Genomic DNA, 43,739 nt, shown 5'->3' on the forward strand with positions numbered 1-43,739 from the left:
TCGAAGCGATACCACTTCACCAGACCGGACAGTCGGTCGAGCGGTGAGGATCCACCTGCAAGCTTCTGGCCCAGAAACGCTTCCGCCAGGCTCAACTGCCCCGTCTGCTTCACCGCCATCGCGATTCCCTCCGAGCTTCCTTCTCAGAGAATCACAACCAGCCAATTACGCAACAGGCCCACAAGGGGAGAAGGGAAGACCTCTACACCGGCCGATACACCTTCGCGGCCGTATTCCAGAAGATATCCGCCTCCGCCTTGGCGCCGTGCCTTGCAACCGCCGCGCGGTGCGCTTGGATCAGCTCGGCATGGTTGGTCCAGAGCTTCTCGATCGGGAAGTTCGAGCCGAACATCAGCCGGCCGCTGCCGAGGATTTCGACCGCGTTGTCGACGATGTAGGCGATGAGCTCCGGATCGTTGCGGTGCACGAAAGTGCCGAGCCCCGAGAGCTTGGCGTAGAAATTGGGCGCTGCCGAAAGCGTGCGCAGACCCGCCTTCCATGCTTCGGTGGTTTCCGGTTCCATGCCGGTCAGCATGCCGGCATGGGTGAGGATGAAATTCGTCTGAGGGTTATCGCCGACTAGTGTCAGCCCGTCCTTCATCTGCGCGGGAAAGAGCTGCAGGTCAAAGGAGAGGCCGTAATCCTTCAACCGCGCCACGTTCTTCCGCACTTTCGGATCGATCACCTGGTCGGCCGAGACGGCGAAACGGAAGGCGGGCGTCTCGTGCCAGTGGAGCTGCATGCGCACGCCGCGCAACAGCTTGTATTTCATCAGCCGGTCGATCTGCGGGCGGACGTCGTCGACCGTCATGTCGGCATAGCCGACGATGGCGTGCGGCCAGCCGGTTTCTTGCGCCGTCTCTTGCAGGAAAGCCACTTCCTTTTCGAAATCCTCCTTGGCCCAGTTGGTCTGGACATAGACGGCCTTCTCGACGCCCGAGCCTTTCTGGTCGTCGAGGAACTCCGTGATCGGATAGTCGCGGCGGATCGGCTCGTAGGGGCCGAAGATGCGCGGCACCATCGGTCCGACCAGCCAGGGCTGGTCCTTTTGGCGCCAGATGTGGAAATGCGCGTCGATGGCTTTCTGCATCACGATACCCTTTTCCAGATGGTCTCGGCCGCCGGGGCCGGGCGGGCGAGCGAGAGGATGAAATCGGTCAGGCTTCCGATCGACGAGCCGTCGACCAGGTCGTCCAACACCGGCAGGATGGCGCGGAGCGCTGCCGTCGCAGGGCGAAAGCGCGGATCGCCGGCGAGCGGGCTCGCCAGCGACAGCCGGAAGGCGCGGGCGCTGAAGCGGCGCATGGCGATCTCCAGTTCGGCATGGCCGCCGCGTTCCAGGCCATCGGACAGAATGACGACGCAGGCGCCGCGTGCGAAGGCGGAAAAGCGCGGCACCGACAGGAAGGCGAGCAAGGTCGGACCCATGCGCGTGCCGCCGTCCCAATCGTCGACAAGTCCTGCGGCGAGGGCAAGCGCTTGCCCGCGGTCGCGGATGCGTAGCGCCGAGGTGATGCGGGTAAGGCGGGTCCCGAAGGTGAAAACTTCGGCACGGTCCGCGCCTTGCACGGCCGCGTGGGCCAGCTTGAGATAGTCGGCGGTGTGCAGCTTCATCGAGCCGGAGACATCGATGAGCAGAAGCAGTTTTCGCGATACGGCCTGCCGCCGGCGCAGCAGCGGCGAGGGGATGTCGCCGTCGGCGCTGACGATTTCGCTGAGCGAACGGCGGAGGTCGAACGTGCCGCGCGAACGCGTGCGCATGGTGCGGAAAGAACGGCGCGCGGGCAGGGCGTTTGCGAGCTTGCGGCGGAACTGGTCGAGACCATCGGCGTCGCGCTGGAAATCGCGGCTGCTCAGTTGCTCGAGCGCCGAGGACAGTTCGCCGCCTTTCTCCTGGCGGGCGGTTTGATTTTCCTTCTCGCGCGCGCCGCGTTCTTCCTTGACGCGGGTTTCGTCGTCGTCCTCGCCTTCGATCGAAGGCTTGGCGTCGCCGTAGAAGTAGGCGCGGAAATGCACCTCGAATTCGCCGCGGCGATCCGGCGAGGGGGCAAGCGTCGCGAGGGCTGCTTCGCGAATGTCGTTCATCGAGCGCGGGCCGAGCAGGGTCACGGCCTGCATGAAGCTGGCCACCTGTTCCGGCGTGATGGCGAAGGCGTGGCTGCGCAGCAGGCGGGCGAAGCCGAGGAACGGCGCGGCGGCACGAGGCAAGCTTTCCGCACGCATCATTCCTTCGCGCCCCCCTCTGTCCTGCCGGACATCTCCCCCACAAGGGGGGAGATTGGCAGCTTGGGCGCTCTGCTCAATCCTGCGAAGTCGAAGATTGGCGAAAGCCGGCGCGAGATCCGATCTCCCCCCTTGTGGGGGAGATGTCCGGCAGGACAGAGGGGGGTGCTGTCCCGCCAGCGCTGGAAGATAGGCAGGCGATCCCTAAAGCGCATCACCCTAGCGCCTCCTCGACAATCCTCCCCAGCTCCGGCGCGATCGCCGACAAATCCTCCTCGTCCTTGATCAGCACGCCGATGGCGCGGCGGAAGGCTTGCGGCCATGGGCTGCCGCCTTTTTCGAGGATGGTAGCGGCATTCGCCCATTCGACCGCTTCGGCGATGCCCGGCGGCTTGGCCAGGGGCCGCGCGCGGATCTCCTGCACGGCGCTGGCCACGGCACGTGCGGTGGCTTCCGCGACGCCGTCCGCGCGCAGCATGATGATCTCGGCCTCCCGCGCGGCGTCAGGATAGCCGATCCAGTGATAGACGCAGCGCCGGCGCAGCGCCTCGGCCAACTCGCGGGTGCGGTTGGAGGTGAGAACGACGATCGGCTGCGTGGCGGCGCGGATCGTGCCGCGTTCCGGGATGCTGATCTGGAAGTCGGAGAGGAATTCGAGCAGCAGCGCCTCGAACTCGTGATCCGAGCGGTCGATCTCGTCGACCAGCAGCACGCGCTGCTCCGGCGCGCGAAGCACCTGCAGCAGCGGCCGGGCGATCAGAAAACGGTCGTCATAGATGTCGATCTCGTGCTCGCCGGCATGGCGGATGGCGAGCAGCTGGCGCTGGTAGTTCCACTCGTAGAGCGCATGCCCGGCATCGATGCCTTCATAGCATTGCAGCCGCACCAGCTCGCGTCCAAGCAGTTCGGCGACCGCCTTCGCGGCCTCGGTCTTTCCGACGCCCGGCGCGCCTTCGAGCAGCAGCGGCTTGCCAAGGCGGATCGCCAGGAAGATCGCGGTCGCAAGGCTGTCGTCGGCCAGATAGCGCGAAGCGGCAAGCCGCGCGGCGATCGCCTCCGGCGAAGCCGCGACCTCAACGGCGTCGGCGTTTGGCATCTTCCCCTCAGCCCGCGGCCTGCGCCTTCAGCGCGCGCAGGATGCGCTCGGGCGTGATCGGCAAGGTGTCGATGCGCACGCCGATCGCGTCGAAAACGGCATTGGCGACGGCCGGGATCTGCGGGTTGGCGCACATCTCACCCGGACCCTTGGCGCCGAACGGCCCGTCGGCGGAAGGACGCTCCAAGACGATGATCTCGGTTTCGGCCAGGTCCCCTGGGCCCGGCATCAGATACTGGTTGAAGTCGGTGCCGCCATGGTCGCGGCTCGGATAGTACGGTTCGGTCGTCTCGTAGAGCGCATGGCTGATGCCCATCCAGGAGCCGCCGACCAATTGCTGCTCGACCATCTTCGGGTTGAGCGCACGGCCGATCTCGAAGACGTTCTTCACGGTGAGCACCGTGACCTCGCCGGTCTCGTCGTCGACCTCGACCTCGGCCACCGTGCAGGCATGGGCGTAGCAGGTCGAGGGCTTCATCGCGCCGGTCTCCTTCTCCGGATAGGAGCGCGGAATGAGGAACATGCCGCGTCCCGAGATCGAGCGGCCGCGCTTGAAATGGGCCGACAGCGCGACATCGAAGATCGAGATCGATCTTTGCGGCGCGCCCTTCACCTGGATGTTGCCCTGGCCGTCGGTCTCGAGGTCGGAGGCGTTCACCTCCAACTCCTCGGCAGCCACTTCCAGCATCACCTGGCGGGCTTCCTTGGCCGCCTGGATAACCGCGTTGCCGGCGCGGTGCGTGCCGCGCGAGGCGAAGGTGCCCATGCAGTGCGGGCCGGTGTCGGTGTCGGCAGTGTCGATAACGACGCGGTCGGTCGGCACGCCGATCGTCTCGGCGCAGATCTGCGCCATGATCTGCTTCATGCCCTGGCCGAGATCGACGCTGGACAACGTCACCATGAAGTTGCCGGTCGGCGTCGAATGCACCAGCGCCTGGGTCGGGTCGCCGCCGAGGTTCATGCCGGTCGGATAGTTGATCGCGGCGACACCGCGCCCACGCCGGATCGCCATCTTAGGCTCCCTTCCTGTAGGAGGACATCGCCATGTATTTTTCCGCCACCGGCCAATTGGCTGCGCGCGAGGCTTCCTGCATGCATTCGATCAGCGCCGCGCCTTCGGTCGGCTGGCGATGCGCCTTCATGTCGCCGTCGCGATAGGCGTTGATGAAGCGGAATTCGAGCGGGTCCATGCCGATCAGCCGCGCCAGCTTGTCCATTTGCACCTCGAGCGCGAAATCGCCGATGGTGACGCCGAAGCCGCGCATGGCCGACGAAGGGGTGCGGTTGGTGTAGACGCAATAGGTGTCGATCCAGACATTCGGGATCGTGTAGGGGCCGGGATAGTGCGCGGCGCCCTTCTGCGCGCCATAGGGCGAGTGGCGCGAATAGGCCCCGGCATCGGTGTAGCCGGTCACTTTGCGCGCGACGATGCGGCCATCCTTCATCACGCCGTCCTTGATGATCACCTTTTCGGCGGCGCGCGGCGAGGAGATCTGCATCTCCTCCTCACGGCTGTAGATAAAACAGACCGGGCGTCCGGTTAGCTTGGCCGCGAGGATAGCGATCGGCTCGACGATGACGTCGACTTTGCCGCCAAAACCGCCGCCGACCGTGCCGCCGACGAAATGCAGCTTCGAGCCCGGCATCTGCAGGATGATCGAGGTGTTGTCGAGGGTAAAGAACATCGCCTGCGTGTTGGTGTAGCAGGTGAAGCGGTCGTTGCCTTCTGGCGCCACCACGCAGCCCGTGGTTTCGGTCGGCGCGTGCTCGATCGGTGAGGACTGGTAGGACTGTTCGAGGATATGGTCGGCCTCGGCAAAGCCCGCCTCGACATCGCCGAAGCGCACCTTGCGGCACTCGCCGCTGTCGTACAGGTAGCAATTCTGGCCGTGATATTCGTTGACCAAAGGCGCGCCTGGCTTCAGCGCTTCCTCCATGTCGAAGACGGCGGGGAGCACCTCGTAATCGACCTTGACCTTGGCGGCGGCTTCCTGCGCGGCACGCTCCGTCTCGGCCAGCACAGCCACCACGGCCTCGCCCTTCCACCGCACCTTGCCGTCGGCCAGCACGGTTTCGTCCTCGGGGCCGATCTGGATCAGGATCAGGATGGTATAGACATTGTGCGGCACGTCCTTGGCGGTCAGCACGCGCACGACGCCTGGATGCTTTTCCGCTTCGGACGTATCGATCGATCGGATGCGGGCATGGTGGTGCGGGCTGCGCACCATCTTCAGATGCAGCATGCCTGGGAAGTTGCGGTCGGCGAAATAGGCGGTCTTGCCGGTGACGTGGCCGGGCGAATCGAGCCGCGGGCGGCCCTGGCCGATCTCGTGCAGGCCGTCCTTGCGGACATCGGCGAAATAATCCTTGCGCAGTTCCATGGCTCGTCCCCCTCAGGCGGCGTTCTGCGAGTTGGCGCGCGCAGCGGCGAGCACCGCCTGGATGATCGGCTCGTAGCCGGTGCAGCGGCAGATGTTGCCGGACAGCGCCTCGACCACGTCCTCGCGGCCGGGGTTAGGCGTGCGGTCGAGCAGAACTTTAGCGGCCATGATCATGCCCGGCGTGCAGAAGCCGCACTGTGTGGCGAAGGCATCGAGGAAGGCGCGCTGCAGCGGATGCAGCACGCCGCCTTCGGCGAGACCGGCGGTGGTCCTGATGTCGGCGCCGCCGCAGGTCTCAGCCAGCGTCAGGCAGGAGAGCCGCAATTCGCCGTCGATGATAACCGAGCAGGCGCCGCAGGTGCCCTGATGACAGCCGCCCTTGGGCGAGGTGTCGCCGATCTTGTCGCGCAGCGCGTGGAGCAACGTCGTGCCGCTTTCGACGAACTCGGCTTTTTCGGAGCCGTTGAGTGTGAATTGAACCGGGACCTTCGCCATTTTTCCTCCCTGCGCGCCTGCCCGGATCGGCCGGACAGACGCGCGTCCCCCACGGATATTAGTCAAGCAGCAGCCGGCCGAGGTGGACCGGCAGAACCTCGGCGCGATACCAGGCGCTGGCGATCGGGTCGGTGATCGGCGCGATGCCTTCGCCCGCGGCCACCAGCGCCGGCGCGATCTCCTGCGGCGTGAGCTTGCAGCCGAGCAGCGCCTTTTCGGCCGCTAAAGCGCGGATTGGCCGATCGGCCATGCAGCCAAGCGCAATGCGCGCCGAGCTCACCGTGCCGTCCGGTGCGAGTTCCAGACGCGCGGCGATGCTCAGCACCGACACGCCTTTCGGCTTGACGCGCGACACTTTCAGGAAGCGGAAGCTCTCCGTCTTGGGCAATGAAAAGCCGACACTGGTGACGATGACGCGGCTGGTGTTGCGATCGGCCAAAAAAGTCTCGACCGGCACTTCGCCGTCTTCGGTGACGACGGTCGCGTCCAGCGCCAGAAGCGCCACCGCGAAATCGCCGTAGGGGGCAGGGGCGAACAGGTTGCCGCCGACGGTCGCCATGTTGCGGATCGCCGGCCCGCCGACGGCGCGCGCAGCCGGCGCAAGCGCGGTGAGTTCTGGATGGCGGGCAATCGCGGCCATGGTGACCGAAGCGCCGAGCCGGACCTTCGCGCCGGAAACCGCGATCTGCGAAAGGCCGGGACCGGTGACGCGCACGAGGCTGGAGACGGCGACGTCGCCTTCATTGGCGGCGCGCACGACAAGCGTGCCGCCGCCGAGGTAACGCGTGCCGGCGGCCTGCAGCGCGGCGTTGGCGTCTTTCACACTCGAAAAAGTCTGCAGCGCAAGCGACATGGCGCGCTCCCGTCAGCTCTGGCCGGCGAAATGGGCCTTCAGGGCGTTGAAGCCGCCCTGGAAGACATTGGCGCCCATGCCCTCGGCCAGCTTGTCGGCGTCCTCGGGCGCGGCGTCGAAGCTCGCCGTCCATTCGGCGTAGGTGCGGTTGCCGTCGGTGACGCGCCGCAACTGCAGCGTCGCCTTGTGATTGGTGAGCGGTTGCGGCGTTTCGAGGATCGAATAGCTGACCAGGAAGTTCTCATCCGAGAAGTCAAGCAGCTTCTCGCGCAGCTTTGCGCCGCTGACCAGTTGGAAGTTGCGCACGCAGCCGATCGTGGTGGCGTCCTTGCCGTCCTCGATATGGCTTTCCACCATGCGCGGATGCCAACTGGGCAAGCCGTTGAAGTCGCGGATGCGCTCCCAGACCTGCTCGACCGGCGCGTCAATGACGCTGGAAATGGTGACTTTCGCCATAGACTGGTCCTCTTGCAAAGATCGGGAGCAGGCTAGAGCGGCCGATGGGCCGGCGCTTATCAATGCGTCTTGAGCGCATATCAACCAGTCGGAAAAACCGGCGCGTCGATATTCAGGTGATGCCGGCCTGCAAATGGCGGCTTCCTGCGCTTCCGGTGCTCACGTACCTTAAAGTACGCTCCGCTCCGGTTCTCGGAAGCCACCATTTTCAGCTCGGCCTGACCTGAATCTCAACGCGCCTTACGCTGTCGCCCGAGCGGCTTCGCGGTAGAGCGTCGGCGGCACGCCGACATGGTCGCGGAAGAAGCGCGAGAAATTGCCCTGGGTCGTGAAGCCGAGATTGCAGGCGACTGAGATCAGCGGTTCCTGCGACCACTGCAGTTGGCGCACGGCTTCCTCCATGCGCAGCGTGTTCCAGTAGACGTTCGGCGTAAGGTTGGTCTGTTCTTTGAAGAGTGCGAAGAAATGCGGCCGGGAAAGCCCGACCGAACGAGCCACGTCGTCGAACGAGATGCGCTCGCAGACATTGGCCTTCATCAACTGGATCGCCTTGCGGACACGGAAGTCGAGCATCGTGTTGATGCGTGCGCGGGCTACCTGTGGCGCCGAAGCATCCGCCGCGTCGAGCACGCTGTCGATGAAACGCTCGATCTCGTAGTTGGCGACGTCGTCGATGCTCTCATTGTCGGCCAGGTGATCGAGCAGGTTTGCCGCCGCCTGGTGCAGCCAGGGCTCCAGCGTGATCGCGGCCTGCGTGAACAGCGGCGCCGACGAGGGGAGGTCGCGGCGCTGGCGCGCCCAGTCCGGGTCGATATAGAAGGCGAGGAACAGGCCGGGCTTGCCGTCGCGGGAAAGGGCGTGGCTGTGCGGCTGGAACGAGTTGATGCCGGCCGCGGTGCCCGGTCCAAGCCGCACCGTTTCGCGGCCGATGGTCATTTCCCCTGCCGTGCCTTCCAGCCAGATGATCAGATGGGCTTCGCCATGGGCATGGGTGACGAAGTCGTTGGCGACATTCAGCACGGAAACATGTCCGAACCGGCCCCAGTAGAGCCTGATCGCGTCCGTCATGGGTATCGTTCCTCCCGCAGGCGACTGGCCTCCCCTCGCCTGCACGGGGGATTGTGCGGCTGAGTTCGGGTGCGCGTCAAGGCGCGGCGGAACGGCGGGCGTCTCACGTCGTCCGTCAGGGCCGATTTTCAGACTGGGCGATAGGAGCGCCCACCTTCTCCCACAAGGGGAGAAGGGAAAGCTAATCACTGCGCCTGAAATTTCGGATGCGGTCGAACAGCACCGCCAGGATGATCGCGCCGCCGATGAAGGTGCCTTGCCAGAAGGCGTTGATGCCGAGCAGTCCGAGGCTGTTGCGGATCACCTCGATGAGGGCGGCGCCGACGATGGCACCGAGCGCGGTGCCGACGCCGCCGGCGAGATTGGCGCCGCCGATGACGGTAGCGGCAATCACCTGCAGCTCCATGCCGTTGCCGAGATTGGTGGTGACGGCGCCCAGCCATCCGGTCTGGATGATGCCGGCAATCCCTGCGGACAGCGCCGAGATCATGTAGACGACGACCTTGATCTGCTTGACGGGAACGCCGGTCAGCGTCGCCGCATGCTCATTGCCGCCGATGGCGAAGATGTGCCGGCCGAACTTGGTCAAGCGCAGAATGAAGCCGGTGATCAGCGCCAGGATGATCATGTAGAGCACCGGATTGGCGATGCCGAATACCCAGGCGCCGCCGCCCAGCGCCAGAAGTTTTTGGTGGTCCGGCCCGAACTGGAAGACCACGGTGTTGTTCGAGGCGACCATGGCAAGGCTGCGCGCCACCGACAGCATGCCGAGCGTCACCACGAAAGGCGGGAAGCCGAGATAAGCGATGAGAATGCCGTTGAAGGCGCCGATCGCAAGCGCGGTGGCGATCGAGGCCAGGATGCCCACTTCAATCGAATAGCCGGCATGCATGGTGACGGCGAGCACCATCGAGGAAAGGCAGAGCACCGAACCGACCGAAAGGTCGATGCCGCCGGTGATGATGACGAAGGTCATGCCCAGCGCGACAATGGCGACGAAGGTGACGTTGCGGGTGATATTGAAGATGTTCTTCGACGTGGCGAAGGAATCGGTGGCGACGGACAGGAACAGGCAGGCGAGGATGACCGCGATCACCACCCAGAAAGTCTGGTTGGCAAAGAGCCGCGACACGAAGGTGTGCTGCTTCTGCGCGATCGTCTGGTCAAGAGTGACTGCCATTATCGACCTTTCCTGAGAGGCGGGGCGCGACGTTCCGCGCGATCACGCAACTTGTTCGATGGCGCCGGTGATCAGCCCGGTGACTTCCTCGGGCGAGCTCGAGGCGATGTTCTTGTCGGCCACCTTGCGGCCGCGCCGCATGACGATGACGCGGTCGGCGACGTCGAACACGTCGGGCATGCGGTGGCTGATCAGCACCACCGCGATGCCCTGGTCGCGCAGGTGGCGGATGAGATTGAGCACTTCGGCGACCTGCCTGACCGAAATCGCCGCCGTCGGCTCGTCCATCAGCACGATCTTGGCCTGCGACAGCATGGTGCGGGCAATCGCCACCGCCTGGCGCTGGCCGCCCGACATCTGTTTGACGAGGTCGCGCGGCCGCGTCTCGGATTTCAGCTCGGCGAAGAGCTGGCCGGCGCGCTTGTACATCGCGCCATAATCGAGGATGCGGAACGGCCCGACGCCGCGGCGCAGCTCCCGGCCGAGATAGACATTGGCCGCGGCCGTCAGATTGTTGCAGAGCGCAAGGTCCTGGTGGACGATCTCGATGCCGTGCTGGCGGGCGTCCGCCGGCTTGTGCATGACAAGCTCCTTGCCGTCCAGCCGCATGGTGCCGTGGCTCGGGTGGAAATTGCCGGCAATCATCTTCACCAGCGTCGATTTACCGGCGCCGTTGTCGCCCATCAGGCCGACGACCTCGCCGGCTTCCAGCGAAAACGATACATCGTTGACCGCCTGGATGGCCCCGAAATGCTTCGAGATGTTGGCGAGTTCCAGAACCGACACCAGCCTTAAGCCTCCCCTTTGTTGGCGCAACTGGCCACCGAACCCGGCGGCGCCGCTTGCGTCTTGCCCCGTCCATCTCCTCCGGAACGGTGCGTCCGCGCATTTAGGCAAAAGCGGACGGGGGCGTCAATCAATTGTCTGACGATTAATTTCGAGACTCGACGAAAAATCGGTTTTGTAGGACAAATAGCAATTGACGCTGGCGAAAAGCCGATATTAGCTAAGCTTCGAAGAAAGGCTTTGCCAATCGTCCGTCCATCCGGCGGAGGGCGGGCAGATGGTTTGATGGTCAAGGATTCGGCTGCGTCGGTATTCGGGCAGACGGATCGGCAAATGCTTATCAGCCCGGGGGCGGGACGCGAACATCATGAGATGCTCGTCATGGTTCTTATGCATCCGGGCTGATCAGTGTGGCGGGCACGCGGTGTCCGTCTGTTTCAAGGGAGGACTGATATGAGGAAAACACTTTTGCTTGCCGCCGTCGCCGCCATGGCGTTGGGCGCCGGGCCGGCTTTGGCCAAGAAACAGCTCGTCATCGTCGTGAAGGGTCTCGACAATCCGTTCTTCGAGGCCATCCATCAGGGCTGCGAGAAATGGAACAAGGAAAACGCCAGCTCGGAATATGAGTGCTTCTACACCGGCCCGGCATCGACCTCGGACGAAGCCGGCGAGGCCCAGATCGTGCAGGACATGCTGAGCAAGCCCGACACCGTGGCGATGGCGATCTCGCCGTCGAACGCGCCGCTGATCGCGCAGACGATCAAGAGCGCCAATCCGTCGATCCCGATCATGACGGTCGACGCCGACCTTGCCAAGGAAGACGCCGCCCTTCGCAAGACCTATCTCGGCACCGACAACTACCTAATGGGCAAGAAGATCGGCGAGTACATCAAGAAGGCCAAGCCGAATGGCGGCACGATCTGCACGATCGAGGGCAATCCGGCGGCCGACAACATCCTGCGCCGCGCGCAAGGCATGCGCGATGCGCTGTCGGGCAAGGAAGGCCTCTCGGCGCTGAAAGGCGAAGGCGGCTGGACCGAAGTCGCCGGCTGCCCGGTGTTCACCAATGACGACGGCGCCAAGGGCGTGCAGGCGATGACCGACATCCTGGCCGCCAACCCGAAGCTCGACGCCTTCGGCATCATGGGCGGCTGGCCGCTGTTCGGCGCGCCGCAGCCCTATCGCGACCTGTTCAAGCCGATGGCCGACAAGATCGCCAAGAACGAGTTCGTCATCGGCGCCGCCGACACGATCGGCGATGAGGTGGCGATCGCCAAGGAAGGCCTGGTGACCGCGCTGGTCGGACAGCGGCCGTTCGAGATGGGCTACAAGGCGCCGTCGGTGATGCTCGATCTCATTGCCGGCAAGAAGGTCGACGATCCGGTCTTCACCGGCCTCGACGAATGCACCAAGGAAACGGCCGACACCTGCATCCAGAAGTAGGCGCTGGTCTATCCGGAACAAACGTAAAAGGGGCGCCGCGAGGCGCCCCTGACATTTTTCAAAGTTTGCATTCTTGATGAAAGCGCTTTCGTCTCAGATCTTCTGCTTCATGCCGTCCTTCGAAGGCATCAGGTCGACGCCATTGAGCTTGCCAATATGGGTGGCAAGCATCGGCACATACTGTTCCGCGGGACCGGTGGCGAAGGCCGTCGCAAAGGAATTCTTGGTGGCGTTGCCGAGCGGGTTGGCGATGCCGGCCGCGCCCGCCATCGATTCCAGATAGGTCAGGTCCTTGAAGGCATTGGCAATGGTGAACTTGTGCGCGTCTCGGTCGCCCTCCAGCGTCCAGCGCATGAAGGTCTGGTAGAAGCCGCAATCCATGCGGCCGTTGCGGATGACGCTATCGAAGCGCGCGGGCGAGATGCCGACCTTCTCGGCCAAGGCGAGCGCTTCCGAATAGATCGCCGCGTAGCCGAGTGAGACGAAATTGTTGAGCAGCTTCATGCGGTGGCCGTCGCCGGTGTCGCCGATATGGACGATGCGGCCGGCCCAGGTCTCGAGCACCGGCTTCAGCCTGGCAAACACCGTGTCCGGCGCGCCGACCATGGCATCGAGCGTGCCTTCCCAGGCCTCCTTCGGTGTGCGGCTGAGCGGCGCGTCGACATAGTCGACGCCGAGCGCCTTGAGCTCGGCGGCCAGGGCCATGGTCGAGACCGGATCGGAGGTCGAGCAATCGACGACCACCGAGCCTTGCTTCAGGCCCTCCTTCAGCCCGCCGGGACCGCGGATGATCGCCTCCACCTCACGCGAGCCAGTGACGCAGATGAAGACGATGTCGGAGGCAGCGGCCACCTCCCTGGACGTGGCCGCTTCCCTGGCGCCGCGTCCCAAAAGGTCTTCCGCAGGCTTGCGGTTCTTGCGGCCAAGGAAGGTGAGCGGATAGCCGTTGTCGACGATGTTTTTGGCAATGCCGTGCCCCATCAGGCCAAGGCCGATGAAACCGATGTTCTCGCGGGCAGCGGTGGTGCTCATATCGTCTCTTCCCTGTCTTTCGTGGTGATGGGCGCCCGCGCGGCGGGCTATTGTCGAGAAGGTTTCCGCGGATCGCGGGTGGCGGGCGATCGCGGAATACCATATTGTCTGACAATACACATAATTCTCGAGTCTTGTGGAGAGCAAAATGACGAAACGGATCATGTTCACCGGCGGCAGCGGCAAGGCCGGCCGGCATGTCGTCGAATATCTGGTCGAGCATGGCTGCCAGGTGCTCAACATCGACACCAAGCCGCTCGATAATCCGAAGGTTCGCACCTTGATCACCGACATCACCGACAGCGGACAGGTGTTCAATGCGCTGTCGAGCTATATGGGCCTGCACGAGTTCGACCCGTCGCTGAGGGCACAACCGGTCGACGCCGTGGTGCATTTCGCCGCCATCCCGCGCATCATGATCACGCCGGACAACGAGGTGTTCCGCATCAACGCAATGGGCACCTACAATGTCATCGAGGCGGCGGTGAAGCTCGGCATCCGCAAGGTTATCATCGCCTCCTCGGAGACGACCTATGGCCTGGTCTTCGCCAACGAGCCGCGCAACCCCGCGCATTTCCCCCTCGACGAGGATTATGACGTCGACCCGATGGATTCGTATGCGCTGTCGAAGATTGTCAACGAGAAGACGGCGCGGGCGTTCGCGCTGCGCAGCGGCGCCGACATCTATGCGCTGCGCATCGGCAACGTCATCGAGCCGCACGAATATTCGCTGTTCCCGAAATGGTTCGCCGATCCCGGTTTCCGCAAGCGCATCGCCTGGAGCTACATCGACGCGCGCGATCTCGGCCAGATCACCTTGCGGGCCATCGAGAAGGACGGCCTGGGCTATCAGGTGTTCAACGCGGCCAATGACGATACCTCGTCGGACCTGCCGACGGCAGAGCTGTTGAAACGCTTCTATCCTGGCGTGCCGGTCAAGGCCGAGCTTGGCGAATATGAAACGCTGCTTTCGAACCGCAAGGCGCGCGACGTGCTCGGTTTCCGGCCCGAGCACAGCTGGCGTAAATACGTCAAGGTGATGTGAGGCGGCGGCAAATGCCGGTTGAGCTGTGCACATCTTGGCAGGTTGTGGCAAAGCGGGCTTGCCGCGCTTGACAGGCTCTGAAAACGGGATTTTGTGAACCTATGCGGGACGCGAAGCCAGACAACGAAAAAAGGTCGAAAAAAATGGCAACGGCGGAACGTCCGTCCGGCATTCGCCGCGCCAACGCGTCACGCATCCCCGGTGCCAGCGTGCATGCTTCGCTTGCGAGCGAAATCGGTCTTCGGATCGTGCGCGGCGACTATCCGCCGGGCACCATCCTGCCCAATGAAGCCAAATGGTCGGAGACCTTTGACGTCAGCCGCTCCGCGGTGCGCGAGGCGATCAAGATGCTGATGGCAAAGAGCCTTCTGGCGTCGCGACCGAAGATCGGCAGCTGGGTCGAGCCGAAGGAACGCTGGAACCTGCTCGACCGCGACGTGCTGTCCTGGTACGCGACGTCGCCGGATCGCGAGGTGTTCCTGAAGACGGTGCAGGAATTCCGCCACATCATCGAGCCGGAGGCGACGGCCTTCGCTGCGCTGCGGCGCACCGACGAGCAGATGGCCGAGATCAGCCAGGCCTGCCGCGAAATGGGCGAGGCTACCAATCTGCAGGAGCGCACGCGCGCCGACACGCGTTTCCATCTCGCGATCCTCAGGGCCTCGGGCAACGACCTCTTGGTGCCGCTGGGCGTCTTGATCGAATCCGCCTTCGATCATCTGTTCACCTACACCACGCGCGAGCGGGACGACCTGCATCATGCTCAGAAGTTGCATGAAGCGATCGAGAGGAACATTCGCCTGAAGAGGCCGGACGCGGCGCGCAACGCGGTCCGCAAGCTGCTGGCCAATACCGACGAAGTGATCCAGTCGCGCTGAGCTCCATAGATATTCAGGTGAGGCCGGCTTGCGAATGGCGGCTTCCTGCGCTCCCGGTGCTCACGTATTTTAAGTCCGCTCCGCTCCGGCCTTCGCCGGCCGAAGCCCTCATAAGTGTCTCTGCCTATGAAGGCTACGGCCGGCGTAGGCCGGTTCTCGGAAGCCGCCATTCTCAGCTCGGCCTGACCTGAATCTCGACGGACCTTCCGTTGCAGAACTTAATTCTGCTTCTCGCGGCCGAAGGCGACGCGCAGTTCGTCCTTTGCTTTTTCCAGCACCCTCTTGCGCTGTTCGGGCAGGTTCTTGCCGGCGCGGTTGATGTAGAAATTCAACATCGACATGGCGGACTGGAACGGCTCGGCCTTGCGGCGGTCGCTGTGCTCGGCCGAGCGCTTCAGCGAGGCGGCTATCTTCTTGGCGTCGTCGGATTCGAAGACGTGCTCCTCGAGATCGAGCGCGTCGCTGTGCTCGGTCACATCGGCCGACCATTTCTTTTTGGCGGTCATGGCGAAAACTCCTTGCTGGAGTGCTTCAGCATTTACCGCCGAACCGCTCCATCTCTTTGTTTCTACGCAATTCCGGACGGAAAACCGTCGAACACTTTTCCTGGAATTGCTCTGAGGCAAACTCGGTGAGGCGAGGCGGGTTCCCGGCTCTGGAGCCACGGATTTGCCCGTCGTGGCGCTGCTTGGCTCAGAAAAAGGGCCGATAGTGCGCTCGAACACGCGATCTCGAAGAAATCGCGGACAGGAGACGCCGTGACGACACTTCCAGGAAACGCGGCAAACAACGCCGGCATAGACAGCTTCTATGCATGGACGCGGCTCGGGATTTCCTTGCTGCTGGCGACGATCGGCGGCGTCGGCACCTGGGCGGTGGTGGTGGTCCTGCCCGCGGTGCAGGCCGAATTCGGCATCGATCGCGCCGCGGCCTCGATGCCCTTTACGGCGACCATGGTGGGCTTTGCCGCAGGCAACGTGGTGATCGGGCGCGCCATCGATCGCTTTGGATACTGGATACCGGCGCTCGCCGCTTCGCTCGCGCTAGGCGCGGGATTTCTGCTGGCGTCGCTCGCCAATTCGATTCTGGGCGTCACGCTCGCGCAAGGCCTGCTGATCGGTGTCGGCTGTTCGGCGATCTTCGGGCCGCTGATCGCCGACGTCTCGCACTGGTTCAACCGGCGTCGCGGCGTTGCGGTGACGGTGGCGGCGTCCGGCAACTACATTGCCGGGGCGGTCTGGCCGACGATCATGCCCTATGTGATGCAAGGCCATGGCTGGCGCGTCACTTATGCGGTGATCGGGGTCATCTGCCTCATCACTATGGTGCCGCTGGTCCTGATGCTGCGCCGGCGCGCACCGCATGAGGGCATCTCCGGCACGCCTCGCGCGCGACCGGTGCAGCCGACCTCGCTGTCGCCCTCGCAATTGCAGGTCCTGCTGGTGATTGCCGGCTTCGGCTGCTGCATGGCTATGTCGATGCCGCAGGTGCATATCGTCGCCTATTGCATGGATCTCGGCTACGGCGTCGCGCGCGGCGCCGACATGCTGTCGATTATGCTGGCGGCCGGCGTTGTCAGCCGGATCGGCTCGGGCTTTCTCGCCGACCGCATCGGCGCGGTGAAGACGCTGCTCATCGGCTCCGCGCTGCAATGCGTGTCGCTGCTCTTCTACATCCCCTTCGACGGGCTTGCCTCGCTCTATGTCGTCTCGCTGGTGTTCGGCCTGTCGCAAGGCGGCATCGTGCCCTGCTACGCCATCATCGTGCGCGACTACATGCCGGCGAAGGAAGCCGGCCGGCGCGTCGGCATCGTCCTGATGGCGACCATCTTCGGCATGGCGGTGGGCGGCTGGATGTCGGGCTGGATCTATGATCTTACCGGGTCTTACGCGGCAGCTTTCCTGAATGGCATCGGCTGGAACCTCGTCAACCTTGCGGCCATCGCGCTATTGATGTGGAAAGCCAACCGCAGCGTCACGGCGGTCGCCTGACGGACCTCGGCGCCGACATCGGCTTGCTTGACAACGGTTGACGCATGCGCGACGCCAATCGGCAATGCTGACTTGGCGGGCTGACTTGGTGGCGCGATGATACGGATGCCGGTCCTGATGGTGCAGCCGCACGTCGAAGGCAGGGGGACAAGGCGTTGACCAAGCCGCGCTCCCGTCGCGGCGGCGGCCGTCCGACCATCGCCGATGTCGCGCGCAAGGCCGGCGTCGGCGCCATCACCGTGTCGCGCGCGTTACGCGAGCCCGGACGGGTGTCGGAGGACCTTCGCCGGGAGATACAGGCCGCGGTCGACGAACTCGGCTACGTGCCCGACCCGAACGCCCGCGCGCTTGCCTCGGCGCGCGCCGAAGTATTCGGCGTGCTGGTGCCTTCGCTGACCAACAACGTCTTCGCCGAAGTGGTACGCGGCATCTATGACAGCCTGTCGGACAGTCCGTTCCGCATCCAGATCGGCAACACCCATTATTCTGGCCTCGAGGAAGAACGGCTGTTGCAGGTTTTCGGATCGCAACGACCGGCGGCGCTGATCGTGGCCGGCATCGACCAGACCCCCGGCGCGCGACGACTGCTGGAGAATGCCGGCTGTCCGGTGGTGCAGGTGATGGAGACCGGGCCGGACCCGGTCGACATGATGGTCGGCTTCTCGCATTTCGACGGCGGCAGGACGGCGGCCGAGCACCTCCTTGAAGCCGGATACCTCAAGATCGGCTTCATCGGCGCCAGGATGGATCCGCGCTCGCAGCGGCGCCTTGCCGGCTACCGCGCCGCCATGGAGGCCGCCGGTCTGTTCGATCCGCGGCTGATCACCACAACGCCCGTGCCATCAAGCGTGAGCCTCGGGCGCGAGCTGTTCCGCGACGCGCTGGCCAAGATGCCGACGCTGGACGGCGTGTTCTGCAACAATGACGATATCGCGCTCGGCGTCCTGTTCGAATGCCGTCGCGCCTCGATCGACGTGCCCAAGCAGATCGGCATTGTCGGGTTCAACGATCTCGACATGATGCAGGTGTCGTTTCCTTCGATCACCAGCGTGCGGACGCACCGCTATGAAATCGGCACCCGCGCCGTCGCCATGGCGCTGTCGGCGATCACTGGAAGCCGTCCGGAACAGCGGATCGTCGACCTTGGTTTCGAGCTCATGCGGCGCGAGAGCACCGCGCGCTGAGAATACCAAGATGATGAAACATGGCGCTTTACAGCCTCACATGGGTAGCGCTACCATTTGTCTGTAAAATCGACATTAACTCGGAATCGAGCTTGTTTATTATACATAAGCAACAGGCGCTCGCTTGTTTATTATGGATAATATGATAACGTTCTAAATGTCGCGCATAGGTGAGGGGGAGAGGAGGATCAGGGCGGCGCAGACCGCTCGCTAGGCTGCTCGACGGCGAAGTACGCCGAACGACAGCGCCAGACTTCATAAACAAGCAGAACTGCAACTGGGAGGAATATCGATGATCAAGTCACTCGTTGGCGGCGTCATTGCCGCCACTGCATTCGTCATGCTGGGTTCATCGGCGATCGCCGGTCCTGAAGTGGTCAAAGGGCCTGGGGCGGAGCCGGGCTGCTTTGCGCCTTGGGCGGCCGACACGCAATTTTTCAAATATCCGAAGAAGGAAGGGCCCTACCGCATCGCGCTCGCCAACGGCTACATAGCGAACACTTGGCGCATTCAGATGATCCAGACCGCCAAGGCCTATGCGGCGCAGCCCGATGTCGCCAAGAAACTCAAGGAATTCAAGGTCGTATCGACCGGTGAAGATGTGCCGGCGCAGATCTCGGCGATTAACAACTTCATTGATTCCGGCTTCGATGCGATCGTCGTGAACGCACAAAATCCGACCGCCTTCGGACCGGTCATCAAGCGCGCCAAGGAAGCAGGCGTCGTGCTTGTCGCCTTCGACAACATCCTCGACACCAAGGACGCCATCAATGTCAATGTCGACCAGAAAGGCCTCGGCGAGCTCTGGGGCAAATGGCTGGTCTCGCATGTGCCGAACGGCGGCAAGGTACTCGAGGTGCGCGGCGTTGCCGGCACTTCCGTCGACACCGATCGCCACAAGGGTATCCACGAGGTGCTCGATGGCTCGGGCAAGAAATGGAACGTCACCGAGGTCGTCGGCAAGTGGGATGACGGCGTGGCGCAGAAAGCCACGGCCGACGCGATCGCCACCAGTGGACCGTTCGACGGCATCACAGGGCAAGGCGGCGACACCGGGATCGTGCAGGCGATGATCGACGCCAAGCATCCGTTCGTGCCGTTCGGCGGCGAGACGGAAAACGGCTTCCGCAAATTCTGTGCCGCGCATGCAGCCGACGGGCTGAAATGCTCGTCCGCGGGTACCGGCCCGGCCCAGGTTGCCGTCGCCATCAAGACGGCGATTGCCGCGCTCGAAGGCAATGTCGTGCCGCAGTCGATCAAGCTGCCTTTGGCCGTCGTCGAGGATCCGAACTTCAAGGCGGGGCAGGATTTCTTCCCCGACCAGTCCGACAATTTCTTCGTCGGCAATTCCTTCCCGACCTGCGGCATCAATTTCACCGCGCAGGAAATTATGGGCCAGACCAAGGAAAACAAATAGTTTGACACGCCGGCGTCGCGAAAATCGCGACGCCGGCGCTTGATGCCAATCACGAACCGGCCCGGGGAGGGCAGATGGACGGCGCGGCTCCGCTCTTCCGCATGGAAGGCATATCCAAGCGCTATGGCGGTGTGCGCGCCCTGGAAAAGGCCGATCTCACCGTCACGGCCGGCAGCATCCACGCCATTCTCGGCGAGAACGGCGCCGGCAAATCGACTTTGATCAAGGTCATGGCTGGTGTCGTCGCGCCGGATGAAGGTGCCATGAGCTTGGACGGCCGCGAGGTGACATTTGCATCGCCGGCCGCGGCCAATCAGGCCGGCATCGTCTGCATTTTCCAGGAACTGTCGCTGATCCCGGAATTGAGCGTCGCCGACAACATCGTCATTTCCGATCCGCCGAAGCGCTTCGGCATGATCGACCGCAAGGCGCAGCGGCGCATCGCGAAGGAAGCGCTGGCACGCGCCGGTGCCTCCGACATCCATCCCCGCGCCCTGGTCAAGGACCTGCCGCTGTCGCGCCGGCAGATGGTGGAGATCGCCAAGGCGCTCGCCCGCAAGCCGCGCATCCTGATCCTCGACGAAGCGACTTCGGCGCTGACGGCGGCGGATGTCGCCAAGGTCTTCGCGGTGTTGAAGCGGCTGCGCTCGGAAGGACTGGCACTGCTCTATATCTCGCATCGCATGAACGAGATCGCCGAACTCGCCGACCATTGCACGGTGTTCCGCAACGGCCGCAATGTCGCCAGCTACCCCGCCGGCTCGAAGAGCGACAATGAGGTGGTCGAGTTGATGATCGGCCGCGAATACAGCCATATCTTCCCGCCGAAACCCGTTGCCGCCTCGGCCGCCGCGCCGGTGCTCGAAGCGCGCAATCTCTCCTGGGCCGACCGGCTGGACAACATCTCGTTGAGCGTCAGGGCCGGCGAAGTCGTCGGCCTGGGCGGCCTTGATGGGCAAGGTCAGCGCGAATTGCTGTTGGCCTTTTTCGGCGTGCTGCGCGGCCTGCGCGGCGAGGTGCTGATCGACGGCAAGCCGGTTTCGATCGCCAGCCCGACCGCGGCCAGCCATGGCCGCATCGGCATGGCGCTGATCCCTGAGGATCGTAAGACCGAAGGACTGATGCTGCCGATGACGGTGCGCGAGAACCTGTCCTTCGCGGCGCTCGACAGGTTGTCGAAAGCGGGCATTATCGACCGCGCCGCCGAACAGCGCCTGATCGACGACATGGTCGGGCTGCTGGCGATCAAGACGGCGGGGCTCGACATTCCCGTCGGAGCCCTGTCGGGCGGCAACCAACAGAAGGTGGTGATTGCCAAATGGCTGATGCGGCAGCCGCGCATCATCCTGCTCAACGATCCGACTCGCGGCATCGATGTCGGCACCAAGCAGGAGCTCTATCAGCTGATGCGCAAGCTGGCGGATGCGGGCGCCGCGATCCTGTTCTATTCGACGGACTATGACGAGCTGATCGGCTGCTGCGACCGCGTGCTGGTGCTCTATGACGGTGCGATCAAACGCGAACTGGTCGGCGAGGGGATCACCGAGCACGCGTTGATCGCCACCGCGCTCAACATCCATGGCGACGACCGCCGCACCGGGGTGGGAGGAAAGGCGTGAAGGATTGGCGCTATTGGCTGGCCGAGGAGCGCGGAACGCTTCTGGCCTTCGGCATCTTCATCGTCATGTTCGCCATCTACAGCGCCAACCACCCGGCGGGCTTCACCGCCAATGTCGTGCAGACCGCCGCCAACAAAGGTGTGCTGCTCGCCTTCGTCGCCATGGCGCAGACATTGGTGGTGATCACCGCCGGCATCGACCTTTCCGTCGGCATGATCTTCACGCTGACCAACTGTATGGCTTCCTGGCTGGTGGTCGGCACCGGCCTGGAGACGACCTTCGGCGTGTTGGCGGTGCTCGGAACCGGGCTCATCTGCGGGGCGGTCAACGGTGCCATCGTCATCTACGGCCGGCTGCAGCCGATCGTCGCCACCATCGCCACGGGCGCCGTCTTTTTCGGCCTGGCGCTGCTTTTGCGCCCCGTGCCGGGCGGCTCGGTCAACGAGGACCTCGCGGATTTCCTGACCGGGCGTTTCTTCGGCGTGGTGCCGGCAAGCCTCGTGGCGCTGCTCGTCATCGTCCTTATCGTCTGGGTGCCGTTCAGTCGCTCCGAACTTGGGCGCGCTGCCTATGCTGCGGGCTCATCGGAGACCGCGGCCTACATGTCTGGCGTGCCGATCCGCAGGGGCAAGTTTCTGGCATACACGCTTGCCGGCCTGCTTGCGGCCATCGGCGGCCTGTTCCTAACCTTCTTCACCTATACGGGCGAGGCGGCCTATGCGAGCGGCAATGCCTACACGCTGTTCTCGATCGCGGCGGTCGTGCTCGGCGGCGTGTCGTTGTTCGGCGGCAAGGGCAGCGCCATCGGCGCGATCTTTGGCGCGCTTGCCTTCCGCACCATCGGCGACCTCCTGTTCGTCTTCGACTTCGATCCGCTCTGGCAGCCGCTGTTCCAGGGCGTTATCCTGCTGATCGCGGTCAGCCTCGGCGCCTTCGCGCTGTTTCGGGTACGCAACCGGCTGGAGTGGTTCCTGTGAGCGAAACGACGCTTGGCGGCATCATGGGCGGCATCGCCGGCCGCATGCCGAAATTCATCCGGCGCGCCGACCCGGCGGTGCTGACGGCCTTCGCCTGCATCGTCATCCTGCTGCTGCTCGGCAGCCTCTACTCGCGCAGCTTCCTGTCGCCGGAATATCTGCTGCAGCAGTTGAAGGTCGCGTCCTTCCTTGGCGTCATCGCAACCGGCATGATGCTGGTCATCCTGCTCGGCCAGATCGACCTCTCTGTGCCCTGGTCCGTCGCGGCAGGCGCCATGATGGCCTGCGCGGCCGCGGCCTACGGGCCGGTCGGCATTGCTCTCGCCATCCCCTTCGGCGTGCTGTGCGGCGTGGCGATCGGCATCGTCAACGGCATCGGTGTCGCTTATTTGCGCATCCCCTCGATGATCATAACCTTGGCCACCAACGCCGTCGCTCAAGGGCTGATGGTGGTCTACACAGGCGGCTTCTCGCCGCAGGATTCGGCGACCGCCGCGATGCGATATCTGGCGACCGGCTTCACCATTCCGGGCGTTCCCAATGCCGTCATCATCTGGGCGCTGATCGGCGCCGCGATGGTCTTCGCTCTGACCCGCACCAGTTTCGGCCGCGCCGTCTACGGGATCGGCAATCGCGAGCGCGCTGCCTACCTTTCCGGCATCGACACGCGCCGCATCGTGATGGTCGCCTTCGCCGTCTCAGGCGGGCTGTCGGCCTTTGGCGGCGTGCTTTTGGCCGGCTATGCGTCGAAGGCGGCGCAGTCGATGGGCGATGCCTATCTCCTGCCGTCCATCGCCGCGGTCGTGCTCGGCGGCACATCGATCCTGGGCGGGCGCGGCTCCTATCTTGGCACGGTGGCGGGCGTGATCCTGATTACTCTCCTGCAATCCATCCTCTCGGTCATGCAGATGCCGGAAGCGGGGCGGCAGATCATCTATGGCGTCGTCATCGTCGCCATGCTTCTGCTTTACGGGCGCGCGCCGGCAAGCCGCTGACCGTGCATGAGGCGAGCGCAAGACGGCAGACCCCGGAGCTTCGCATGAACGATCTTCGGACGGCGCCGGCCATCATCGTGATGGGTGTTGCCGGTTGTGGCAAGACGGCCGTCGGCGAGGCGCTCGCCGAGGCGCTGGGCGCCGACTTCATCGAAGGCGACCGCTTTCATCCGCCGGAGAATGTGGCGCGCATGGCGCGCGGCGAGCCGCTGACGGACGCGCTGCGCGCGGGCTGGCTCGACGCCATAGGCGAGCGCATCGCGGCCTCCGTTGCCGGCGGGCGGAAACCAGTGGCGGCGTGCTCGGCGCTGAAGCGAAGCTATCGTGACCGGCTAAGCCGCTTCTGCCCCGGTATGGTCTTCCTCTATCTCAAGATCGATCGCGAGACCGCCTGGCGGCGGGTCGCCAACCGCAAGGGGCATTTCATGCCCGCAAGCCTGGTCGACAGCCAGTTCGCCACATTGGAAGAGCCGGCCGCGGACGAACAGGCGGTAACGATCGACGGAACGCGAAGTGTTGCCGGGATCGTGAAAGAAGTCGTCCACGCGCGTCGGTGATTTTCACAATACGCACCGGACAGAGGCTTCAGGCGCCCTCGTTGCCGATCGCGGCCTCGGTTGGCCGCTCCGTCAGCCGCACGGCGCTCGACCAGGCTATCATCTGCTCAGGACAGAGTTTGAGCGTCTCCAGCATCTGGTCGCGCTTCGACAGGATAAATCCCGCCTGAACGACGAGGTTCTTCCCTGTCGTGTCCTTGGCAGGCGATGCGGGCGCCTCTGGGCTCGCGCTCAGCTCTCTGACGATCGCCCGATATTGGCGAAAAGGCGCCGTCTCGATGGTCGCCATATGAAACAGCGCAGCGCCCGCGCGCGCAGCGAAGTTTGCCGGCGCCGAGGCGAGGTGGGTCCAGCCGCACTCGCCCATGGCTGCCTCGGTGAAGGCGGAGCCGGCATAGATGGTGTTGGTCATCAGCACCACGCCGTTTGCTTTCAGCACCTTCTGGATGCGGGTGGTGACCTGATAGGCGTCGGTGCGCTCAAAGACGATCCGGCTTTTCAGGAAGCGGTTCTCGACCTTGACCAGCGGCGGGTTGATCACGCGCAGGCCGAACTTGCTCGGCGAGAAGCCGTGGTATTGCGCGCTCACCTGATGGGTATCGACGCCAGCCTCATGCAGGGCGCGCTTGCCCATGATCGTCTGGGCCGTGAACTGGTCGCACCATATGATGGCGCCGCGCCCATTGCGCAGGGCTTGTTGCAGCGCCTCGAGGCCTTCGAGCCGGATCGCCGGCGACCAGCGCCAGCCGGCGACGAGATGCGCCGCAAGCGTCAGCCGCCGGCGGTGAATGGCGGCGAGTAGCGCCTCGAACAGGCTTTTCGTGTCGACGGTATTGCCGAGCACGGCTCTCACCGCGATGTCGTAACGGGCAAAGTCCTTGCGGAAATGGCGCTTGCGCCTGAGCCCGGACACCCAGCCGCAGATCGGGCTCCACCAGGAGACCGGCAGCATCGCCGCGACGCCGAGATAGAAACAGGACAGCAGGCTCTCGCGCAGGTCCCGATTGGTAAAGCGGCGTAGTCTTCCGCGGCGGGTAACCTTGCGGCTGAAGAAGCGAACGGACTCGTTCCGCTCCGGCACCGGCACGTCGGCGGTGATTTCAGTATGATAGATGTCGTTCGACGATGGCTGCCGGCTGGCCCTGCGGGAATTGCCAAGCCAAGGCAGCCTCATGCGTCAGAGCCCTGTTTCATCCTCCAGCCGCTTTACTGCGTCCGCGGTTGACTGGCAACCGAGGGCGACAGGTCAGGGCCGCGGCTTGTCGTTTGGCGCAATTTGCGGGCGGAAGCCTGTGGCGAAGTGGCCGATCCTGGCCGCTGCACGCTTGCCTCAAATCTGAGACGTGAGTTCCGCCGGGAAGTCATCGTTGTCGGCGTCGCGCATGGCGGCGAGGCTGCGGTTGTCCAGCACCTCGGCGATCGCCTGGCGCACTTCCAGCATCATGTGGCGGACCTGGCAGGTGGCCTCATCGCAATCCTCGCAGCGCTGGTATTGCGTGCGGCTGGCGCAGGGGATCGGCGCCAGCGGCCCGTCGAGCACGCGCACGACATGGCCGATCTTGATCTCGGAAGCGGGCCGGGCGAGGCGGTAACCGCCTTCCTTTCCCTTGCGGCTCTGGACGAAACCGGCATTGCGCAGCTCGCCCAGGATAGCATCCAGGAATTTCTTCGGGATGTTGTTGGCGACGGCAATGTCGTTGACGAATGCAAGCTGGCCAGCCGGCAGGCCGGAAAGATGCACGAGGGCCTTGAGGCCGTATTTGCCTTTTTTGGTCAGCATGCCCGATTCAATTCATCAAACCCCAATGCGCCTGCATCTGGCGGTTGTTTGTGTGCAAATCATGACAGTTGACCGCCTGGCCCAATAATTTGCCCGGCAGCTTAGGCACAAACGCGTTGATTCTTCGTAACGTTTTTCACGTTGGACGCCAGATTTCCCCCGCGAAATGCCGGCGGACTCAAACGAGAAAGCGGGCTAAAGCCGGCTTTCCTGCGCTTCCTGATTGTAGGGCGGCTCAGCGGCTACCGTAGGCCTGATCGAGCAGTCCGCCGGCGGCGAAATGCTCCTTCTGTACTTTGTCCCAGCCGCCGAAGACTTCCTCAACCGTCAGCAGCCGGACGTCCGGGAAGTCGGCCTTGTGCTTGGCGGCCACCGTCGCATCGCGAACCCGCAAGCCGTTCCCGGCGGCGATCTCCTGGCCGTCCGGCGTGTAGAGGAAGTCGAGATAGGTTTTGGCGAGATCACGGCTGCCATGCTCGTCGGCAACCTTGTCGACGATCGCCACGGGGAACTCGGCGAGCAGACTGACGGAAGGCGTGACTTGCTCGAATTTGTCGTCGCCATATTCCTTGCGAATGCCGCGTGTCTCCGACTCGAAGGTGATCAGCACGTCGCCGATCTCGCGCTGGACGAAAGTGGTGGTGGCGGCGCGGCCGCCAGTGTCGAAGATCGGCACGTTGTTGAACAGCTTGGTGATGAATTCCTTCACCTTGGCGTCGTCGCCCTTGAAGGCTTCCTTGGCGTAAGCGGTGGCGGCAAGATAGGTGTAGCGCGCATTGCCGGATGTCTTCGGGTTCGGGAAGATCACCTGCACGTCGTCACGCACCAGATCGTTCCAGTCCTTGATATGCTTGGGATTGCCAGCGCGCACCAAGAAGGACGGCAGCGAATAGAAGGGCGAGGCGTTATCCGGAAAATCCTTCTGCCAATCGGCTGAGATCAGTCCCTTCTTGACCAGGAAGTCGACATCGGTGACCTGGTTGAAGGTGACGACATCGGCGCCAAGGCCTTCGGCGATCGCGCGCGCCTGCGCCGAGGTGCCGGCATGCGACTGGTCGACCGTGACACCGGGGTGCTTGGCGATGAAAGCCTTGTTAATGTCGACGAACAGCTCGCGGCCGACGTCATAGGATGCATTCAAAAGCTTGTCGGCCGACCAGGCTTGGGAGGACGCGAGGACGAGACCGGCAACAGCCGCGATGCCGAGCAATAGACGCTTCATGAAAACAGGCTCCTTGGAAATAGATCAAAGCTAAGGCCTACCCTAGTCGTGAAAGCCTGGTGCGAGGAGGCACGGGCTCCGGGAGGCGAGCGAAGCTCTGGAAAATATATCGCCAAAACAATTCTTTTCTAGGATGTTCTTCCAAGCAGATTCGTAGATGGCGCCAGGCTCGGGCGCTGGCGTCGGGGTGAAAGTCAGCTCAGGAAGCCGGAAAAAGCTTCCAGCGACGCGGCCTGAAGGCCACCCGGCTCTTCTGCGCCGCGGGATGGTCGACCGGCAGCTCGATCTCGACGCGCTGGCGCTCGCCGCCTACCTCGAGCTCGACGCGCCTGGTGCCGGCGACGCGGCGGCTGGCGGCAACCGTGCCGGCGATGCAGCCGCTGCAGCCGTCGAGCAGGTCGACATCGTGCGGACGGAAATAGAGAACCGCCTCGCCGGACGGCGCATGCGGCGCCGAGAGCCCGATCGGCCGGTCGGCGATCCAGACCTCGCCGTTCTCGACCTTGACCGGCAGTGAGCTCGACTCGCCGATGAAGGAGTACACGAAGGGCGAGTTCGGTGTGTCGTAGATATCATCGGCGGTGCCGACCTGCTCGATGCGGCCCTGGCTCATGACGACGACGCGGTCAGCGAGCTCCAGCGCTTCTTCCTGGTCATGCGTTACGAAGACGGTGGTGTGGCCGGTGCGGTCATGGATCTCGCGCAGCCAGCGGCGAAGCTCACGGCGAACCTGCGCGTCGAGCGCCCCGAAGGGTTCGTCGAGCAGAAGCACCTTGGGCTCGATCGCCATAGCGCGCGCCAAAGCCACGCGCTGGCGCTGACCGCCGGAAAGCTGCGCCGGATAGCGCTTTTCCAGACCAGACAACTGGACAAGGTCGAGCAGTTCGAGCGCCCGGCGGCGGATTTCCTGCCCCGAGGGCCTTGCGGCGCCGTGCCGGACCTTCAGGCCGAAGCCGATGTTGTCGGCAACGGTCATGTGGCGGAACAGCGCGTAATGCTGGAAGACGAAGCCGACATTGCGCTCCTGGATCGACTTCTGCGAGGCGTCCTCGTCGCCGAAGAAGATCGCACCTTTGGTCGGCCGTTCCAGGCCGGCGATCAGGCGAAGCAGCGTCGTCTTGCCGGAGCCCGAGGGCCCGAGCAGCGCGATCAGCTCGCCGGACCTGATGTCGAGCGACACGTCGTGGAGCGCCGGAAACCGCTCGAACTCCTTGCGCACATTGACGACGCGAACTTCCATGCAAATCCCTCAGTCCGTTTATGCTGTCGTTGTTCCCAAATTGCCAGGCAACTCTTGGGCGACAGGTAGTGTTCAGTGTCCGCGCGTCGCGGCGATCTCGGCGCCGTAGCGCATCTCGAGAAGCGTTTTCAAGACCAGCGTCACCAGCGCCAGGCCGGCGAGCAGCGACGCGACGGCAAAGGCGCCGACGGCGTTGTATTCGTTATAAAGGATCTCGACATGCAGCGGCATGGTGTTGGTGAGCCCGCGTATGTGGCCCGACACCACCGAGACTGCGCCGAACTCGCCCATGGCGCGCGCATTGCACAGAAGCACGCCGTAGAGCAGTCCCCATTTGACGTTGGGCAGTGTCACATACCAGAAGGCCTGCCAGCCGCTGGCACCCAGCGAAAGCGCCGCCTCTTCGTCGCCATTGCCCTGTTCCTGCATCAGCGGAATGAGCTCGCGCGCGACGAAGGGGAAGGTGACGAAAATGGTAGCTAGCACGATGCCGGGCACGGCGAAGAGGATGACGATGCCATGCGCCTTCAGCCAGGCGCCGAGCAGTCCCTGCGCGCCGAAGAGCAGCACATAGACCAGGCCCGAGATGACCGGCGACACCGAGAAGGGCAGGTCGATGAGGGTGGTCAGGAAAGCCTTGCCCTTGAACTCGAACTTGGCGATCGCCCAGGCGGCCGAGATGCCGAAGACGACGTTGAGCGGCACCGAGATCGCCGCCACAAGCAAGGTCAGGCGGATGGCGGAGCGCGTGTCGGGGCTGGAAAGGGCTTCCGTGTAGGCGCCGATGCCTTTGGCGAGCGCCTCGTGGAAGACAACGATCAGCGGCAGGAGCAGGAAGACGGCGAGGAAGGCAAGGGCGATCGCCATCAGCACGGCCTTGATCGGCCGGCTTTCGGTCACGGCGGCCGACTGGCTCTCGTGATGCAGTTCGTAGGATTTGATCTCGGGATCAGCCATAGCGCTTGCGGCTCCATGTCTGTGCGAGGTTGACGATCAGAAGCATCAGGAAGGACAGCGCCAGCATGATCGCGGCGATCGCAGTCGCCGCCTCGTAATTGTATTCCTCGAGCCTGATCACGATCAGAAGCGGCGCGATCTCGGATTTGAAGGGCAGGTTGCCGGCGATGAAGATGACCGAGCCGTATTCGCCGACGCCGCGCGCGAAGGCGAGCGAGAAGCCGGTGATGATCGCCGGCGCCAGGCCCGGGAAGAGCACGCGGGTGATGATCTGGAAACGGTTGGCGCCGAGCGTGGCGGCTGCTTCCTCGACCTCCTTGTCGATCTCTTCCATGATCGGCTGGACGGTGCGCACGACAAAGGGCAGGCCGATAAACACCAGCGCGACGACGATGCCGAGCGGCGTGTAGGCGACCTTGATGCCGAGCGGCATCAGGAGATGACCGATCCAGCCGTTCGGCGCATAGAGCGTGGTGAGCGCGATGCCGGCCACGGCCGTGGGCAGGGCGAAGGGCAGGTCGACCATCGCATCCGCGATGCGGCGCCCGGGGAAACGGTAGCGCACCAGCACCCAGGCGACGATCGTGCCGAACACGACGTTGACGACAGCCGCCAGGAAGGCGGTGCCGAAGCTTATCTTCAGCGCGTTGAGGGTGCGCCGGTCAGCGGCGATTGCCCAGAAATCGGCCCAGCCGAGCGCGGTCGAGCGCCAGACCAGCCCCGAAAGCGGGATCAGGATGATGAGCGTGAGGTAGGCAAGCGAGAAGCCGAGCGTCAGTCCGAAACCCGGAATGACACTCGGCTGCCTGAATCGCCACCCCGGCTTGACGGGTGCTGTGGTCATGCTGTTCTGGATCGTCCCTTCTATTCAAACCAGAATGGCTTTGCGCAGTTGCATTCCGCCGGCATGCCCGAGGCTCACCGGCCGTCCGGCCTCACTGCGCCGGCTTGTAGATCTGGTCGAATATACCACCGTCGCCGAAATGGTAAGGCTGCGCTTTCTTCCAGCCGCCGAATTGCGGGTCGTCGATGGTGACCAGCTTGATTGCCGGCAGCTTGGCAAGGTCCTCGGCCGGCACCAGGTCGGGCTTGGCCGGGCGATAGTGGTTCTTGGCGATGATGGTCTGCGCTTCCTTGGAATAGAGCCAGCCCAGATAGGCCTCCGCGACCTTGCGCGTGCCCTTGGCATCGACATTGGCGTCGACGACCGCGACCGGCGGCTCGGCCAGGATCGAGGTCGGCGGGTAGACGATGTCGAAATTGTCGGCGCCGAATTCATCGAGCGCGAGATAGGCTTCATTCTCCCAGGCGATCAGCACATCGCCCAGGCCCTTCTGCGCGAAGGTCACCGTCGAGCCGCGCGCGCCCGTATCGAGGACCGGGACGTTGGCATAAAGCTTGCCGACGAACTCCTTGGTCTTGGCTTCGTCGTTGCCGTCATTGGCGTTTGCGTAGGCCCAGGCGGCAAGATAGTTCCAGCGGGCGCCGCCGGACGTCTTCGGGTTCGGCGTGATCACCTGGACGTCGTCCTTCACCAGATCGCTCCAGTCGTGGATGCCCTTGGGATTGCCCTTGCGCACCAGGAAGATGATGGTCGAGGTGTAAGGCGCCGAGTTGTTCTCGAACTTCGTGCGCCAATCCGGGTTGATCTTCTTCGTCTTCGAGACGATGGCGTTGATGTCGCCTTCGAGGGCCAGCGTGACGACGTCGGCGTCGAGGCCGTCGATCACCGCCCGGGCCTGCGCGCCGGAACCGCCATGCGACTGCTGGATGGTCACGGTTTCGCCGGTCTCAGCCTTCCAGTGCGCGGCAAACGCCTCGTCATAGGCTTTGTAGAGTTCACGTGTCGGGTCGTAGGACACATTCAGAATGGTCGTGTCGGCAAACGCAAAACCGAGCGTGCCGAATTGGACGGATGTGGCGACCAGGGCGCCGAGCAGTTTCCTGAAATGAGGTTTGGTCATTCCCGTCTCCGTTGAACTGCACGAACTCTACCGAGTTTATAGAATTTAGATGCATTGAATGTTGCCTTTTTCGCCGCCTCGAAGCAATTTTTCGCCGAACCTCTCCTGATCGAGGAAATATCTTCCTCAATTTCGGACAGCGACCATTTCCTTGCCAGCCGGGCTAACTAGGCGCAGCCGGTTGCCGGGCAAGGCCGGCGCTAGTTGGCGGTCACCGGAAAATCGAAGCGCTGTTTGGGGAACGGCTCTTTGGCCAGCGTGAAGTGCCACCATTCGCGCGCATAGTTGCGAAAGCCGGCGGCGCGCATGGCGGTCAGCAGCGTTTTGCGGTTTGCGGCGGCTTCGGCGCCGATCAAGGCGCTGGCGGTTTCGCTCTTTGGATCAAAGCAGTCGAAACCGGTGCCGAAATCGAGCGTGCCGGTGTTCGGCATACCGCAGGCCGGATGAACTGCGCTTTTATTGCCGGCCTTGGCGATAGCAAGGTCGACCGTCGAGCCTCGAGAATGGCTGGAGAACTCGCCGATATAGCCTTTGGCGATGAGATCGCCACGTTCGACGGTGGGATACCATTGCGGGTCGGGCCGGCCGCCTTCTCGCGTCCATTTGCCCATATCGGCAACCGCGCGCGCCGGGCGGTAGCAGTCGAAGACGACTAGCGTCAGGCCTTTGGCGGCGATTGCTTTCTGGACGCTGGAAAGCGCCTTCGCCGCCTGCGCGGTCAGGATGCAGACCGGCGCGTCATAGCCGTCGGCTTTGCGGTGCAGGAAGTTTTCAAGACCGGCGTAGCGGATATCCTGGCGAATGGTCGGGTCGATATCGGCCAGTCTTACGAAGCCGGCGGGCAGGGGATCGGCGCGAGCTGCGAGAGTGTCGGCGACCGAAAACAATGCGCAAAACGCAATCTTCTGAATCGCTTGCCGCGTTCTATTCAACGAACACCTTCACGCTCGCCGCGCGTCCGGCCGCGTCGATCACGGTCAGCGTCGAGTAGCCGGTGCCGTCGGGTTGCCAGGTCGCCGTGCGGCGGCGGTCGATGCCGGCAAGCGGCTTGCCGTTGGCGAGCCAGCGGAACGGTGCGCGGCCGCCCTGGAGCTTCAGGACCAGCGGCGTGGCCTCGGCGGAGTTGGTGCCGAGATCGACGCGGGCGCCATTGGGCGGGAAGATGATGGTCGGCGCCGGCTCGGTGACGGTCGCCTGCACCAAACCGTCGGCGCCGGCGCCGAAGCGGGCGAGCGTCACCGGCAATTCCTCGCGCTTGGGGTTGAAGACGCCCGGCGGCCTGCCGGGCAATGGCACGCCGGCAAGGCCGGAACGGACGAAGCTTTCGAACAGGATGGGCGCCGCCGAGACAAAGCCCGACAGGCCGGGGATCGGGCTTGCATCGGCACGGCCGACCCACACACCCAGCACGTAGCGGCCGTCGAAGCCGACGGACCAGGCATCGCGATAGCCGTAAGAGGTGCCGGTCTTGTAGGCGATGCCGCGCTGCATGGCGCCTTCCGGCGGCTTCACGCCGGACAGGATGTCGTTGATCTGCCAGGCCGCCTGGTCGTCGAGGATCGTGGCGGTGGTGCGCTCGGCATTGACCGGCTCGGTGCCGTCATGCAGCGTATGCATTTTGCCGCCATTGGCGAGCCCCGTATAGAGCTGCACCAGGTCGCGCAAGGTCACGCCGACGCCGCCAAGCCCGATCGCCAGGCCGGGCGCCTCGTTGACCGGCAGGACCGGGTTGACGCCTGCCTGGCGGAAGCGCGCCGTCAGCCGCGCCGGACCGACGGCGTCGAGCACGCGGATCGCCGGTACGTTGAGCGACAATTGCAGCGCCTGGCGGATCGAGACATCGCCCTGGTAACCCATGTCGAAATTCTTCGGACGGTAGCCGCCGAAATCGGCGGGGCTGTCCTCGATGATCATCTCCTGCGCCACCAGCCCCTGCTCGAAGGCCAGCCCATAGATGAAGGGCTTCAGCGTCGAGCCGGGTGAGCGCACCACCTTGGTCATGTCGATCCAGCCGGAGCGGCTGGCATCGAAGAAATCGGCCGAGCCGACCTCGCCCAGAATGTCGCCGGTGCGCGCATCGGCCATGACCATGGCGACGGAAAGTTTCGGCCCGAGCTTCCTGGCGGCATCTCGTGCCACCTGTTCCAGCCCCTGCTGCACGCTTTTGCGGATGGTGAGCTGCAGCGGCCGGCTGGGCACGGCCTTGGGCAGCATGGCATAGGAGGAATGCGCGGCCAGCGCCGGCAGCTTGCGGCGCAGGCCGGAAACATCGTCGAGCGCGGCGCGAGCGGCTTCGCGTTCGCCGAGCAGGCCGGCCGAGACCATACGGGTCAGCACGCGGTCACGCGCCGCATGGGCAATGCCGAGATTGCGGTCGGGCCGGCGCTTTTCCGGCAATTGCGGCAGGGCGACGAGCAGGGCGGCTTCCGACACGGTGAGCCGCTTCGGCTCTTTGCCGAAATAGGCGAGCGAGGCGGCGCGCACGCCTTCGAGATTGCCGCCATAGGGCGCCAGCGTCAGGTAGCGCTCGAGGATTTCCTGCTTGGTGAGCCGCCGTTCGATCTGGATGGCGCGCAGCATCTGCTTGAGCTTGGAGCCGACGCTGCGGCTGTCGCGCGGCTCGATCAGCCGGGCAAGCTGCATCGACAAGGTCGAGCCGCCGGATACGATATGGCCGCTGGTGACGAGCTGGCCGGCGGCGCGGCAGAGCGCCAGGACGTCGACGCCGTGGTGATCCCAGAAGCGCTTGTCCTCATAAGCCACCAGCATGTCGACGAACTGCCTGTCGACCTGGTCGAGCTGGGTCTCGAGCCGCCAATAGCCGTCAGGCGTCGCGAAGGCGCGCAGCAACTGTCCGTCGCGGTCCTGCACCTCGGTGGAGACCGTCAGCTTTGCCGGAAGCGGCGGCGGGAAAGCGCGGTCGAGTTCCCAGAGGGCAGCGACCGAAAGCGCCGCGAAGCCGGCTAGAGAAATCCCGGCGATGGCTGTTCGACGCAGAAATTTCCTGGAGAGCATGGCGCTGCCCCTCATTGCCCTGCCCGTCCTTCGCAGCAGCTACGCTGCAGCTTCGGAGGGTGAACCGGCCCCTTCTCCCGGTATAGAGACGGGGAGAAGGGAGATATCGGCGACCTTGTCATCGCTACTCGGCCTTCACCTCCATCACGCCGGTGGCGGTGCGGGCCGAATATTGCGGCCGGTACATATCCTCCACCGTTGCCGCCGGATGGGCGTAGGTGCCGGGCGTCACGGCGCGAACGACATAGGCCAGCGTGATGTTGCGGTCGTGGTCGCCTTCATTGGGGTTGAAGGCGGCGACGAAGCGGTCGTCGCGGAACTCCAGATGCGCGGCGTCGGTCTGCGCCAGCCAGGAGAAGTTCGACAATTGCGCGCTGGAAACCAGGCCTGGATTGTCGATCTCGAAGCCGGCCGGCAACAGATCGGTGATCAGGAGCCGCGACGGCCATTTGTTCTGCTCATAGACCTTGAGCACGACCACATAGCGCTCGTTCTGCTTGGCCTCGGTGACATTGGCCTCGGTGCCGTCGAGCTTGTAGTAGGTGCGCGCGATGGTGAAGCCGTCGCCGCCGGCCGGCAGCGGCTCGACCGGCGCGGCCACCGCAGTCACCACCGCCTGCAGCGGAGTCGCGCCGGTGTTGGCGATGGTGAGCGGGCTGTCGACAAGGTTGCTGCCGGCGACCTGGTCGGAATAGCCGCCCGAATGCGGTGCGCCGTTGACGGAAAGCGTGATGGAATCATTGCCTTCCTTCAGCGCCCGCGCGGCGAGCAGCATCCAGGATTCGTCCTGCGTGCTCGTCCAGCGGGTGTCGGCGCGCGCCACGCCCACCAGCTTGATCAGCTGCGGCATGATGCTGGGCACCGGCTTCGATTCCGCCGCCAGCGCCAGCAACGCCGCGCCGTCGCGCAGCCGCGAGCCGTAGTCCGAGCGGTACCAGTCGTAGTCGGTTTCCGACTGCGCCAGCCTGAGCGCCGTCTGGAAGGTGGCTTCCGAACGCTGCGTGTCACCGTAGAGCGCCAGGCTTGCCGCCAACTGGGCGACGGCCATCGGGCTGGAGAAGGCTTCGAGCTGCGTGTCGGCATAATAGCGCAGATCGCCGATCGAGGCCTTCTTGTTGCGGGCGAGCACGTAGAGCGCATAGGCGATCTCGCTGCCCTTGTCCTGGACATCCTGGTCGTAGCCGAGCGAGTTCTGCAGGTTGTTCAGCGCCTGGTTCATGGCCAGCGCCGGCACATCGTACTTTTCCTCGCGCGCCCGGGTCAGGAACTCGGTGACATAGGCGTCGAGCCACAGATCGCCGGAGCCAGGCCCCCAGAGGCCGAAGCTGCCGCTTGCCGCCTGATAGGACAGCACCTTGTAGATGGCGTCCTGGATGCGGCCATGCAGGTCCGGATCGGTCTCCATACCGATGCCCTTGGCCATGTCGTTGACATAGAGCAGCGGCATGGCGCGGCTGGTGGTCTGCTCGGCGCAGCCATAGGGGTAGCGGTCGAGCGACATCAGGAGCGACGGCACGTCGAGCGCGGACGACTGCGAAACGCCGACGCTGACCGAAGCGCCGTCGAGCACGCTTGCGGCAAGCAGCTCCTTGTCGACGCGCAACGAGCCGCCGTGGGGCTTCAGGTCGACAACCATGCGGTTGGTGACCGGAAGCTGCGCCGGGCGCACCGGCAGATAGAGCGTCTGCTCGACTTCCGTGCCGTCCGCATGCGCGAGCTTAATGGTGACCGACGCATCGCCCGCGGTCTTGGCGACCAGCGGGAATGTGAGCGACTGGCGCTTGCCCTGGGCGAGCGTCAGCTTCGCAGGCAGCGGCTTGTCGCCGGTCGACAGGTCGCCGGTCGTGGTGACCGAGAGCGCATAGTCGCCGGCCGGGCCTTCGGTGTCGGCGATGTCGAGGCGCATAGTCGCCGCGTCGCCCGGCGCCAGGAAGCGCGGCAGGCCTGCGGTGATCACCACCGGATCGCGCACGATGACGTCGGTCTGGGCATGGCCAACCGCATCCTTGGTCCAGGCGACGGCCATGACGCGCACGGTGCCGTTGAACTGCGGGATGTCGAAATCGACGCGCGCTTTGCCGTTTGCATCGAGCTCGACCGGGCCGGTGAAGAAGGCGACCAACTTTTCGGTCGGCGGGCTGCCCTGTGCCTGCATGTTCGCCCCGTCGCCGCCAGTGCGTATCTTGCCCATGGTGCCGAGCGAGCCGTCAATCAGGCGTCCATAGAGGTCTCGGATCTCCAGCCCCAGCATGCGCTGGCCGAAGAACCAATCCTCCGGATCGGGCGCCTTGTAGTTGGTGAGGTTGAGGATGCCGACGTCGACGGCAGCCACCATCACATAGGCATTGCTGCCCGCCTGGGCGCCGCTGACGGCGACCGGAATCGACAGCTGCTGGCGCGGCACGGTTTTTTCCGGCGGCGTCAAGCTGACCGCGAGCTTCTTCGAGCTCGGATCGACCGACAGCCATTGGATGCCGATGGCGCGGGCCGGCATGCGTGATTCCTGCGCGTCGCCGGGCCGGAACAAGGTAGCGGTGACATAAGCGCCGGCGCCCCAGTCGTCGCCGACAGGGATGTCGACGGTGCTGCCGCCGGCCGGCACCGAAGCGGTGACGGTCTTCAACAGCTTCTCGGCACCGATGGTGACCAGCAACTCGCCGGCGAAATGCGGCGAGACCTTCAGCTTGGCAACTTCGCCGGCGGCGTAGGTATCCTTGTCGAGGGCGATCTCCAGGCCGTCCGGCGTCTCGGTGGTGGTCGAGGCGACATACCAGCCGGCATCGAACTCATAGCTGGTCGCCGGACCGTCGGGATCGGCGGTCTCGACCTCGAGCCGGTAGCGGCCCCAGTCGACGGGCAGCGACACCGTCGCCTCGCCATCGGCCTTCAGGTCGACCGCGCCATTGGCAACGGCCTTGGTGAGGTTCACTGCTTCGTAGTTCCAGGAATTGTTGGAACGGTACCACTGATAGTTCCGCTCAACCTTGACCAGCGACCACTGCGCGCCTTTCAGGTCCTCGCGCTTGCCGTTCGGGTCGACGGCGATGATGCTGAACTTGGCGGTTCCGCCTTGCGGCACCTCATCGCCCTCGAAATTCGGGCGAATGCCGATGACGTCGCGCTGCGGGCGAACGCCGATGTCGAGCGACCGCTCGACGGCGCGGCCGCCGGCCTCGCGCATGCGCACGGTGACCTTGGCGTTGACCAGCTTGGTGGTCGACGGCAACTGGGCGATCGTGACCGGGAATGTCGCCTTGCCGTCGTCGCCGACCACGGGAAGGTTGGCGAGAGGCGTGACGGTCGGCTCGCTCGACTGCTCGTCGGCCAGACCGAAGCTGAAATCCTTGAAGCTGTCCCGGGCACTGGTGGTCGACAGCGTCAGCTCGCCTTCAAGCGCGAGGCCCGCGGCCGGCGCGCCATAGAGGAAGCGGCCGTCGACGGTGGCATTGGCGGTTTCGCCCTGGGCGATCTCCTTCTTGTCGGCGGTCAGGTCGAATTCGATGCGATCCGGCACGAAGTCTTCCACCAGGAACATCTGGCTGGCGACCGGCGACTGCTTGGGATCGGTGTAGATCGACACCGTCCAGGTGCCGCGCATGGCGTTGGCCTCGAGCGGCAGGTCGACGGCGTGGCCGCCGGCGGACTCGCCATTGCTGACGATACGGCGGTTCTCGACGCCGTCGGGGCGGGTGAAGATGAAGGTGAGCGGCAGGTTCTCGACCGCTTTGGCGGCGCCGTCGCGGGCAAGGGCCGCGACATGCACGTCCTCGCCGGCGCGGTAGATGCCGCGCTCCGTCCAGGCATAGACGTCGAGCGCGCCCGGCGAGGCGCGCCCTTCGACGCCGCGATCCGACAGGTCGAAGCCGGCCTTGCCCATGTCGAGGAAGACGAAGTCGTTGTCGCCCTGCTTGGCCATCAGCACGGCCGGCCCCATGCCGTTTTCGCCGCGGGTGAGGCCCGGATTGAAGACGGCGTGGCCCTCGGCATCGGTGGTCGCCGTGCCGAGGATCTCGTTGTTCTTGGCAAGCAGCGTCAGTTCGGCGCCGGATGTCGGCTTGGCCGAGCCCAGCGAACGGGCAAAGACGTTGAGGCCGTCCTGGCCGGTGTAGGTGGAAAGGCCGATGTCGGAGACGACGAACCACTGCGTGGCGCGTGAACCATAGTCGTCGCTCTTGTCGTCGACCGGCTGCGCGGTCAGCACATAAACACCGGGCTTGCGCTGCGGGATCGCCTCGTCCACCGGGAACGAAGTGGTAACCTCCTTATTGAGATCATTGGCGATATCGAGCGTGCCCGACCAGACGGGCGCGCCCATCTGGTCGGAAATGGTGGAGATGTCATAGCCATCGAGCTGATGCAGGAACTGATAGCCGGACAGAAGCTGCGCCAGCGAACGATCGCCGATGCGGTAGAGCGTCATCTTGGCGGCGTTCATGTTGACGGTGACGACCGGAACGCCGCGGCGTGCGCCGGCCGGCAGCACGAAGCTGTCGCCGGTGAAGCGGGCGGACGGGGCACGGTCCTGGATGTAGATCGACAGCACGACGGGCGCGGCGATCGTCTCGCCGAGCGCCGACGGCAGTCCGGTGCGGAAGGTCACGTCATAGTGCTGGCCGTGTTCCAGGCCTTCGACGCAGATCTGCTTGTCCTTGGCCTCGACGGCCTTGGGCGCGGCGTTGTCGACCGTCACGAACTGCGAATAATCGACTCCGGTCTTGACCAGTTCCTCGGAAAACTGGGCACAGATGCGCGGCAAGGAGGAATCGGCATCGACGGTGTGCTCGACGACGCGAAAGCCCTTGCGCGCCTTGAGGTCGGCATAATCGGCCTGGACGGCCGGCGAGCTCACCAGCGCAAGGCTCGCCTCATAGGCCTGCAGCGACGGCCGGTAGAGATCGCGCTTGTCGAGGCCCGCGCCAAGCAACGCCAGCGCCTCGGCCCGGGTCTTTGCCGTGCGCACCAGCTTGTAGGCGTTGAAGGCCGCCGAGGTGGCGTTCATCGGGAAAGTCGAGGGTTCGGTGGTGTTCGACGCCGGCTGCACGGCAAGCGTCTCGCGCGCCAGCGCAAGCCACAGCGCCCCGTCATCGGGCAGGACCGAGACCGCGGCCTGGAATTTCTGCATGGCAAGGCGATGGTCGCCGGTAAGCGACGCCTGCTCGGCGGCGGCTTGCAGGGCGGCAAGGCCCTCGGTCGGCTTGTCGTAGGCAGGATCGGTCAGCTTGTTGCGGAACTGCTGAGCCTGGTCGGCCATCCAGTTGGGGAAAAAGGCCAGTGCCGGCGGGGCGCCGATATCCGGGTCGCCATCGACATTCGCGACCTTGCCGGCGACGGCGCCGGTGAAGGATTTCAACTGGTTATAGTCGGATTTGAGGAAACACCATTTGGCCTTGGTGTTGTAGGTGAAGGCCCGGCAGGCGGGATCGCCGAGGCAAGTTGTCTTGCACTGGTCGAGGCTGACATTCTGCTCCGACCTCAGGTCGAAACCGAAATAGTCGGAATTGTCGGTTGTTACGATTCGCCGGGCTTCGGCGGCAAAAGCCGCCCCGCCCAGAGCGAAAAAGATGAGAAGAAGGAAAGAGAGACCACGAGCCGCGCGCATTGCCATACCACCCTCCAGACATCGCCAGCGTCCGGCATGATCAAGCTTCGTGCAGGCTTGTCAACGCCGGAGCGCCGCGGGTTTATTACCCGCGAACGGTTTCCATGCCGGCCAAAGGCCGGTATTTCGACAGAACCTCTGTGAGACGGATCACACTTTCTTGCGAAATCGCAAAAGGTGTGAATTCCAAGCCCGGTCTGTTTCAGACAATTGGATTGTGGCCCCTTTACGAACGTTGCGGAACTTCATTCCAATTTTAGTTTTGTCGACTAGGTTGTCTTAATGCCGGCGCATGAAACGCAGATGTCAAAGGGGATCGCGCCAGGGCGCGGGCTCCCGCGCGCCCTGCTTTTGGCGCTCGTCTGCTCGACCGTGCTGGCCGCGGAGGTGCGGCAGGCGGCGGCTTTCGAGATTTTCGGCATCAAGCTTTGGGGCTCGTCCAAGGACGAGGATGCCGACATCGTCGATCCGCTGCGCTACTCGGTGACGATCAATGCGCCTGATGCCGACAAGGATCTGATCAAGAGGCTCGAAAACGCCTCGGCGCTGAAAAATGACCAGGATCATCCGGTGTCCGGATCGCTCGGGCTGATGGCCAAGGCGCGCGGCGACCGCGAACAGCTCGTCGCCGCCCTCTATGCCGATGCCCGCTACGAAGGCGTGGTCACCATCACGATCGAGGGCAAGTCGATCGACGAATTGCCGCCGGATGCCGAATTCACGGGGCCACAGCCCATTCCGGTGGTCATTACGGTTTCCCCCGGGGCGAAATTCACGCTTGGCAACATCCGGCTGAAGGGCGATGCGGCGGGGTTGGCGGCAGCCGATTTCGGCCTGATCGCCGGCGGCGATGCCAGCTCCGGCGCGGTGCTCAAGGCCGAAGCCCTGATCGTGCGGGCCTTGAAGGAAGAGGGTAGGCCGCTTGCCAAGGTCACGGAGCGCGAGATTATCGCCGAGCATGCCAGCTCGACGCTGGACGTGACGCTGACGGTGGCCGCCGGCCCGGTTGCGGGCTATGGCGACACGACGGTCGAGGGCACGGAAAAGGTCGATCGCGACTTCACCGAGTATATGACCGGGCTGAAACGGGGCCAGCAATATTCGCCGCAGGAGATTGACGATGCCCGCGACCGGCTGCTCGGCCTCGAAGTCTTCAACAGCGTGACCATCAAGGAAGGCGACCGTCTCGATGCCAACGGCAATATCCCGATCGGCGTCCAGGTCAGCGAGCGCAAGCCGCGCTATTTTGGCGTCGGCGGCACGTTCTCGAACACGGAAGGTCTGGGGCTCGAAGGCTATTGGGGCCACCGCAACCTGTTCGGCCAGGCCGAGAAGCTGCGCATCGACGGCTCGATCAGCGGCATCGGCAGCAACAGCCTTTCCGCGCTCAACTACAATGCCGGCGTCATGTTCGAGAAGCCGGGCGTGCTCGGGCCGACCTCAAAGTTCTTCACCGGCGTCAAGACAGTGCTCGAACACCCCGATGCCTACGACCATTTCTCGGTCAAGGGCGATGTGGGCGTTTCCTACGACCTCGACAAGAAGCAGCGAGTCTCGGCCGAATTCGATCTCGATTATTCGAAGATCACCGACGTCTTCGGCAAGCATACCTATCTGATCGCCAGCGTGCCGCTGCAATATGTCTATGACAGCCGCGACAACAAGCTGAACCCGACCAGGGGGTTCCGCTTCCTCGCCTATGCCGAGCCGAGCTACGACATATTGAACGGCGCGGCCTTTCTGAAGCTGAAGGGCGAAGGCTATGCCTATCAGTCGATCGACACGGCAAGCCGGTTCGTGCTTGCCGAACGCGCGACGCTTGGCTCGATCGTCGGCACCGGGCTGCAGAACGTACCGGCCGACCGGCGCTTCTATTCAGGCGGCGGCGGCTCGGTGCGCGGCTATGCCTATCAGGGCATCGGCCCGAAGGACATCAACGGCCAGCCGATCGGCGGCCTCTCCTACTTCGAAACCTCGGTCGAGATGCGCATCGGCGTCACCGATACGATTGGCATCGTGCCCTTTGTCGATGCCGGCACGGTCTCGACCAAATCCTTCCCCGATTTCTCGAATGTGAAGGTCGGCGCCGGCGTCGGCCTGCGCTATATTACTCCCTTCGGGCCGTTGCGCATCGACGCTGCCGTGCCGCTCAACCGCGATCCGGGCGATCCGCATTTCGGCATCTATGCCGGCATCGGCCAGGCGTTTTGACGATGAAGATCTTCTGGCGCATTCTCCGCATCTGCCTCTACGCGCTGCTCATCCTGCTGGTGGTGGCGATCGGCGCGCTGGTCGTTCTGACCGGCACCGAAGGCGGCCGCCAGAATCTTGCCGGCCTCATTTCGAAGATGGCTTCCAACGAGGACCGCAAGGTCACGATCGCCGGCATCGAAGGCATCTGGTCGGGCGCGCTCAGGGTCGACCATGTCGTGCTGGAAGACCGCGCCGGCCCCTGGATGGTGGCGCGCAAGGTGGCGCTCGACTGGTCGCCGGCGGCGCTGCTGTCCCGGAATTTCAATGCCGACCGCTTCGCCGCCGAGCGCATCGAGCTGGCGCGGCTGCCGCAGCCGAGCCAGCAGCCATCGCAAGGTGGCTCGACGAGCCTCCCGGTGTCGATCGACGTGAAGCGGATCGACCTGCCGGAGATCGCTCTGGGACAGGAGCTTGCCGGCAGCGGCATCGCCGAACTGGCCGCCAAGGGGTCGCTCAGGGCCGATCCGTCGCCGCTGGCGGTAGAAAGCGTTCTCAACGTCAGCCGGCATGACGGCAAGCAAGGCAATGTCGACGCCAAGATCCACTTTGCGCCGGCCGACAACAAGCTCGACCTCGACCTCAAGGCGTCGGAGCCGGCCGGCGGCATCATCGCCAATTTGCTCAAGCTGCCGGATGCGCCGCCCGTCAACATCGTCGTTTCCGGCAGTGGGCCTTTGGCCAACTGGAGCGGCGTCGGCACCTTCATGGTCGACGGCCGGATCGTCAGCCAGTTGACCGGCCGGCACCAGCTCACCGACAAGGGCCACCGCTTCGAGGCCAAAGGCGACGGCCGGTTCGAAGGGTTCCTGCCGGAGAAGATAAAGGCGCTGTTTGCCGGCAAGACGAGCTTCGACCTCGCCGGAACGGCGACCGCGTCGGGTGGGATCGATATCGAGCAAGCCATCATAGAGAGCGCGTCCGTGCACGGCGCCGCGACCGGCAATGTCGATCCGAAGGGTGCCAGCGGCCTGTCGGTCGAGCTCTCGGCAAAGGACAAGCCGGTCACCGTAGATGTCGGCAACAGCGCCGTTCCGATCCTGGTCGCGGTCGAAAAAGCCACGGTGCGCGCCTTCGGCGACGGCAAGGCGCCGATGGTCGATATCGGCACGTCCCTTACTTCGGTGGCGGTCGGCGGCACGCAGCTCAACAATATTACGGGCGAGATCCATTCCGACGGCTTCGATGTCGAGACCCTTAGCGGCCCGGTCGCCATCAAGCTCGCGGCCGCCGGCCTGAAGACCGATGTGGCGACGCTGGCGCCGCTGGTGACCGGCAAGCTCGCCGCGGACCTTTCCGGCACGATCAGCCGCGAGACCGTGACCATCGACAAAGGCACTGTGCGCAGCGATGCGCTCAATGCCGGGCTGACAGCAAATGTGGCGCTGGCCGACCTTTCGATGACGCTGAAGATGAATGCCGACGCCGTCTCGAAGGCATTGCCGCCGCAGATCAGCTCGCTGCTTGGCGAGCGGGTGAAATTCTCGGCCACCGCCACGCGCGATCCGCAGGGCGCGTTCGCCGCCAACTCGCTGGAGATCAGCTCGGGCTCGCTCAGCGCCAGCGGCACCGGCAGCATGCAAGGATCGGATATCCAGGCCAGCGTCAAAGGCACGTTGGGCGACGTCTCGCCACTGTCGTCGCTCGCCGGCACGCCGCTCGCGGGCGGGGTCAATTTCGCGCTGACGACCACCGGTCCGCGCTGGGCGCCGGATTTCTCCGTTTCAGCCGACAGCGCCAGCCTGACGGCGGCCGGCCGCACGGTGAAGGACATCAAGCTCTCGGCCAAGGGCAAGGCCGACATCGCGAATCCCACGGCCGAAATCTCGCTGACCGGCAACGCCGAGGGGCAGGCGCTAGACATTGCAGCCTCGCTGGTGACGGCCGACGGCAAGCGCTCGATCAGGGGTCTCAGCCTGTCGCTCGGCTCCAACAAGGTGTCGGGCGATCTCGCGCTCGACGACAAGTTCCTGCCGCTCGGCACGCTGACGCTTGCCGTGCCTGACATCGGACCGCTTGCGGCGCTCGCGAATCAG

At 64.3% G+C, this 43,739-nt stretch carries 34 protein-coding genes and 1 pseudogene; 12 read left to right on the forward strand and 23 right to left on the reverse strand.

The window, feature by feature from the left end; all coding sequences use genetic code 11:
- Window positions 1-202: 202 nt before the first annotated feature.
- The 11 genes from LB528_RS25985 to LB528_RS26035 form a co-directional block, all read right to left on the reverse strand.
- Window positions 203-1,090, reverse strand: a complete 888-nt coding sequence (locus LB528_RS25985) for an amidohydrolase family protein (protein WP_224716786.1) — start codon at window positions 1,088-1,090, stop codon at window positions 203-205.
- Window positions 1,090-2,226, reverse strand: coding sequence for a vWA domain-containing protein (locus LB528_RS25990; RefSeq protein ID WP_224716787.1), 1,137 nt, complete (start codon window positions 2,224-2,226; stop codon window positions 1,090-1,092). Before LB528_RS25990 ends, LB528_RS25985 begins: the two co-directional genes overlap by 1 nt.
- A gap of 211 nt (window positions 2,227-2,437) precedes the next feature.
- Window positions 2,438-3,319: an AAA family ATPase gene (locus tag LB528_RS25995; RefSeq protein ID WP_224716788.1), complete on the reverse strand. Its 882-nt coding sequence runs from the start codon at window positions 3,317-3,319 to the stop codon at window positions 2,438-2,440.
- A gap of 7 nt (window positions 3,320-3,326) precedes the next feature.
- Window positions 3,327-4,331, reverse strand: coding sequence for a xanthine dehydrogenase family protein molybdopterin-binding subunit (locus tag LB528_RS30300; RefSeq protein WP_263487464.1), 1,005 nt, complete (start codon window positions 4,329-4,331; stop codon window positions 3,327-3,329).
- A 1-nt stretch (window position 4,332) separates the two neighbouring features.
- A complete protein-coding gene (locus LB528_RS30305) occupies window positions 4,333-5,700 on the reverse strand; it encodes a xanthine dehydrogenase family protein molybdopterin-binding subunit (RefSeq protein WP_263487465.1) in 1,368 nt (455 codons plus the stop codon).
- Window positions 5,701-5,712: 12 nt separating this feature from the next.
- Window positions 5,713-6,195, reverse strand: a complete 483-nt coding sequence (locus LB528_RS26010; RefSeq protein ID WP_224716789.1) for a (2Fe-2S)-binding protein — start codon at window positions 6,193-6,195, stop codon at window positions 5,713-5,715.
- Between the two features lie 58 nt (window positions 6,196-6,253).
- Entirely contained in the window at window positions 6,254-7,048 is a 795-nt protein-coding gene (locus tag LB528_RS26015) for an FAD binding domain-containing protein (protein ID WP_224716790.1), read from the reverse strand.
- Between the two features lie 12 nt (window positions 7,049-7,060).
- Window positions 7,061-7,504 carry an SRPBCC family protein gene (locus tag LB528_RS26020; protein WP_224716791.1) on the reverse strand — a complete coding sequence of 148 codons (444 nt, stop codon included), beginning with the start codon at window positions 7,502-7,504 and terminating at the stop codon, window positions 7,061-7,063.
- Between the two features lie 240 nt (window positions 7,505-7,744).
- The gene (locus tag LB528_RS26025) at window positions 7,745-8,572 is read right to left on the reverse strand and encodes an AraC family transcriptional regulator (RefSeq protein ID WP_224716792.1); all 828 of its coding nucleotides are present in this window, start codon (window positions 8,570-8,572) and stop codon (window positions 7,745-7,747) included.
- Between the two features lie 181 nt (window positions 8,573-8,753).
- Window positions 8,754-9,752 carry an ABC transporter permease gene (locus LB528_RS26030; protein WP_224716793.1) on the reverse strand — a complete coding sequence of 333 codons (999 nt, stop codon included), beginning with the start codon at window positions 9,750-9,752 and terminating at the stop codon, window positions 8,754-8,756.
- A 42-nt stretch (window positions 9,753-9,794) separates the two neighbouring features.
- Entirely contained in the window at window positions 9,795-10,538 is a 744-nt protein-coding gene (locus LB528_RS26035) for an ATP-binding cassette domain-containing protein (RefSeq protein ID WP_224716794.1), read from the reverse strand.
- A 453-nt stretch (window positions 10,539-10,991) separates the two neighbouring features.
- Here LB528_RS26035 and LB528_RS26040 point away from each other — a divergent pair, with 453 nt between their 5' ends.
- Entirely contained in the window at window positions 10,992-11,981 is a 990-nt protein-coding gene (locus LB528_RS26040; protein WP_224716795.1) for a sugar-binding protein, read from the forward strand.
- Between the two features lie 93 nt (window positions 11,982-12,074).
- Here the strand turns inward: LB528_RS26040 and LB528_RS26045 are convergent, their stop codons facing one another.
- On the reverse strand, window positions 12,075-13,256 hold the full coding sequence (locus tag LB528_RS26045) for an NAD(P)-dependent oxidoreductase (protein ID WP_318012355.1): 1,182 nt from the start codon (window positions 13,254-13,256) through the stop codon (window positions 12,075-12,077).
- On the opposite strand from LB528_RS26045, the gene LB528_RS26050 reads away from it, so the two are divergent.
- On the forward strand, window positions 13,162-14,058 hold the full coding sequence (locus LB528_RS26050; RefSeq protein ID WP_224716796.1) for an NAD-dependent epimerase/dehydratase family protein: 897 nt from the start codon (window positions 13,162-13,164) through the stop codon (window positions 14,056-14,058). The two genes, LB528_RS26045 and LB528_RS26050, sit on opposite strands and share 95 nt — an antisense overlap.
- 101 nt (window positions 14,059-14,159) lie before the next feature.
- Complete coding sequence (locus LB528_RS26055) at window positions 14,160-14,936, forward strand: FadR/GntR family transcriptional regulator (RefSeq protein ID WP_224518479.1); 777 nt, start codon at window positions 14,160-14,162, stop codon at window positions 14,934-14,936.
- 218 nt (window positions 14,937-15,154) lie between these two features.
- On the opposite strand, the gene LB528_RS26060 is transcribed toward LB528_RS26055, so the two are convergent.
- Window positions 15,155-15,442 carry a DUF3175 domain-containing protein gene (locus tag LB528_RS26060; protein WP_224716797.1) on the reverse strand — a complete coding sequence of 96 codons (288 nt, stop codon included), beginning with the start codon at window positions 15,440-15,442 and terminating at the stop codon, window positions 15,155-15,157.
- A 252-nt stretch (window positions 15,443-15,694) separates the two neighbouring features.
- Between LB528_RS26060 and LB528_RS26065 the strand changes: the two genes are divergently transcribed.
- The 7 genes from LB528_RS26065 (at window position 15,695) to LB528_RS26095 (ending at window position 23,676) form a co-directional block, all read left to right on the forward strand.
- Entirely contained in the window at window positions 15,695-16,927 is a 1,233-nt protein-coding gene (locus tag LB528_RS26065; RefSeq protein ID WP_224716798.1) for an MFS transporter, read from the forward strand.
- 155 nt (window positions 16,928-17,082) lie between these two features.
- Complete coding sequence (locus LB528_RS26070; protein WP_224518481.1) at window positions 17,083-18,111, forward strand: LacI family DNA-binding transcriptional regulator; 1,029 nt, start codon at window positions 17,083-17,085, stop codon at window positions 18,109-18,111.
- A 292-nt stretch (window positions 18,112-18,403) separates the two neighbouring features.
- Window positions 18,404-19,528 (forward strand): sugar ABC transporter substrate-binding protein, encoded by a 1,125-nt coding sequence (locus tag LB528_RS26075; RefSeq protein WP_224518482.1) that lies wholly within the window; start codon window positions 18,404-18,406, stop codon window positions 19,526-19,528.
- Window positions 19,529-19,602: 74 nt separating this feature from the next.
- Window positions 19,603-21,147, forward strand: coding sequence for a sugar ABC transporter ATP-binding protein (locus LB528_RS26080; RefSeq protein WP_224518483.1), 1,545 nt, complete (start codon window positions 19,603-19,605; stop codon window positions 21,145-21,147).
- Window positions 21,144-22,124 carry an ABC transporter permease gene (locus tag LB528_RS26085; protein WP_224518484.1) on the forward strand — a complete coding sequence of 327 codons (981 nt, stop codon included), beginning with the start codon at window positions 21,144-21,146 and terminating at the stop codon, window positions 22,122-22,124. The genes LB528_RS26080 and LB528_RS26085 overlap by 4 nt, the downstream gene beginning before the upstream one ends.
- A 23-nt stretch (window positions 22,125-22,147) precedes the next feature.
- On the forward strand, window positions 22,148-23,119 hold the full coding sequence (locus LB528_RS26090; RefSeq protein ID WP_263487469.1) for an ABC transporter permease: 972 nt from the start codon (window positions 22,148-22,150) through the stop codon (window positions 23,117-23,119).
- A 44-nt stretch (window positions 23,120-23,163) separates the two neighbouring features.
- Window positions 23,164-23,676, forward strand: a complete 513-nt coding sequence (locus LB528_RS26095) for a gluconokinase (protein WP_224716800.1) — start codon at window positions 23,164-23,166, stop codon at window positions 23,674-23,676.
- A gap of 28 nt (window positions 23,677-23,704) precedes the next feature.
- Here the strand turns inward: LB528_RS26095 and LB528_RS26100 are convergent, their stop codons facing one another.
- The 10 genes from LB528_RS26100 to LB528_RS26145 form a co-directional block, all read right to left on the reverse strand.
- On the reverse strand, window positions 23,705-24,850 hold the full coding sequence (locus LB528_RS26100; protein WP_224716801.1) for a hypothetical protein: 1,146 nt from the start codon (window positions 24,848-24,850) through the stop codon (window positions 23,705-23,707).
- Between the two features lie 156 nt (window positions 24,851-25,006).
- Window positions 25,007-25,456: an RrF2 family transcriptional regulator gene (locus LB528_RS26105; protein WP_040984137.1), complete on the reverse strand. Its 450-nt coding sequence runs from the start codon at window positions 25,454-25,456 to the stop codon at window positions 25,007-25,009.
- A 235-nt stretch (window positions 25,457-25,691) separates the two neighbouring features.
- Window positions 25,692-26,678, reverse strand: coding sequence for a sulfate ABC transporter substrate-binding protein (locus LB528_RS26110; RefSeq protein ID WP_224716802.1), 987 nt, complete (start codon window positions 26,676-26,678; stop codon window positions 25,692-25,694).
- 199 nt (window positions 26,679-26,877) lie between these two features.
- Window positions 26,878-27,918 (reverse strand): sulfate/molybdate ABC transporter ATP-binding protein, encoded by a 1,041-nt coding sequence (locus tag LB528_RS26115; RefSeq protein WP_224716803.1) that lies wholly within the window; start codon window positions 27,916-27,918, stop codon window positions 26,878-26,880.
- Between the two features lie 72 nt (window positions 27,919-27,990).
- Entirely contained in the window at window positions 27,991-28,875 is an 885-nt protein-coding gene (gene cysW / locus LB528_RS26120; RefSeq protein WP_224716804.1) for a sulfate ABC transporter permease subunit CysW, read from the reverse strand.
- Complete coding sequence (gene cysT, locus LB528_RS26125) at window positions 28,868-29,719, reverse strand: sulfate ABC transporter permease subunit CysT (RefSeq protein WP_224716805.1); 852 nt, start codon at window positions 29,717-29,719, stop codon at window positions 28,868-28,870. Before cysT ends, cysW begins: the two co-directional genes overlap by 8 nt.
- Window positions 29,720-29,810: 91 nt before the next feature.
- Window positions 29,811-30,839, reverse strand: a complete 1,029-nt coding sequence (locus LB528_RS26130; RefSeq protein ID WP_224716806.1) for a sulfate ABC transporter substrate-binding protein — start codon at window positions 30,837-30,839, stop codon at window positions 29,811-29,813.
- A 200-nt stretch (window positions 30,840-31,039) separates the two neighbouring features.
- Entirely contained in the window at window positions 31,040-31,726 is a 687-nt protein-coding gene (locus tag LB528_RS26135) for a M15 family metallopeptidase (RefSeq protein ID WP_263487467.1), read from the reverse strand.
- A gap of 37 nt (window positions 31,727-31,763) precedes the next feature.
- The gene (pbpC, locus tag LB528_RS26140) at window positions 31,764-33,854 is read right to left on the reverse strand and encodes a penicillin-binding protein 1C (protein WP_224716807.1); all 2,091 of its coding nucleotides are present in this window, start codon (window positions 33,852-33,854) and stop codon (window positions 31,764-31,766) included.
- Window positions 33,855-33,978: 124 nt separating this feature from the next.
- Window positions 33,979-39,459 (reverse strand): alpha-2-macroglobulin family protein, encoded by a 5,481-nt coding sequence (locus LB528_RS26145; RefSeq protein ID WP_224716808.1) that lies wholly within the window; start codon window positions 39,457-39,459, stop codon window positions 33,979-33,981.
- A 276-nt stretch (window positions 39,460-39,735) separates the two neighbouring features.
- On the opposite strand from LB528_RS26145, the gene LB528_RS26150 reads away from it, so the two are divergent.
- Window positions 39,736-41,664 carry an autotransporter assembly complex protein TamA gene (locus LB528_RS26150; protein WP_224716809.1) on the forward strand — a complete coding sequence of 643 codons (1,929 nt, stop codon included), beginning with the start codon at window positions 39,736-39,738 and terminating at the stop codon, window positions 41,662-41,664.
- Between the two features lie 2 nt (window positions 41,665-41,666).
- Window positions 41,667-43,739, forward strand: a pseudogene (locus LB528_RS26155) (translocation/assembly module TamB); the annotation flags it as partial.

Source organism: Mesorhizobium sp. CA4, from assembly GCF_020165075.1.
Lineage (GTDB): Bacteria > Pseudomonadota > Alphaproteobacteria > Rhizobiales > Rhizobiaceae > Mesorhizobium.

Bases quoted from the DNA above. Each gene is read 5' to 3' on its own strand.
- LB528_RS25985 (WP_224716786.1), bottom strand. From the start codon at position 1,090: ATGCAGAAAGCCATCGACGCGCATTTCCACATCTGGCGCCAAAAGGAC.
- LB528_RS25990 (WP_224716787.1), bottom strand. From the start codon at position 2,226: ATGATGCGTGCGGAAAGCTTGCCTCGTGCCGCCGCGCCGTTCCTCGGC.
- LB528_RS25995 (WP_224716788.1), bottom strand. From the start codon at position 3,319: ATGCCAAACGCCGACGCCGTTGAGGTCGCGGCTTCGCCGGAGGCGATC.
- LB528_RS30300 (WP_263487464.1), bottom strand. From the start codon at position 4,331: ATGGCGATCCGGCGTGGGCGCGGTGTCGCCGCGATCAACTATCCGACC.
- LB528_RS30305 (WP_263487465.1), bottom strand. From the start codon at position 5,700: ATGGAACTGCGCAAGGATTATTTCGCCGATGTCCGCAAGGACGGCCTG.
- LB528_RS26010 (WP_224716789.1), bottom strand. From the start codon at position 6,195: ATGGCGAAGGTCCCGGTTCAATTCACACTCAACGGCTCCGAAAAAGCC.
- LB528_RS26015 (WP_224716790.1), bottom strand. From the start codon at position 7,048: ATGTCGCTTGCGCTGCAGACTTTTTCGAGTGTGAAAGACGCCAACGCC.
- LB528_RS26020 (WP_224716791.1), bottom strand. From the start codon at position 7,504: ATGGCGAAAGTCACCATTTCCAGCGTCATTGACGCGCCGGTCGAGCAG.
- LB528_RS26025 (WP_224716792.1), bottom strand. From the start codon at position 8,572: ATGACGGACGCGATCAGGCTCTACTGGGGCCGGTTCGGACATGTTTCC.
- LB528_RS26030 (WP_224716793.1), bottom strand. From the start codon at position 9,752: ATGGCAGTCACTCTTGACCAGACGATCGCGCAGAAGCAGCACACCTTC.
- LB528_RS26040 (WP_224716795.1), top strand. From the start codon at position 10,992: ATGAGGAAAACACTTTTGCTTGCCGCCGTCGCCGCCATGGCGTTGGGC.
- LB528_RS26050 (WP_224716796.1), top strand. From the start codon at position 13,162: ATGACGAAACGGATCATGTTCACCGGCGGCAGCGGCAAGGCCGGCCGG.
- LB528_RS26045 (WP_318012355.1), bottom strand. From the start codon at position 13,256: ATGTTGAGCACCTGGCAGCCATGCTCGACCAGATATTCGACGACATGC.
- LB528_RS26055 (WP_224518479.1), top strand. From the start codon at position 14,160: ATGCGGGACGCGAAGCCAGACAACGAAAAAAGGTCGAAAAAAATGGCA.
- LB528_RS26060 (WP_224716797.1), bottom strand. From the start codon at position 15,442: ATGACCGCCAAAAAGAAATGGTCGGCCGATGTGACCGAGCACAGCGAC.
- LB528_RS26075 (WP_224518482.1), top strand. From the start codon at position 18,404: ATGATCAAGTCACTCGTTGGCGGCGTCATTGCCGCCACTGCATTCGTC.
- LB528_RS26080 (WP_224518483.1), top strand. From the start codon at position 19,603: ATGGACGGCGCGGCTCCGCTCTTCCGCATGGAAGGCATATCCAAGCGC.
- LB528_RS26090 (WP_263487469.1), top strand. From the start codon at position 22,148: ATGGGCGGCATCGCCGGCCGCATGCCGAAATTCATCCGGCGCGCCGAC.
- LB528_RS26095 (WP_224716800.1), top strand. From the start codon at position 23,164: ATGAACGATCTTCGGACGGCGCCGGCCATCATCGTGATGGGTGTTGCC.
- LB528_RS26100 (WP_224716801.1), bottom strand. From the start codon at position 24,850: ATGAGGCTGCCTTGGCTTGGCAATTCCCGCAGGGCCAGCCGGCAGCCA.
- LB528_RS26105 (WP_040984137.1), bottom strand. From the start codon at position 25,456: ATGCTGACCAAAAAAGGCAAATACGGCCTCAAGGCCCTCGTGCATCTT.
- LB528_RS26110 (WP_224716802.1), bottom strand. From the start codon at position 26,678: ATGAAGCGTCTATTGCTCGGCATCGCGGCTGTTGCCGGTCTCGTCCTC.
- LB528_RS26115 (WP_224716803.1), bottom strand. From the start codon at position 27,918: ATGGAAGTTCGCGTCGTCAATGTGCGCAAGGAGTTCGAGCGGTTTCCG.
- cysW (WP_224716804.1), bottom strand. From the start codon at position 28,875: ATGGCTGATCCCGAGATCAAATCCTACGAACTGCATCACGAGAGCCAG.
- cysT (WP_224716805.1), bottom strand. From the start codon at position 29,719: ATGACCACAGCACCCGTCAAGCCGGGGTGGCGATTCAGGCAGCCGAGT.
- LB528_RS26130 (WP_224716806.1), bottom strand. From the start codon at position 30,839: ATGACCAAACCTCATTTCAGGAAACTGCTCGGCGCCCTGGTCGCCACA.
- pbpC (WP_224716807.1), bottom strand. From the start codon at position 33,854: ATGCTCTCCAGGAAATTTCTGCGTCGAACAGCCATCGCCGGGATTTCT.
- LB528_RS26145 (WP_224716808.1), bottom strand. From the start codon at position 39,459: ATGGCAATGCGCGCGGCTCGTGGTCTCTCTTTCCTTCTTCTCATCTTT.
- LB528_RS26150 (WP_224716809.1), top strand. From the start codon at position 39,736: ATGCCGGCGCATGAAACGCAGATGTCAAAGGGGATCGCGCCAGGGCGC.